Genomic DNA, 55,445 nt, shown 5'->3' on the forward strand with positions numbered 1-55,445 from the left:
GGCCGGCACACCGCACGCACCCGGCATGCAGAAGAGCGGCAGCCCCCCGAGGGGGACCGCCGCTCTCGCGTACAGCAGGCGCCGAGGCGCCGGGGTGCTACTTGGCCGAGACGACCGTCAGCGTGATCGTCGCGATGACGTCCTCGCGCAGGCGGAGGGTGGCTTCGTGCTCACCCGTCACCTTGATGGTCGTGGGGATCTCGACCTTGCGCTTGTCGATCGTCGCGACGCCCTGGGCGGTGACCGCGTCGGCGACGTCGGCCGGGCGGACCGAGCCGAACAGACGGCCGTCGGCACCGGTCTTCACCGTGAGACGGATCTTCTGGGCCTCGAGGCGCTGCTTGAGGTCGTGGGCCTCTTCGATCGTCTTGAGCTCGCGGGTCTCGCGGGCCGTACGGATCTGAGCGACCTGCTTCTCACCACCGCGGCTCCACGCCACGGCGAAGCCCTGGGGCACCAGGTAGTTGCGGGCGTAGCCGTTCTTGACGTCGACGACGTCACCGGCGGAACCGAGGCCGGAGACCTCGTGGGTCAGGATTACCTTCGACATGGTGGTCCTTCCGATCAGCGGCCGGAGCCGGCGTAGGGGAGGAGCGCCATCTCACGGGCGTTCTTCACGGCACGGGCGATGAGGCGCTGCTCCTGGACGGAGACGCCGGTGATGCGACGGGCGCGGATCTTTCCACGCTCCGAGATGAACTTGCGCAGGGTCGCGACGTCTTTGTAGTCGATGACACCGACGCGGATCGACTTCGCGGGCGCGGCGTTCTTGCCGCCCTTACCGCGGAGGGGCTTGCGGCGGTCGCCGCTGCTCTTTCCAGCCATTGGTTTCTACTTTCGATGAATGAAGAAGTACTAAAAGGGGAACGGCGAGGCCTAGAAGGGCGTCTCGTCGTTGTAGGTGCCGTTGCCACCGGGGGTGTTCCACACGTCGCCGCCAGAGGTGTTGCCACCCTGCTGGCCGCCGGCGGGCTGACCCCACGGCTCTTGCGCCTGACCGCCGCCGACCTGGGCCGGCTGGCCACCACGGTTGCCACCGCCGTTGCCGCCCCCGAAGGAGCCGCCACCGGCAGCGCCGTCGCGGGAGGACGCGGCGCGCGTCACCTGAGCGGTCGCGTAACGCAGCGAGGGGCCGATCTCGTCGATCTCGAGCTCCATGCTGGTGCGCTTCTCGCCCTCTTTGGTCTCGTACGAGCGCTGCTTGAGTCGGCCCTGAGCGATGACCCGGCTGCCCTTGGTGAGGCTGCTGGCCACGTGCTCGCCGAACTCGCGCCACACGCTGGCACGGAGGAAGAGCGCCTCGCCGTCCTTCCACTCGTTCGACGCGCGGTCGAACGTGCGGGGGGTCGACGCGATGGTGAAGTTCGCGACCGCGAGCCCGTTCTGCGTGTACCGCAGCTCGGGGTCACTGGTGAGGTTCCCCACCACTGTGATGACGGTCTCGCCAGCCATCGGACTACTCGGCAGCCTTCTCGGCGGCGGGAGCAGCCGGGGCGGCAGCGGCGTTGGCAGCCTTGCGGGCGGCCTTCTCGTCGCTGACCTTCTTGGCAGCGGCGACCATGGCGATCGCCTCTTCGGCACGCAGGACCTTGGTGCGCAGCACGGCCTCGGAGAGACCCAGCTGGCGGTCGAGCTCGACCGTGGCGGCCGAGTTCGAGGTCAGGTTGACGACGGCGTAGATGCCCTCGGTCTTCTTGTTGATCTCGTAGGCCAGGCGACGACGTCCCCAGATGTCCACGTTGTCGATCGTTCCGCCATCGTTGCGGATGACGTTGAGGAACTTGTCCAAGCTCGGGGCGACGGTGCGCTCATCGATCTCGGGGTCCAGGATGACCATCAGTTCGTACTGGTGCATGACTAACCCACCTCCTTCGGACTTAACGGTCACAGACGGTCTGTGACAGGAGGGTGTTCATGACGTGGCGCCGCCGTGAGGCAGACGCAACCTTCCCAGCGTAGCCGAGCGCGCCTCCTGAATCAATGCCAGGGCGGCGGTCGCCGGCCCTCGAGAGCCGAGGAGGCGCGGGTCGACACCCGAATGGCTGGTTACGCCCCAGCGCTCTCGCGTGCGTTCCACCAGGCCAGCAGGCGCTCGGTGGCGACCTCGGCCCCCAGCGGCCCCTCTTCGGTCCGCAGCTCGAGGAGGAAGCGGTAGGCCTCGCCGACCTCGCGGCTCGGGGCGATGCCGAGCACGCGTTGGATGTCGTCGCCGTCGAGGTCGGGCCGCAGCGAGTCGATCTCTTCACGCTCCCGCAGCTCGGCGATCCGCGCCTCGAGGTCGTCGTAGGCGAAGCCGAGCCGGTCGGCCTTGCGGCGGTTGCGCGTGGTCACGTCGGCTCGGGTGAGCATGTGCAACCGCTCGAGCTGGTCACCGGCGTCGCGGACGTACCGGCGCACGGCCGAGTCGGTCCAGGCGCCCTCGGTGTAGCCGAAGAAGCGGAGGTGCAGCTCGATCAGCCGGGACACGGCACCGATGGTGTCGTTGTCGAAGCGCAGCGTCTTCAACCGCTTCTTGGCGAGCTTGGCACCGACGACGTCGTGGTGGTGGAAGGTGACGACGCCGCCCGGCTCGAGGCGCCGCGTGGCGGGCTTGCCGCAGTCGTGCAGCAGGGCCGCCAGGCGCAGCGTGAGGTCGGGTGCCTCGCCCGGGTGCCGCTCGCGCTCGTAGCCGATGGCCTGGTCGAGCACGGTGAGGCTGTGCTCGTAGACGTCCTTGTGGTGGTGGTGCTCGTCGACCTCGAGGCGCATGGCCGCGAGCTCGGGCATGACATGGTCGGCGAGCCCGGTGTCGACCAGGAGTCGGACACCGTCTCGGGGGGTTTCGGTCTTGAGCAGCTTCGACAGCTCGTCGGCGACCCGCTCGACCGAGACGATCGAGAGGGTCTCGGCCCGGGCGGTCATCGCCTCGCGCACCTCGTCCGACACCGTGAAGCCGAGCTGCGCCGTGAACCGGGCGGCCCGCATCATGCGCAGGGGGTCGTCGCGGAACGAGTCGACCGCCGTGCCCGGGGTGGCGAGCCGCGCCTCCAGCAGGTCGTCGACACCGCCGGACGGGTCGACGAGCACGCGCTGGGGCAGACGCAACGCCATCGAGTTGACCGTGAAGTCGCGACGGACCAGGTCGCCCTCGAGGGTGTCGCCGAACTCGACGACGGGCTTGCGGGTCTCGCCGTCGTAGACGTCGCTGCGGTACGTGGTGATCTCGACGGTCTCGCCGTCGACGCGGGCGGCGATCGTGCCGAACGCGCGGCCGACGTCCCAGTGCGCCTCGGCGAGGGGGACGACGATCGCCAGGATCTCGTCGGGGTCGGCGTCGGTCGTGAAGTCGAGGTCGTTGACCGGGCGGCCGATGAAGGCGTCGCGCACCGGACCGCCGACGAGGGCGAGCTCGTGACCGGCCGCGGCGAACGCGGCGGCGAGCTTCTCGATGCGGGGGGTGGCGGCCAGATCGTCCAGTCGCTGCAGGGCCCGTGCGACGCTGTCCATGACGAAACAGCTTGCCACAGCCGAGGAGGCGCGGGCTGAGTCCCCGACGGCGCCTCGCGACCCCGTCGTCCCCCTCGCAGGCGCTTCGCCGCTGCTTCTTGGTCGGCGTTGCCTAGACTCGGCATGCTCGAACGGCCCCTGTCGCCGTCGACACCTGACGCCTATGAGACTCTTCTTCGCCGTGATCGCCGCCCTGTTGGCGGTGTTCGTCGTGTCGGCGGGACTGCCGGCCACGGCGGCACGAGCGGCGTCCGCCCCCGCGGGCGACGGCGTCACGATGACCGTCGAGCCGGCCTCCGACGGCGTGCTGCGACCCGACGACGACCTCACCCTCGGGGTCACCGTGACGAACGACGGCGACAGCGACCTCGCGGCGACGAAGGCCCGGATCTACCTCGACCGCGAACCGTTCACCACGCGGTCCAAGCTCGCCTCCTGGCTCGATCCCGACGACGTCTCGGGTGACGACTACCTGGGGCGTCAGCTCGTCCAGGTCGACGTGCCGGCGGTCTCCGCCGGGTCGTCCGTGGCGCTCGACACCGTCGTGGTGCCCGCCGACCGCCTCTCCCTGACCGGCCGCGCCTTCGGGGCACGCGCGCTCGGGGCCCGCGTGCTCGACGCCTCGGGCAGCCAGGTGGCGCAGACCCGCAGCAGCGTGGTCTGGTACCCCGCCGACAGCTTCCAGCCGACCCGCGTCGCGGTCGCCGTGCCGATCACGACGCCCGAGAGCGAGACCGGCGTCCTCGACGCCTCCGCCCTCGCCGCCTACACCTCCGACGGCGGGGTGCTGCGACGCGAGCTCGACGCCGTGTCGGGCACGGGCGCGACCCTCGGCGTCGACCCGATGATCGTCGCGTCGATCCGCCTGCTCGGCACCGAGGCCCCGCAGCCGGCCGTCGACTGGCTCGACGAGTTGCAGGCGCTGCCGAACGACATGTTCCCGTTGGCGTACGCCGACGCCGACGTCGCCGGGCTGCGACAGGCCGGCGCGACGACCGTCCCGGCCGTGACCTCGCTCGACACCCTGGTCGACCCCGACCGCTTCGAGGACATGCCCGCACCGACCGACACGCCCACCGAGACCCCGGACCAGGGCACGGACGACGGCTCGGGCACCGGCGTCGCCGGATCCGATCCATCCGCCCTGCCGAGCGACGGGGTCACCGACCAGCCGACCGGCGAGCCGTCGCCCGACGAGACTCCCGGCGACGGCGTGGTCCTGCCGACCACCGCCCAGCTGCTCGACTTCCCGTGGACGCAGCGCGACGTCGTCTGGCCGCGCGAGTCGTCCGTCGTGTCCGCCGACCTGACCGCGTTCGCCGGCGGCTCGTACACGTCCACCATCGTCTCGAGCGGCAACGTCGACGTCGACGGCGACTCGACCGAGAACGCCGCGGTCACGATCGGTGACGTCCCGGCCGTCGTCTCGGACGACCCGTTGTCCGACCTGGTCACCCAGGCCGCCGAGGCGACGAGCCTGGCCGAGTGGCAGGCCACGATGGCCCGGCTCTCCGCCACCGTCGCCACCATCGCCTACGAACGGCCCAGCGACGCCCGCACGCTGCTGACCACGCTCGAGCGCGAGTGGCCGTCGACCGGTCAGTTCCTCACCCGCACGCTGCAGGCCGTCGACGGCCTGCCCTGGGTCAGCGGTGCCACCCTGACCGACGCCCTGGCGAGCACCCCGTCGACGGCGACGGTCGTCGACAGCCCCGAGAGCGACGCCCGCCTCGACCAGCTGCGCGACCTGGTGTCCGCCGACGAGAGGGTCGTGGACTTCTCGACCGCCCTCGCCGAACCGCAGCTCGTCACCGAGTCGGCCCGACTCCGCACGATGGCCCTGGCCTCGCACGCCTGGCGCGACAACGTCGACGGCTTCCCCGCCGAGGTCGCCTCGGCCGTGGCCGACGCGACCGCGACGTCGGGTCTCGTGGCCGTCGTCCAGGGCTCGCCGATCTCCATCCTCGGCGACCGCTCGGCCCTCCCCCTCTACCTCGAGAACAAGACCGACTCGGTCGCGACGGTGATGTTGAACCTGACCCCGTCGAACTCCATCCTCTCGATCGAGCGCAGTCCCATCGAGGTGACGATCCAGCCGCAGTCCCAGACGCGGGTCAGCGTGCCCGTGCAGTCCGTCGCCAACGGGACGGTCTCGGTGCAACTCCAGCTGGTCAGCCTCTCGGGCGTGGCGATCGCCACCCCGGTCGACGTGCCGCTCTCGGTGCAGGCCGGGTGGGAGACCGCCATCACCTGGATCTTCGGCGTCGCCTTCGCCGCCCTCTTCGTCGGCGGCCTCTACCGCACCTTCCGCAAGCGCCGCCGGGCGCGCGACGAGGCCCGGTCGTCCGGCGACGGCCCGTCGGCCGATGCCGCCCCGTCACCCGATGCGGCCGCCTCGCCGCCCGTCCAGGAGTCCATGTGAGCAACCAGGGCGGTCTCGGTCGCGCCAGCATCCTCCTCGCGTCCGGGACGATGGTCTCGCGCGTCCTCGGCTTCGTGAAGGCGGCCGTGCTGGCCGCCGCGATCGGGCAGTCGGCCAGCCGCGCGGCCGACTCGTTCGCCCTCGCGAACCAGCTGCCGAACAACATCTACGCGCTGATCGCGGGTGGCCTGCTCAGCGCCGTGCTCGTGCCCCAGATCGTGCGGGCGGCGACCTCCGACGACGGGGGGCAGCGGTTCATCAACAAGATCGTGACCCTCGGCACCATCGTCTTCGCGGCCGTGGGCCTGGCCGGCACGCTGCTCGCCCCCGTGCTCGTGCGGCTCTACGCACAGCAGAGCACGGACGGCGGCGCCGGATTCACCTCGGACCAGCTCGCCCTCGCGACCGCCTTCGCCTACTGGTGCCTGCCGCAGATCTTCTTCTACGCCATGTACTCGCTGCTGAGCGAGGTGCTCAACGCCCGACAGGTGTTCGGGCCCTTCACCTGGGCCCCGGTGCTCAACAACGTCGTGGCCATCGCCGGCCTGGTCGTCTTCATGGTGATGTTCGGCGGTGCCGTCGAGAACTCCGCGGTCGACGTCTGGACCGGCGACCGCATCTTCGTCATCGCCGCCACGGCCACCCTGGGCGTCCTGGCGCAGGCGGCGTTCCTCTTGCTGTTCTGGCGCCGTGCGGGTCTGACCTTCCGCCCGGACTTCCGCTGGCGCGGCGTCGGCCTCGGCGCCACGGGCAAGGCCGCCGGGTGGCTGTTCGGCATGGTGCTCGTCACCCAGCTCGCCGGGCTGGTCCAGAGCCGCGTCGCCACCCTGGGCAGCGAGGTGGGCGCCTCGAACGCGGTCCTCGCGAACGCCTGGCTGCTGTTCATGCTGCCGCACGGCATCATCGCCGTGTCGATCGGCACCGCCTACTTCACGCGCATGAGCGGCCACGCCTCGCGCGGCGACCTGCGGGCCGTCCGCACCGACATGTCGCAGTCCCTCCGGGCCATCGGCATGTTCATGGTGTTCGCCGCGGTCGCCATGTGCGTCGTGGCCTACCCGTTCGCCCGGTTCTTCGAGGTCGACTTCGCCGGGTCGACCCGCACCGCCGAGGTGATCCTCGGCTACATGCCCGGCCTCGTTCTGTTCAGCGTGCTGTTCATCGTGCAGCGGGTGTTCTACTCGATGCACGACCAGCGCACGCCGTTCTTCCTGCAGCTCGTCCAGTCGGGCATCTTCGTCGCCGGCGTCGCGGTCTCGGCCGCCGTGGTGTCGCCCGAGCACATCGCCATGGCCATCGCCGTCACGACGTCGATCGCGGGCTCCAGCCAGGCCGTGGTCGCGCTCGTCGTCGTCAAGAAGCGGCTGGGCGGCATCGACGGCCGCTGGGTGCTGCGCCGCTACGTCCAGTTCTTCGTCTTCTCGCTCGTCGCCGGGGCGGTGGGCCTTGTCGTCGTGACCGTCCTGGGTGGTTTTTCCGCTGACGGCTTCGCACAGTCCGGCCGCGTGCCGGGCGTGCTGACGGTCGTCGTGGCCGGGGCCGTCATGGGCCTGGTCTACGGCGCACTGCTCTGGTTCGCACGGATCCCCGAGCTGCGGGTGCTGACCACGCCGGTGACCGCACGTCTCGCACCGACCGTCTCGCGCCTCCTGCGTCGCTGACCGCCGCTGAGCGCCGTTGCCGGGCACGGCCGGGCCCCGGACTGCCAGGCCCGCGGGAATGCCCCGTCGGTAGGATGCGTTCCACCAGACGATCGAGGGATCCGACCGCCCGAGCCACCGCTCGCGGGTCGTCTTCCCGCTCGTGAAGTTCTCCCCAGGAAGGTGCCCATGCGCCAGGTCATCATCATCGGTTCCGGCCCCGCCGGCTACACGGCCGGCATCTACGCCGCCCGGGCCGGTCTGCGCCCTCTCATCGTCGCGAGTTCGGTCGAGGCCGGCGGCGAGCTCATGAAGACCACCGAGGTCGAGAACTTCCCCGGCTTCCCCGACGGCATCCAGGGCCCCGAGCTCATGTTCAAGATGCAAGAGCAGGCCGAGAAGTTCGGCGCCGAGGTCCTGCTCGACGACGTCACCGCCGTCGACCTGACCGGCGACGTCAAGAAGGTCACGCTGGGCAACGGCACCGTGGAAGAGAGCCTCACGGTGATCTTCGCCACGGGCAGCGCGTACCGCAAGCTCGGCCTCGCCGACGAAGAGCGCCTGAGCGGCCGCGGCGTCAGCTGGTGCGCCACCTGCGACGGCTTCTTCTTCAAGGAGAAGGCGATCGCCGTCGTCGGCGGTGGCGACTCGGCGATGGAAGAAGCGACGTTCCTGACCCGCTTCGCCTCGAAGGTCTACGTGATCCACCGCTCGAGCAGCCTGCGCGCGTCGAAGATCATGCAGGACCGGGCTCACGCCAACGAGAAGATCGAGTTCCTCTTCGACAAGCAGGTCACGGCGATCCTCGGCGGCGAGAAGGCCACCGGCGTCACCCTGACCGACACGGTCGACGGCAGCACCACCGACCTCGACCTCGACGGCCTCTTCATCGCCATCGGCAACGACCCCCGCGTCCACCTCGTGCACGGTCAGGTCGACCTGACCTCCGACGGCACGATCGCCGTGCAGGGACGCAGCTCGAAGACCAACCTGACCGGCGTCTTCGCCGCGGGCGACGTCATCGACGCGACCTACCGGCAGGCGGCGACCGCCGCGGCCTCTGGCACCGTCGCGGCGCTCGACGTCGAGCACTACCTGGCCTCGCTCGACCAGACGTTCCTGGCCGAGCAGACCGTCGGGTCGGCCGAGGGCGTCGAGACGTCCGAGTCCGTGGTCGCCTGACCCGCGCCTCCTGAAGCCAACCCAGATCACCCTGACGAAAGGAACACCATGAGCAGCGCCAAAGCAGTGACCGACGCGTCCTTCGAGGCCGACGTCCTCAACTCCGACAAGACGATCCTCGTCGACTTCTGGGCCGAGTGGTGCGGCCCGTGCCGCGCCGTCTCGCCGATCCTCGACCAGATCGCCGCCGAGCACGGCGACAAGATCGAGATCGTCAAGCTCAACGTCGACGACAACCCCCAGACCGCCATGAAGTACCAGATCACCTCGATCCCGGCCATGAAGGTCTACCGCGGCGGCGAGGTCGTCAAGACGGTCATCGGCGCCAAGCCCAAGCCGGCCCTCGAGGCCGACCTGGCGGAGTTCATCGCGTAGTCGACGCCGACACCACGACGAGAGCCCGCCCAGCACACGCTGGGCGGGCTCTCGTCGTCTCCCGCCCGCACGGGCATAGTCTTGACCGAATCACCCTCTGACAGAACCGGGACACCGATGAGCGACAAGGGCACCAACCTCGACCCGTGGTACGACTCGTACGCCGACCGTACGGCCGGCCTCAGCGCCTCCGAGGTCCGAGCCCTGTTCGCCGTCGCCTCGCGTCCTGAGGTCGTCTCGCTGGCCGGCGGCATGCCCTACGTCTCCGCCCTGCCTCGTGAGCTCGTCACGGGGGCCATCGACCGCGTCATGGCCGACGGGGGAGCGATGGCGATGCAGTACGGCAGTGGCCAGGGCACCCCGGCGATCCGCGAGCACATCATGCAGATCATGGCGATGGAGGGCATCCGCGGCAGCGCCGACGACGTCGTCGTCACCACGGGCTCCCAGCAGGCCCTCGACCTCGTCACCCGCCTCTTCGTGAACCCCGGCGACGTCGTGCTCGCCGAGTCTCCGAGCTACGTGGGTGCCCTGGGGGTCTTCAAGGCGTACCAGGCCGACGTCGTGCACGTCCCGATGGACGAGCACGGACTCGTGCCCGAGGCGCTGCGTGAGGCCATCACGGCCGTCACGGCCCGTGGGGGGCGGATCAAGTTCCTGTACACGATCCCGAACTTCCACAACCCGGCCGGCGTCACCCTCACCTGGGCCCGTCGCGTCGAGATCCTCGAGATCTGCCGCTCGGCGGGCATCCTCGTCCTCGAGGACAACCCCTACGGTCTGCTCTACTTCGACCAGCCGGCCCCCCAGGCGATGCGCTCGATCGACGACGAGGGCGTGATCTACCTCGGGTCGTTCTCCAAGACGCTCGCGCCCGGCTTCCGGGTGGGCTGGGCCCTCGCCCCGCACGCCATCCGCGAGAAGCTCATCCTCGCCAACGAGTCCGCCACGCTGTCGCCGAACTCGTTCGGGCAGTTCGTCATCACCGAGTACCTCGACCAGGCCGACTGGCGTGGGCAGATCGAGACCTTCCGCGACCTGTACCGCGAGCGGCGTGACGCGATGATCTCGGCGCTGGGGGAGTACCTGCCGTCGCTCACGTGGAACGTGCCCGACGGGGGCTTCTTCGTCTGGGTGGGGCTGCCGGCCGAACTCGACTCGAAGGCCATGCTGCCCCGTGCGGTCAAAGAGCTCGTGGCCTACACGCCCGGCACGGCGTTCTTCGCCGACGGCGACGGTCGGCAGAACATCCGCTTGTCGTTCTGCTACCCGACGCCCGAGTCGATCCGCACCGGTGTGGCCCGCCTGGCGAACGTCGTCAACGGCGAACTCGACCTGTTGCGCACGTTCTCACCCGCGAGCCTGTCGAACCCGGCCACTCGCCCGCAGAGCGTCGTCGTCCCGCCGCCGAACACCAACTGATCAGGACTTTTGGCGCCTGGTGGGCGTTCCGCCCGAGACCGGCCACCGTCGTGACACGAGAGAGAGACCCCCATGGCATCCAGTGAGCTGCGTACCGTCACCGTTCTCGCCGGAGGCATCTCGCACGAACGCGACGTCTCCCTCCGATCGGGGAGGCGCGTGGTCGACAGTCTCGTCACCCACGGCATCCAGGTCGAGCTCCGGGATCCCGACGCCGCGTTGCTCGGGCACCTGACCGCATCACGTCCCGACGTCGTGTGGCCGGCCCTGCACGGAGCAAGCGGTGAGGACGGAGCACTGCGCGGCCTGCTGGAAGCACTCGACGTCCCCTTCGTCGGCAGCACGGCGGCAGCGGCGCGACTCGCCTGGGACAAGCCGACCGCGAAAGAGCTCGCCCGACGTGCCGGGGTCTCCACCCCGCGAGGCATCACCCTGTCTCACGACGCCTTCCGCGAGCTCGGCGCCGTCGGCGTGTTGGCCGCCATCGCCGAGGAGCACCCGGTGCCCGTCGTCGTGAAGCCGGCACGGGGTGGCTCCGCGCAGGGCGTCACGGTCGTCGACGACATCGGTGCGCTGCCGCGGGCCATGGTCGATGCGTACACGTACTGCGACGACGTCATCGTCGAGCAGAAGATCACGGGTACCGAGGTCGCCGTCGGGGTCATCGACACCGGTGACGGACCCCTCGCCCTGCCTGCGGTCGAGATCGTGCCTCGTCAGGGCTTCTACGGGTTCGAGGCCCGCTACAACGCAGGGGAGACCACGTTCTACACTCCCGCACGGATGGACTCCGCGGCTTCCGAGGCTGCCGCTCGAGCCGCCGTGGCCGTTCACGAAGCCCTGGGGCTCCGTCACCTCTCCCGGGTCGACCTCATCGTCGACGCCGCCGGCACCCCGTGGTTCCTCGAGGTGAACGTCCTGCCCGGATTGACCGAGACGTCTCTCGTTCCGATGGCACTGGAGTCGGCTGGCTACGAACTGGGCATGTTCTACGCCGCCCTCGCCGAGAAGGCCGTCGCCGACCACCGTCGCTGAGAAGCTCCCGCTCCGCGCCACGCCGCGCTCCGTTTCACGTGAAACAGTCCTGTCTTCAGAACCAGGAGCATCGGCTGATGAGCGTCGCGTCCCCGTGGCCGGACACGCCTGTTCGGCCAATCATGTGGCGCCTGATCCGTTGGTCTCAAGACATCCAACGAGACGACGACCCGGCCACCGCAAGACCAGCTGATTCATCGGGGACGGTCGGTGAACTCTGACGGAATAGGGTTCGAACCGGTCGCGACCAGCCCGATTGTCTTCGGCTGGGAGTCGTGACGACGATCTGATCAAGCCGCTTGGTCCTCTGACCCCTGCCGGCCTGCGTGTGTTGTGCCAACTCGAGATGACTCGAGGAACCCCGTCACCTGCCGTGACGCGGCGAGGACTTTCGTCGCCTTGTCGACACGACATCGTCCCCCTCGAGGACGGAAGTCCCCGCAGAGTTGGGGCAGAGTTCCGGATCACCTGGTTCAGCCTTCACCAGCTGGACGAGCAGAAGGATCCCCTCCACATGACGCCGGAGGCTAGGCCTGCAGCGAACGGGCACATTCGACTGTCATGTCATCTGGGGTCGCTTCGACGACCGAGCGAGCAGTGGGGTAGGCGCCTGAATACGAGGGGTTTCACGTGAAACACTCGCAGCACGCGGGCCAAGTCGCTGACGATCTGCCTCGACAACAACAGCCCATGCTCCGGGGAGCAAGGGCCGTCGATGTTTCACGTGAAACAGGCGACACGCGGCGCCTGTGAACGCAGCGTCACTCCTCCTGCTCGTGTCCCAGCTGGCCGAGGATGCGATCGAGATCCTGCATGGAGGCGAAGTCGATCGTGATCGACCCCTTGCGAGCACCCAACGACACCTTGACACGGGTCTCGAACCGGTCGCCAAGACTCTCGGCCACCTCGTCCAGGTGAGCCTGGTGTTTGCCCGGGGTCGACGTCCGCGTCGATTTCGGCTTGGCACTCCCACCCGCGGCGATGGCCTCGGCTGCCCGCACGCTGAGGTCTTCATTGACGATGCGATCTGCGAGACGAGCCATGAGCACCGGGTCACCCGTGCTCAGGATCGCTCGGGCGTGGCCGGCCGTCAGGACGCCCGAGGCGACCCGGCGCTGGACGGCTGCAGGCAGCCTCAGCAACCTCAAAGTGTTCGTGATCTGCGGACGACTACGACCGATGCGAGTCGCCAACTCGTCCTGCGTGATGCCGAAATCGGCAAGAAGTTGCTGATAAGCGGACGCTTCTTCGAGTGGGTTGAGCTCCGCTCGGTGGAGGTTCTCGAGCAGGGCGTCGCGCAGCATCGCGTCGTCTGCAGTGTCCTTCACGATGGCGGGGATCGTCGCCAGACCCAGCTCTTTGGTCGCGCGGAGGCGTCGCTCGCCCATGACGAGCTCGTACTGCGCTGCCCCTTTGCTGCTTTTCTTGATCGGGCGGACCACGATGGGCTGCAGCACACCGACCTCGCGGATGGACGTCACCAACTCGGCGAGCTCTTCGGCGCGGAATTCGGCCCGCGGCTGCTGCGCGTTCGGGGTGATGTCCAACGGGTTGAGGTTTGCCAGGCGCGCGCCCGGCACGGCGATGAGTTCGTCGGCCGTTTGCTGCGCCGTCGGGAAGAACACGTCGACCGGGCGGTCCTGGCTCTCGTCCGAGACGGGGATGAGGGCGCCGATGCCGCGCCCGAGTCCGGTTCGCTTCGTTGCCATTACTGGGGTGCTCCTCGACGTGCTAGTTCGGCGGCCGCCTCGAGGTACGAGATCGAACCGGGGGAGTTGGTGTCGTAGCTGATGACCGTCTGACCGTAACCAGGTGCCTCGCTGATCCTGACCGACCGCGGAATCAACGTGTTCAACGCCTCATCAGGGAAATGCTCGCGGACGTCGGCGACGACCTGCTGAGCGAGGTTCGTCCGTCCGTCGTACATCGTGAGCAGGATGCTCGACACCTTGAGCCTGGGGTTCAGGTGCTTCTCGATCAGCTGGATGTTGCGCAGCAGCTGGCTCAATCCTTCGAGCGCGTAGTACTCGCACTGGATGGGGATGAGCACTTCACTGGCGGCGACGAAGGCGTTGATCGTGAGCAGGCCAAGAGACGGGGGACAGTCGATGAAGACGTAGTCGTACCGCTCGCCGGCCTCCTCGGTGGCGCTGAGGTACTCGGACAAGGCTCTGCTCAGTCGCTGTTCACGAGCGACGAGCGAGACGAGCTCGATCTCGGCACCGGCGAGGTGGATCGTGGCCGGGATGCAGAACAGCGTGTCGAACTCGGGACTCTTCTGGACGACGTCCGCGACCTCGCCGTCGTTCACCACGACGTCGTAGACGCTGGGCGTCTCGGCGCGGTGTTCCACGCCCAAGGCCGTCGAGGCATTGCCCTGCGGATCGAGGTCGATCACCAACACCTTCGCCCCACTCCGCGCCAGGGCCGCCGAGAGATTGACGGTGGTCGTCGTCTTGCCGACACCACCCTTCTGATTGGAAACGGTGATGACCCGTGTCTCGGCAGGGGAGGGGAGGGGCTCGCGCGACAGGGCCTGCTTGCGTCGATTCAAGTCGGCAAGCTCCCGAGCCAGGGGAGTGCTTCTGTCGTCGTCAGCCGAGGAACTCACTGAAGGGGTCTCCGTATCGCCATGTTTCACGTGAAACGACCAGCCCGGAGGTGTGACACCACGCCGCTCGCAAACGGCTCGGTGATCATCGGGGATCGAAGGCCGAGTCTATCGTCAGGCCCCGACAAAGACAGGGACCCCGCGTCCGCGTGCCCGACGAGACCTCGCACCCGCGGATCGTCCTGAACGACCAGTTGGGGCATAATCCCTGGTCAGCAGGCCCTCATGCTGAGTTTGACCGCTTGATCAGTCCAGAGTCGCGACGAAGACCCGGGTCGTCTCGTCGACGAGTCCGACGCCGAGCTCACGGGCCTCGACATCGATGAGGTGATGGCGGGCGATGACCTTGCGCGCAGCAGCGATCTCGTCGTCGACCCGCGCGCCCTTCATCAACAGCAGTTGTCCGCCGGTCTTCACCAGCGGGGCGGTCAGCGGGATCAACTTGGACAGAGCCGACACCGCACGGGCGGTCGCCTGATCGAGCCAACCGTCCAGCTGTACGTCTTCGGCACGGGCACGGACGACCTCGACGTTGTCGAGACCCATGCGCTCGGCTTCGGCCGTCAACCAGTCCACGCGTCGCTCCATCGGCTCGATCAGGACGAGCGTGGCGTCCGGGCGAGCGGCGGCGAGGACGAGTCCTGGCAGACCGGCACCCGACCCGATGTCGCCGACGCGGCCGGAGACCAACAGGGGCGCCAGCAGACCGCAGTTGACGACGTGGCGGGTCCAGAGACGCGGCAGCTCGAGCGGTCCGATCAGGCCGAGTTCTTCACCGTGCTGGGCGAGGTCGGCGACATAGCGGCGCACGACGTCGAGTCGGTCGCCGAAGATCGTCGCCGCGACGGCCGGCTCGACCTCGAGGGTCGACGTGTCGGTCATGTCGGTGCGCTCAGGGACGGGTGATGACGGTGTGACGGTCGCGGCCTTCGCCCTCGGACTCCGAGGTGAAGCCCCGCGCAGCCACGATGTCGTGGACGAGTTTGCGCTCGTAGGACGACATGGGCGGCAGGGCGGCCGACGTGGCACCGTCCTCGAGTTTCGCGACGGCGACGTCGACGAGACGACCGAGCTCGGTCTCGCGCGTGGCACGCGAGCCTCCGATGTCGAGGATGAGACGCGAGAACTCGCCTGTCTTGGTCTGCACCGCGATGCGCGTCAGCTCTTGAAGGGCATTGACCGTGTCGGGCTTCGACAGGACGCGCAGCTTCTGCTCGCCACTCGAGTCGACGGAGATGTACGAACGACCGCCGCGGACCTCGATGTCGATGTCGCCGTCGAAGTCGCAGATGTCGAGCAGTTCCTCGATGTAGTCGGCTGCGATGTCGCCCTCGTCGAGGACGTCGGCCGCGTCGACCGAGGCGACCCGCGCCTCCTGGTCGTCGCTCGAGGCGACGGCACCGTCGTTCTCGGCGGCGGGCTCGACGATGTCGGTCGTGGAGTCGTCAGAGGTCATTTCTTGGGGCCGTTCTGCTTCTTGGAGCGGTTCTTGCCGACGGGCTGGGTGCGCTGGGTCGTCTTCGGCACGGCGGGCGCCGACTCGATCTCGGTCACGGTGATGCTGGGCAGGCCCTTGCGCTGCTGCTTGCGCGCGAGGCGCTCCTCACGCGCCAGAGCCGCCTCGCTGCCGGGCGTGGGCATGTTGCGGATGACCAAGAACTGCTGGGCCATGGTCCAGACGTTGGAGGTGAGCCAGTAGAACATGACGCCCAGGGGGAAGGACAGACCCGAGAAGACGAACACGAGGGGCAGGAAGTACAGGAGCATGCGCTGCTGCTTGAACATGGGGCTCGCCTTGGTCTCGGGCGACATGTTCTTGGAGACGATCTGCAGCTGCGTGATGAACTGCGACGCCGTCATGATGACCACCATGGCGCCGGCCATCAGGCGGACCTCCCAGGTGGTGGCACCGAGGAAGGTCTCTTTCAGGGGTGCACCGAAGAGCGCCGACTCACCGAAGGAGTTCGACAACGCCGAGTTCAGCAGGCCGATGCCCACCTTCTCTTGCTGGGCGTTGTGCAACACGGTGTAGAGGCTGAAGAAGATCGGCATCTGGATCAGCAGCGGCAGGCACGAGCTGAGCGGGTTGGTACCCGTGTCCTTGTAGAGCGCCATGGTCTCGCGCGACATGGCCTCGCGGCTGAACTGGTCGCGCTTGCCCTTGTACTTGTCCTGGATCTTCTTGAGCCGGGGCGCGATCTCCATCATGCGTCGCTGGCTCTTGATCTGCCGGACGAAGATCGGGATGAGGCAGGCCCGCACCACGAGGACCAGGCCGACGATCGAGAGCACCCACGTGCTGCCGGCCGCGGTGTCCATGCCGAACGCCGTGAGGACGTTGTGGAAGCCGACGAGGATCGCCTCGACGACCCATCTCAGGGGCCAGAGGATGGTGCCGATGAAGTCCATGGTGTTCGGGTCAGCCCTTTCCGTGGCTCTGTGCGACGATGCGGCCCGCCCCGACGAGTTCGGGGGTGGTGGTGCCGGATCGCGGTGTCACGAAGCCGGACTTCGTGACGCGGTACTTCTGTGTACGGGGCTCGGGGACGTCGTCGACGCCTCCGGCTGCCCAGGGGTGACACCGGGCGATGCGCCAGCTGCCCATGGCCACGCCCCGCACGACGCCGTGCAGCTGGATGGCCTCGAGGGCGTACCGGGAACACGACGGGTAGTAGCGGCAGACGTCTCCGTAGAGCGGGGAGACGACGGCGCGGTAGACGCGGAGCACGAGGACGCACGCGTTGCGGGGAAGCAACGCGACGAACTGCACAGCTCTTGTCACGCTTTCACGCCCCTGTCGACGACCTCGGAGATGTCCGACAGCAGGGTAGACCACGCAACGTCGGGGCTGCCTGGCAAGGCTCTGATCACGACGTCGAGCCCCCGGGGGAGCGTCGGCAACATCTCGTGACAGACACCCTTGAGCCGACGACGGACCGTGTTGCGGACGACCGCGTTGCCCACGGTCTTGGCCACGATGAAGCCGAACCGGACCAGGTCGTCGTCACGACGACGGACGTAGACGACCGAATGCGCCGTGCCCGACTTGCGGCCACGGCGCACGGTGGTTCGGTAATCGTCTGCGCGGACGATCCGGTTGGCCCGGGCCAACACGGAGGTGGCTACGCCGAGAGCTCGGTGCGGCCCTTGCCACGACGGGCGGCGAGGATGGCGCGACCGGCGCGGGTGCGCATGCGGGCACGGAAACCGTGCTTCTTGGCGCGACGACGGTTGTTCGGCTGGAACGTTCTCTTGCTCATGGTGGTCCTCCAGGAAAGCGGACCAGGCCTGTTGCCACGATCCGAGAAGTCTTGTACAGCCAACGCGGCTGAAATCAACTGATTAAAAGTACGCGTGATCGGAGCCGTGGTCAAACGGCGACTTCTGGAGGCGCTTGTCCACAGTGTTGAAAACTCCGGTTGCGGACTCCACACCCGGTCGAACTAAGGTGGGTACTTCTCGCGGTACTTCCGCGTGACGACGGGGAACACGCAGCGATCCCGGCCCGAACGGCGCCAACCGATCGGTGGAGAAAGCTGTGCATAACTCGTCCCGCACTCGTACCCTTCGAACACCGGCGGGTGAACGCGACCCGCACGCGGAGGCGGTCGGATCCGTCCGCTGCCGAACCGCGAGAAAGAGACTCCCAGTGGCGCACACCGTCGACCCGGTCCAGGACCTGTGGCGTTCCGTCCTCGCGACGCTGACGACCGACGACCGCATCACGCCGCAGCTGCACGGCTTCATCAGCCTCGTCGAGCCGAAGGGCGTGCTGGGCGGCACCCTCTATCTCGAGGTGCCTAACGACCTGACGCGGGGCATGCTCGAACAACGGATCCGTGAGCCGCTGCTCGAGTCCATCGCCGGACTGGGCGACACCACGGTCTCGAGCTTCGCCATCACCGTCAACCCCGACATCACCCCCGACACCCTCACCCAGCAGGTCGAGCAGTCGGAGCCGGTCCACTACATCGAGGCGCCCTTCGTGCCGGCGCCGGTCGAGACCAGCGCGAGCGGCAAGCGGAACGACTCCCGCCTGAACCCGAAGTACAGCTTCGACAACTTCGTCATCGGGGCGTCGAACCGGTTCGCCCACGCCGCGGCCGTCGCCGTCGCCGAGGCTCCGGCCAAGGCCTACAACCCGCTCTTCGTCTACGGCGAGTCGGGCCTCGGCAAGACCCACCTGCTGCACGCCATCGGCCACTACGCCGAGACGATGTACCCGGGCATCCGCGTCCGGTACGTCAGCAGCGAAGAGTTCACGAACGACTTCATCAACTCGATCGCCAACAACAGGTCGAGCCTCTTCCAGCAGAGGTACCGCGAGATCGACATCCTGCTGATCGACGACATCCAGTTCCTGCAGGGCAAGGACAGCACCCAAGAGGCGTTCTTCCACACCTTCAACACCCTGCACGACCACGACAAGCAGCTGGTGATCACCAGCGACCTGCCGCCCAAACACCTCACCGGCTTCGAGGACCGCATGCGGTCGCGCTTCGAGTGGGGCCTGATCACCGACGTGCAGGCTCCCGACCTCGAGACCCGCATCGCCATCCTGCGCAAGAAGGCGCAGAGCGAGAAGCTGCAGATCCGCGACGAGGTCCTCGAGTTCATCGCGACCAAGGTGTCGAGCAACATCCGCGAACTCGAGGGCACCCTCATCAGGGTCACGGCCTTCGCCAGCCTCAACCGCACCGCCGTCGACCTGGCCCTCGTGCAGACCGTCCTGAAGGACCTCATCACGCTCGACGAGGACAACATCATCGCGCCGGTCGACATCATCAACCACACGGCGGACTACTTCAAGCTCACCGTCGACGACCTGTACGGGTCGTCCCGCTCGCAGGCCATCGCCACCGCCCGACAGATCGCCATGTACCTGTGCCGTGAACTCACGAGCCTGTCCTTGCCGAAGATCGGTCAGCTGTTCGGCAACCGCGACCACACGACGGTCATGTACGCCAACAAGAAGATCAGCGAACTGATGAAGGAACGCCGGTCGATCTACAACCAGGTGACCGAGCTGACCAGCCGCATCAAGCAGGACACCCGCTACAAGTGACCGGTCGGCGGGCCAGGCCGGCCCGTCCGCCACGACCGTCCCGAACGGGCGCCGACCACGTGTCGGCGCCCGTTCGTCGTCCCAGGGGGCGCCGGACGCGTCTCGAGGGCCCCTGAGGAGGCACGTTCCACACAGTGTGGATAACTTGTGGAAACTCGTGGATAACCTCGACGACGTTGTTCACGGATCCGGGGGACCTGTGGGATCCTGCTCGGCCCGGACGACCACCCATCAGGATTCTTGTCATTCCGTTCCACACCCCGTCCACAACTCACACGCGTGTAGTTCCGTTGAGCCACGGGGTTTTAAACAGGTTATCCACACTGTGCACAACGGTTAAGACTGTTAATCCTGATTACAAGAAATTGATGGAGAGACAACCTTGTGGATCGATCCGGGCCCCGGCCCTCGGCTTTCACCCACCGGAAGGGCGGACCCCGATGCTGTGCCACTATTAACCGGCCATCCACGAGAGCGAAGTCGATAGGGGTCCCCGCGTGAAGTTCCAGGTCAACCGTGACGTCTTCAGCGATGCGGTCTCCTTCGCCGTCAAGCTGCTGCCCCAGCGCACCACCTTGCCGATCCTCAGCGGTGTGCTGATCGAGGCCGACGCCGACGGGCTGACCCTCTCGTCCTTCGACTACGAGGTCTCGGCCCAGACGAGCATCCCCGCCGAGATCGACGAACCGGGGACGATCCTGGTCTCGGGCCGGCTGCTCGCCGACATCGCCAGCCGTCTCCCCAACGCACCGGTCACCTTCTCCACAGAAGAGAACCGCATCGCCGTCAGCTGCGGATCCGCGAACTTCTCCCTGCTGAGCATGCCGGTCGAGGAGTACCCGACCCTGCCCACCGTCGGCGACCGCTCGGGCGTCGTCCCGGGCGACTCCTTCGCCCTCGCGGTCTCCCAGGTCGCGGTCGCCGCGTCCCGCGACGACGTCACCCCGGTCATCACCGGAGTCCAGCTCGAGGTCAGCGAGAACGCCCTGTCGTTGGTCGCCACGGACCGCTACCGAGTCGCCGTCCGTGGCATCGAGTTCGACCCCGGCACCGTGGCCAGCACGACCACGACGACCGCACTCGTCCCGGCGCGCACCCTGCAGGAGGTCGGCAAGACCTTCGGCAACGCCGGCACCGTCTCGGTCTCGATCACCGGATCCGACGAGCGCGAACTCATCGCGTTCCAGGCGGACAACAAGACCGTCACCTCGTTGCTCATCAAGGGGAACTTCCCCCCGGTGAAGCGTCTCTTCCCCGACACCGTCGAGAACTACGCCGTGATCAACACGGCCGAACTCGTCGAGTCGGTCCGCCGCGTCTCGCTCGTGCTCGAGCGCGAGGCGGCACTCAGGTTCACGTTCACGATCGACGGCCTCACGCTCGAGGCCATCGGCAGCGAACAAGCGCAGGCGTCAGAGTCGATCGATGCGTTGTTGACGGGAGAGGACACGGTGGTCTCGTTGAAACCGCAGTTCCTCCTCGACGGGCTCGGAGCGGTTCATTCCGAGTTCGTCCGCATCTCCTTCACCAAGACGGAGAACCCGAACAAGCCCGGTCCCGTGCTGATCACCAGTCAGTCCTCGAGGGACCAGGCCGGTGCTGACAGCTACAAGTACCTGCTGCAGCCCAACCTCCTCCTGCGCTAAGAGCGCTCTGCACGCAACGGTGCCGCCTCCGGGCCCCACCGCCACGAACAAAGGATCCTCATGCACATCGGCCTCGTCGGTCTCGGCAAAATGGGCAACAACATGCGCGCCCGCCTGCGCGACAGCGGCATCGAGGTGACCGGTTACGACGCGAACCCCGCCGTCTCCGACGTCGCCAGCCTCGCCGAGCTCGCCACCACCCTCCCCGCCCCCCGCATCGTCTGGGTCATGGTGCCCGCGGGCGACATCACCGCCGGCGTCATCGAAGAGCTCTCGAACGAGCTCTCCGAGGGCGACCTGGTCATCGACGGTGGCAACTCGAAGTTCACCAGTGACTTCGCCAACGAGAAGCTCCTCGGCGGCAAGGGCATCAAGTACGTCGACGCCGGCGTCTCGGGCGGCGTCTGGGGCAAGGACAACGGCTACGGCCTCATGGTCGGCGGTTCCGCCGAGAACGTCGCCCTGGCGCAGCCGGTCTTCGACGCCCTTCGTCCCGAAGGCCCCCGCGAAGAGGGCTTCGTCCACGCCGGCGACACCGGCGCGGGTCACTACGCCAAGATGGTCCACAACGGCATCGAGTACGCGATCATGCAGGCCTACGGCGAGGGCTACGAGCTGCTCGAGGCCCGTAGCGATCTGATCAAGGACGTCACCGGCACCTTCAAGGCCTGGCAGCGAGGCACCGTCGTGCGTTCCTGGCTGCTCGAGCTCATGGTGCTCGCCCTCGAGGCCGACCCCAAGCTGGCCGAGATCTCGGGCTACGTGGAAGACAGCGGCGAGGGCCGCTGGACCCTCGAAGAGGCGATCAACCACGCCGTCCCGATGCCCACGATCAGCGCTTCGATCTTCGCGCGCTTCGTCTCGCGTCAGGGTGAGGGTTCGCCGACCATGAAGGCCGTCGCCGCACTCCGCAACCAGTTCGGCGGCCACGCCGTCAAGAAGGCCTAGCGCCTCCACCGGCCCGCGTGCGAGTACTGCATCTCAGCCTGACGGACTTCCGCAACTACACGTCTGCCGAAGTCAGCCTCGCGCGCGGGCCGAACCTCTTCGTCGGCAGCAACGGCCAGGGGAAGACGAACCTGGTCGAATCCCTCGGCTACCTGTCGAGTCTCGGATCCCACCGGGTGTCGTCCGATGCCGCGCTCATCCGTCAAGGACGCGACTCGGCCGTCGTCCGGGCCCGGTTGCTCGCCGACGACCGCGAACTCCTGGCCGAGGTGCAGATCAACCGGTCGTCACCGAACCGTGCGCAGGTCAACCGTGGCGCCATCAAGCCTCGCGAACTGCCGCGTTACTTCACGAGCGTCCTCTTCGCTCCCGAGGACCTGGCGCTCGTCCGGGGCGAGCCCTCGGGCCGTCGGCGATTCCTCGACGAGTTGCTGGTGGCCCGGTCGCCCCGGTTCGCCGGCGTGCAGACCGACTACGACCGGGTGCTCAAGCAACGCAACACGCTCCTGAAATCGGCCCGCGCCTCCGGGGTGAAGGCCGGGCAGCTCGGCACGCTCGACATCTGGGACGAACGTCTCGTGGCCCTCGGCAGTGAACTCGTCGTCGCGCGCGACCGGCTCGCGGCGGACCTGGCCCCCGAGGTGGCTCGTGCGTACGCGGCCGTGGCCGGCGCCGACCACGCCGCGCGGTTGTCGACGGTCCTGAGCATCCGGGGCGCGACACCCGACGACGAGACGACCGCGGCCGAGGGGCCGACCGAGTCGATCCCCGCCGACGAGGTGCCCGAGGTCTTCCGCCAGGCGCTGGCCCGCGTCAGACCGACCGAGCTCGAACGGGGCCTGACGCTCGTCGGGCCGCACCGCGACGACCTCTTCCTCTCGCTCAACGGGTTGCCCGCCCGTGGATACGCGAGCCACGGCGAGTCCTGGTCGTTCGCCCTCGCCCTCAAACTGGCTTCGGCCGCCGTGGTGCGGGTCGACTCGCCGACGGGCGACCCGGTGATCGTGCTCGACGACGTCTTCGCCGAGCTCGACGGATCCCGTCGCGAACGCCTGGCCGACGCGGTCGCCGACTACGAGCAGGTGTTGATCACGGCGGCGGTCGAGGGCGACGTCCCCTCACGGCTCAAGGCCCACACGGTCCGCATCGCCAAGGGGACGATCGTCGACGAGGCCCCCGCCGCCGGCGGCCCGGGTGACGGTGCGGTCGTCCCCGAGGCGGGCGACGACGAGCGGCCCCGTGAGGCCGACACCGAGGAGGCGCGGTGAGCGTCGACGACGCACCGCAGCCTCCGGCGTCCACGCCACCCGCGCCTCCTGAACCCGAGGCGCAGCCCGACAGCGAGGCCCAGCGGGTCTACCTGCGGTTCCGCCGGGTGTTCGGCGACCCCAACTCGCGGTCGCGCGACGCCCGCAAGCGCAAGTCGATCAAGCTGGGCTCGCCGAGCCAGCCGTTCGGCACCGGACGCGAGCCCCGGGGGATCGCCGACGTGCTGTCGGCGGTCACCAACGAACTCGGCTGGAACAGCCCGTTGGCCCAGTCCGAGCTGATGACCGCCTGGCCCGACATGGTGGGCGCCGAGTTGGCCGGCCACTCGGATCCGGTGTCGATCGACGACGGCACCCTGACCGTCCAGTGCGACTCGACGGCCTGGGCGACCCAACTCCGGTTGATGCGCACGCAGGTCACGACGACCATCGTGCAGAGGTACCCGGACGCGGGCATCCAGTCGGTGCGTTTCCTGGCACCCAACGCCCCGACCTGGAAACGCGGCCCCAGATCGGTTCCAGGGCGGGGCCCTCGCGATACTTATGGTTGACGAGGGTGAATCGTCCAAGTGCGGTGGGAAAATCCGTCTGAGGGCGGATTTCGCCCCGCGACGGACGGGCCTGCGGTAGACTCGGAAGGTCGTCCGAGGGCCGCCCAGACAGCGGTCTCGACCGGTCGGCACACCTTCGTCCCGTCCGGCAGGAGCCCCCACGCACATGTCAGCTGATCCCACCGACGCCCAGCCCGACGACACTTACGGCGCCAGTGCGATCCAGGTCCTCGAGGGTCTCGAGGCCGTGCGCAAGCGTCCCGGCATGTACATCGGCTCGACGGGTCCCCGTGGCCTGCACCACCTGGTCTACGAGATCGTCGACAACTCGGTCGACGAGGCCCTCGCCGGCCACTGCGACCACATCGAGATCACCATGCGCGAGGACGGCGGCGTGCGCGTCGTCGACAACGGCCGCGGCATCCCGGTCGACGTGCACCCCGTCGAGGGCCGGTCGACCGTCGAGGTCGTCCTGACCGTGCTCCACGCCGGCGGCAAGTTCGGCGGCGGCGGTTACGCGGTGTCGGGTGGTCTGCACGGCGTCGGCAGCTCGGTCGTCAACGCCCTGTCGAGCGAGCTCGACGTCGAGGTGCGCCGACAGGGCAACGTCTACCGTCAGAGCTTCACCGACGGCGTCCCCGTCGCGCCGCTCGCCAAGGGCGAGGACGACGACACCACCGGTACGACGATCACGTTCTGGCCCAACGCCGAGATCTTCGAGACCGTCGAGTTCGACTACGAGACGCTGCGCACGCGGTTCCAGCAGATGGCCTTCCTGAACAAGGGCCTGCGCATCGAGCTCAGCGACGAGCGCGTGCAAGAGGACGACGCCGAGCCCCGTCACGACGTCTTCCACTACGAGAAGGGCCTCGTCGACTACGTCGAGTACCTCAACACGACCAAGAAGGTCGAGACCGTCCACGACGACATCATCGCCTTCGAGCAAGAAGACACCGAGAAGAAGATCTCGCTCGAGGTCGCGATGCAGTGGAACACCTCGTACCAAGAGAGCGTCCACACCTACGCGAACACGATCAACACGCACGAGGGCGGAACGCACGAAGAGGGTTTCCGCGCGGCGCTGACCACGCTGATCAACCGCTACGCGCGCGAGAAGAACTTCCTCAAGGAGAAGGACGACAACCTCTCGGGCGACGACGTCCGCGAAGGCCTGACGGCCGTCATCTCGATCAAGCTCGGCGAGCCGCAGTTCGAGGGCCAGACGAAGACCAAGCTCGGCAACACCGAGGCCAAGTCGTTCGTGCAGAAGGTCGCCGGCTCACAGCTGAACGACTGGTTCGACCGCAACCCCAAGCAGGCCGCCGAGATCGTCCGCAAGGGCATCCTCGCGTCGCAGGCCCGTCTCGCCGCGCGCAAGGCGCGTGAGCAGACCCGCCGCAAGGGCGTGCTCGAGTCGAACGGCATGCCCGGAAAGCTCAAGGACTGCCAGAGCAAGGACCCCTCGCGCAGCGAGATCTTCATCGTCGAGGGTGACTCGGCCGGTGGCTCGGCGGTGCAGGGGCGCAACCCCGAGACCCAGGCGATCCTGCCGCTGCGGGGCAAGATCCTCAACGTCGAGAAGGCCCGTCTCGACCGTGCCCTCGGCAACAACGAGGTCCAGGCCATGATCAAGGCCTTCGGCGCCGACATCGGTGAGGACTTCGACCCCGACAAGGCGAGGTACCACAAGATCGTCCTGATGGCCGACGCCGACGTCGACGGCCAGCACATCACGACGCTGTTGCTCACGCTGCTCTTCCGCTACATGCGCCCGCTGATCGACCTCGGCTACGTCTACCTGGCGCAGCCGCCGCTCTACAAGCTCAAGTGGAGCAACGCCGCCCACGAGTACGTGTACAGCGACGCCGAGCGCGACGCGGTGCTCGTCTCGGGCCGCGCGGCCGGCAAGCGCATCCCGAAAGAGAACGCGATCCAGCGTTACAAGGGCCTCGGCGAGATGGATTACAAAGAGCTGTGGGAGACCACCATGGACCCCGACACCCGCACGCTCCTGCAGGTGACCCTCGAGGACGCCGTGGCCGCGGACACCATCTTCGACACCCTGATGGGCGAGAACGTCGAATCGCGACGCAACTTCATCCAGCAGAACGCGAAAGACGTCCGCTTCCTCGACATCTGATGCGCGCCTCCGGCTGACCCGGAGCACGCCCGCGCCCCGACGAGCACCACGGGGCAGACCACGACAAACGGAGAATCATGGCCGACGAGCCGACAGACACCCCCGAGGGCATCGACGCCGAGGGAACCCAGACCTTCGCCGAGGCGCCGAAGCGCGACAGCATCGAGCAGGTCGACCTGCAGCTCGAGATGCAGCGCTCGTACCTCGACTACGCGATGAGCGTCATCGTCGGCCGGGCCCTGCCCGAGGTGCGTGACGGCCTCAAGCCCGTGCACCGCCGTGTCATCTACGCCATGTACGACGGCGGCTACCGCCCCGACCGCGCGTTCTCGAAGTGCTCGCGCGTCGTCGGCGACGTCATGGGGCAGTTCCACCCCCACGGCGACACGGCGATCTACGACGCGCTGGTCCGCCTCGTCCAGCCGTGGAGCCTGCGCTACCCGCTCGCGCTCGGCCAGGGCAACTTCGGCTCGCCCGGCAACGACGGCGCCGCCGCCCCGCGGTACACCGAGACGAAGATGGCCCCGCTCGCGCTCGAGATGGTGCGCGACATCGACGAGGACACCGTCGACTTCCAGGACAACTACGACGGTCGCACCCGCGAGCCGGCCATCCTGCCCAGCCGGTTCCCCAACCTGCTGGTCAACGGCTCGGTCGGCATCGCCGTCGGCATGGCGACGAACATCCCCCCGCACAACCTGCGCGAGGTGGCGTCGGGTGCCCAGTGGTATCTCGAGAACCCGACCGCGTCGCGAGAAGAGCTGCTCGAGGCGCTCATGCAGCGCGTCAAGGGCCCCGACTTCCCGACGGGCGCGCAGATCCTCGGCGTCCGCGGCATCCAGGACGCCTACCGCACGGGCCGCGGCTCGATCACGATGCGTGCGGTCGTCAACGTCGAAGAGCTCCAGGGGCGCACCTGCCTCGTCGTCACCGAGCTGCCCTACCAGGTCAATCCCGACAACCTCGCGATCAAGATCGCCGAGCTCGTCAAGGACGGTCGCATCGGCGGCATCGCGGACATCCGCGACGAGACCTCGGGGCGTACCGGCCAGCGACTCGTCATCGTGCTCAAGCGCGACGCCGTCGCGAAGGTCGTGCTGAACAACCTCTACAAGCACACCAGCCTGCAAGAGAACTTCGGCGCGAACATGCTCGCGATCGTCGACGGCGTGCCGCGCACCCTCGCGCTCGACGGCTTCATCTCGGCGTGGGTCGACCACCAGATCGAGGTCATCGTCCGCCGGACGCAGTTCCGCCTGAAGAAGGCCGAAGCGGACGCGCACATCCTGCGCGGCTACCTCAAGGCCCTCGACGCCCTGGACGAGGTCATCGCCCTCATCCGGCGGTCGCCGACCGTCGAGGAGGCGCGTGCGGGTCTCATGGACCTCCTCGACGTCGACGAGATCCAGGCCTCGGCCATCCTCAACCTGCAGCTGCGTCGCCTGGCCGCCCTCGAGCGTCAGAAGATCCAGGACGACGCCGACAAGCTCGAGCGTGAGATCGCCGACTACCAGGACATCCTGGCCAAGCCCGAGCGTCAGCGCACGATCGTCAGCGACGAGCTCGCCGAGATCACCGACAAGTACGGCGACGACCGCCGCACCGAGATCATGTTCGGCTTCGACGGCGACATGAGCGTCGAGGACCTGATCCCCGAAGAAGAGATGGTCGTCACCATCACGCGGGGTGGCTACGTCAAGCGCACCCGCAGCGACAACTACCGCAGCCAGCACCGCGGCGGCAAGGGAGTCCGCGGTGCCCAGCTGCGTGCGGACGACGTCGTGGACCACTTCTTCGTGACCACCACCCACCACTGGTTGCTGTTCCTCACGAACAAGGGCCGTGTCTACCGCGCCAAGACGTACGAGCTGCAAGAGGCCGGCCGTGACGCCAAGGGCCAGCACGTCGCCAACCTGCTCGCCATGCAGCCCGACGAACAGATCTCGCAGGTGCTCGACATCCGCGACTACGAGGTGGCCGACTACCTCGTGCTCGCCACTCGCGACGGTCTGATCAAGAAGACCTCGCTCACCGAGTACGACACGAACCGCACCGGTGGCATCATCGCGATCAACCTGCGCGACGACGACGAACTCGTCTCGGCCCTGCTCGTCGACGAGCACGACGACCTGTTGCTCGTGTCCCGTCACGGCATGTCGCTGCGCTTCACCGCCACCAACGAGTCGCTGCGCCCCATGGGCCGGTCGACCTCGGGCGTGAAGGGCATGACCTTCCGCGACGACGACACGCTGCTCAGCGCGTCCGTCGTCGGTGAAGAGGGCTACGTCTTCGTCGTCACCGAGGGCGGCTACGCCAAGCGCACGGCCGCCGACCAGTACCGCGTCCAGAACCGTGGCGGCCTCGGCATCAAGGTCGCCAAGCTCGCGGAGGCGCGGGGCGACCTCGCCGGCGCCCTGATCGTCGGCGAGGACGACGAGGTGCTCGTGGTCCTGTCCGGAGGCAAGGTGGTCCGTTCCGCCGTCTCCGAGGTGCCCGCCAAGGGCCGTGACACCATGGGCGTCGTCTTCGCCCGATTCGCGAGCGACGATCGCATCATCGCGGTGGCCCGCAACAGTGAGCGCAATCTCGCTGCCGAGGTGGACGAGAGTGCGGACGCCGTGGCCGAGGCCGTAGTGTCTGTCGAGTCCGTCGAGTCCGTCGACGCCGACACCGAGATCCCCACGACCGACGCCACGTCGGTCGACGCCGAGTCGACCGACGACGAGGCCACCGGAACCTCCGGAGAGGAAACGAACAATGAGTAGTGTCGCCGAGAGACTGCAGAAGAAGGCGAAACGACCGTCCGGCACCAAGCAGGTCCGCCTCAAGCTCGTCTACATCGACTTCTGGTCGGTCGTGAAGCTGGCCTTCCTGATCTCCGTCGCGATCGGCATCATCACGGTCGTCGCCACCTTCCTCATCTGGGCCATCCTCAACCAGACGGGCATCTTCGACGATCTCGACGCCCTGCTGCGGGACATCCTCGGAGACTCGAGCTTCTCGATCCAGGACACCTTCAACGTCGGCCAGATCATGCTCTTCTCGATCGTCGTCGCCATCCTCAACGTCGTCGTCGGCACGGTCCTCGGGGCCATCGTCGCCGTCCTCTACAACCTGAGCGTGCGCATCACCGGCGGCCTGCTCGTCGGTTTCACCAACAACTGATCCACTGCTCGCGTCGGTGGAATCCGCCGATTCGAGTTCGCCGTCGTCGTGCTGTAGGCTTTACGACGGTCCGGGGGCTATAGCTCAGGCGGTTAGAGCGCTTCGCTGATAACGAAGAGGTCATAGGTTCAAGTCCTATTAGCCCCACGCAGTACCGGTCTCATCTCGAGTTCGTCTCACGACGCGCACAGGGTGAGATCGTGCTCGTTCCCCCGGTGACCGGGGGGCCGGGGCCTTAGCTCAGTTGGTAGAGCGCCTGCTTTGCAAGCAGGATGTCGGGAGTTCGATTCTCCCAGGCTCCACGATCGAATTGCCTTGCCCCTGTCCGCTGACTCCGTCAGCGGACAGGGGCAATTCTCGTTCTGCGCTGTGTGCTGCGCCGCCGCCCCTGCGGCGCAGGGGAAGCGTGCTGGTCTGGGGGCCCTCCGGGCACGTGTCGGCTTCGCCGACGTGCGTGCAACGTCGGGCCTTAGTCAGTGTCTGTGCTGGCGCTGGAGCTGGGGCCGGATCAGCGTCGGCTGCTGCAGTCGTCGGTGGCAGGGACGACGAAGGGCCCGCCTCCGGGGAGGCGGGCCCTTCGAGGGGGTGCGGAGACTACGCCTTGGTGTCGGCGTCGTCGTCGGCGACCCAGAGCTCGTCGTCGGCACGCAGCGTCTGCACGGCTGCGAACACCAGGGCACCGAGAGCGACGACGCCCACGCCGATCAGCAGGACGCCGCCCACGCCGGGGCCCGACTTCTGCTGGCGAGGCACGTACTTGGCTGCAGCCTTCTTGCCCTGCTTCTTGGCGTTCTTCACGGCCTTCTTGACCTTCGGGTCGTTCGCGAGGTCGAGGTTGCCGAGAGCCGACGAGAACGCCGGGTACACATCGTGCTTCAGGCGGTCCTGAGCGACCGACGCGTAGTGCGAGCCGGTGGAGAGGCCCTGCGAGACCACGGGGCGGACGTTGGAGTCCACCGCGTGCTTGATCTGGGGGACGACCTTCTTGTTCGCCATCTTGACGGCGTCGTCGCGGTAGCCGCCGATGACCTTGCCGGCGTGGTCGATCACGCCGCGCTGTTCACCCCACACCGCCGCAGCGTGCTTCTTGAACTTCTTGAGTTCTTTCTTCTGCTTGCGTGACAGGGCCATGAACGTTCCTCCAACGAGTAGGCAGTGGAGCCAGAGTTGCTGGCCCGTCCCAGTGTGGCACGGAGGTTCCTGACAGGTCACGGAACGGTGCCTGGGGAGTCCCTGGTGCGTCGAGGTGGCTGTGGAAGAATGACGACATGTCAACGCACACCGCTGTCGCCACCCTGACCACCAACCACGGCACCATCAAGGTGAACCTCTTCGGCGACCACGCCCCGAAGACCGTCGCCAACTTCGTCGGCCTCGCCACCGGCACCAAAGAGTGGACCCACCCGGCCACCGGCAAGGTCAGCACCGACAAGCTCTACGACGGCGTCGTCTTCCACCGCATCATCAAGGACTTCATGCTCCAGGGCGGCGACCCGCTCGGCCAGGGCGTCGGCGGGCCCGGCTACCAGTTCGACGACGAGATCCACCCCGAGCTGAACTTCAACGCTCCCTACATCTTCGCGATGGCCAACGCCGGCACGCGCGGTGGCAAGGGAACCAACGGTTCGCAGTTCTTCATCACGACGGTCCCGACTCCGTGGCTGCAGGGCAAGCACACCATCTTCGGCGAGGTCGCCGACGACGAGTCGAAGAAGGTCGTCGACGCGATCGAAGCCGTCAAGACCGATGCGCGCGACAAGCCGCTCGAGGACGTGGTGCTCCAGAGCGTCACCGTCGACGAGGTCTAGGTGACCGATCCGCACGATCGGTCGAACTACTGCTACCGCCACCCCGATCGGCAGAGCTTCGTCCTCTGCCAGCGGTGCGGTCGCACCATCTGCGGCGAGTGCCAGACGCCCGCCGCGGTGGGCGTGCACTGCCCGGAGTGCGTGAAGGAGGCGCGGGGCAACGCACCGCGCCTCCAACCGCAGGTCGTCGGCCGCGTCCGTAGCGCCTCCCGGCGTGGAGCTCCCGTCGTGACCTACGGCATCATGGCCGTGACCGTCGCGGTGTTCCTGTTGCAGCTCGTCACGGGGACGAGCAACGGCGATGTCACACGCGCCCTGGCCTTCTACCCGCCGCTCGAGATCGTGCAGCCCTGGCGTGCGGTGACGACGATGTTCGTCCACGGCAGCATCCTTCACGTCCTCTTCAACATGTACTCGCTGTACATCTTCGGGGCAGAACTCGAACGACAGTTGGGGCGAGGTCGGTTCGCCGCTCTCTACTTCCTCTCGGGCATCGGTGGATCGGCCGCGGTCGCCCTGCTGGCACCGGGCAGTTTCGTGGTCGGCGCCTCCGGGGCGATCTTCGGTCTGATGGCGGCGTTCTTCGTCATCGCCCGCAGCCTCGGCGGACGCAGCATCCAACTCCTGGTGCTCGTGGGCATCAACCTCGCGATCGGTTTCGTCGTGCCGGGCATCGCCTGGCAAGCCCACCTCGGGGGCATCGTCGTGGGCGGGGCCATCGCGTTCCTGTTCTCGAAGACACGGCACCGTTCCAAGCACGCCCTGCAGACCGCTGCACTCGTGGCGATCGGCCTGATCGTGGTCGTGGCGCTCCTGGCCAGATCGGCCCAACTCGCCGGGCTGATCTGACACGATCGGCCTGCGAACGACGAGAGGCGGCTCCCCATCGGGGAGCCGCCTCTTCTCGTCGGCCGACGCGATCTCACCTGCCCGAGTTATCCACAGGAAAGTTATCCACAGGGTTTCCCACAATGGGGATAGTTACAGGCGTGTAAGTTCGAAGGTGCGTTCTAGCGCCACCGGGTGGTCATCAAGAAGCCGATGAACATGATGCCGAAGCCGACCAAGATGTTCCACGAGCCGAGCGACGCCACCGGCAGGGTGCTCTGGCTGACGTAGAAGACCACGATCCAGGCGAGACCGACGAGCATGAAGCCGAACATGACCGGCTTGAACCACACGGGGTTCGGTGCGTCCTCTGCGGTGCGGGCGGGCTTCGTGCTGCGGTTCGTGTCTTTGGCCATGGCGCACAGTGTACCGTGAGGCCCTTTTGGGTCCTGGGAAGGCCGTCTCGGCCGTCCATGGGAACGGCCGGGTTCTCCACATGCTCTCCACACGTTGTCCACCGGTGGTCTCCGCCGTCTCCGGGGACCGGATGCCCGCCTAGAATCGAGTCATGACGGACCACGGGGGCGAGGCCATGATCTCGAGGCGCACGAGGCGTCGACCTCGTTCACGCGCCTCCTTCGTCAGCGTCCTCGGAGAACTGCTCATCACCGCCGGTGTGCTGGTGCTGCTCTTCATCGGGTGGCAGCAGTGGTTCAACGACCTCGTCGTGGCCGACGCCTACAAAGGCGACGCAGCACGACTGAGCGAACAGTTCGACCAGGTGGCGACGCCGGCACCCGAGCCGTCGAGCGACGGATCGTACGGCGAACCGCCCGTCGGGGCGGCGCCGGCAGAGGCCGAGACGTTCGCGAACTTCTACGTCCCACGGTTCGGCGCCGACTACGCCGTCCCGATCGCCGGGGGCACGAGCACCGTGCGCACCCTCAACAAGATCGGCATCGGTCACTACGACGAGACCCAGATGCCCGGTCAGGTCGGCAACTTCGGCATCGCCGCCCACCGGACCACCTACGGGGCGCCCTTCAACAAGATCGCCGACCTTCAAGAGGGCGACAAGATGTACGTCCAGACGCAGGACGGCTGGTTCACCTATTCGTTCCGCAACCTGCAGTACGTCCAGGCCACCCAGGTCTCCGTGCTGCAGCAGGTCCCCGACGCCCCCGACGTGTCGGCGACCTCGGGCGACCGCCTGATCACCCTGACCAGCTGCAACCCGATGTTCACCGCCCAAGAACGCATCGTCGCCTACGGTGTGTTCGACTCGTGGCAGCCGTTGTCGGCCGGTGCACCCGCCGAGCTCGCCGCTGCCGGAATCGGAGGCTGACCGTGTACTCCGCCCTCTGGCGCATCCTGCCCGGCCCCTGGTGGGTGAGGCTCGTGCTCGTGCTCGTCCTGATCGCCGCCGTGCTGTTCGCCCTCGTCGAGTGGGTCTTCCCCTACGTCAACGAACTCCTGCCCACCCCCGACGTCACCGTGGAGCAACCATGACGCGCATCCTGGTCCTCGACAACTACGACAGCTTCGTCTACACGCTGAACGGCTACCTCCAGCAGTTGGGGGCCGAGACGGACGTCGTGCGCAACGACGCCTTCGAGGCGGCCGACACCGCCGACCGCATCGCCGAGTACGACGCCGTGCTGCTCTCGCCCGGCCCGGGGACACCCGCGGCCGCCGGCGTCTCGATCGACGTCGTCCACGCCGCCCTGGCCGCCGACAAGCCGCTGCTGGGCGTCTGCCTCGGGCACCAGGCCATCGCCGAGGCCCTGGGGGCCACGGTCACCCATGCCGACGAACTGATGCACGGCAAGACGTCGGCCGTCGAGCACGACGACAGCGCGTTCTACGACGGGGTCCCCCAGCCCTTCACCGCGACGCGGTACCACTCGCTCGCGGTCGTGGACGAGACGGTGCCCGAGACGCTCGAGGTGACCTCGCGCACCACGGGTGGCGTCATCATGGGCCTGCGCCACCGCTCCGCGCCCGTGTACGGCGTGCAGTTCCACCCCGAGTCGGTGCTGACGCAGGGCGGCTACCAGATGATCGGCAACTGGTTGTCGTTCGCCGGCCTGCCGGAAGCGGCCGAGACGGCGAGAGGGCTCGATCCACTCGTCGACCTGGGCTGACCGTCACGGTCTCTGCGTCGAACCGTCGGCACAGAACCGTCGGCAGGGTGCTCTCGCGTCGAACCCGCAGAGGCAACTCTGGATCGCGAGGGGATCAGCCGGTGCAGATGCGGAGGGTGACGGCCGAGCCCTGAGCGACGTCGCCTGGCGGGACGCTCATGCCCGACACGGTCTCGCCGGTGCAGCCGGGGTCGGCCTGAGGGGTGACCGTCAGACCCAGCTGGTCACGGAGGGTCGTGATGGCCTCTTCGGAAGGCTGACGACTGACGTCGGGAAGCTGCACGAGGCCGTTGGACACCACGAGGTCGACATCCGAGCCGAGGGCGACCTGCGAGGCCGCCGCCGGATCCGACGAGAGCACGGAACCCTCGGGCACCGTGGGCGAGTAATCGGTGCTCTGCTGACCCCGTTCGAGACCGGCGTCGGTGACGGCCTGCCACGCGGCATCCACCGTCTGGCCGGTGACCGAGGGCATCGCGACGAGTTGCGGCCCGGACGAGACGGTCACCGTGACCGCGAACTCTTTCGGGACGGACGTGCCGGGCAGGGGATCGGTCGAGACGATGTCGCCGGCGTCGATGGTCGGGCTGCTGGCGTCGGCACGGACGACCGTCAGGCCCAGGTCGTCGAGGCGGGCGGACCCGGTCTCGAAGCTGACCCCGACGAGGTCGGGAATGCGAGACGACTGGGCGTTGTCGACCGTGGGCGGGGTGAGATTGACCACCCAGAAGACGACGGCCACGATGACGACGGCCACGAGCACGATGCCCGCCCAGATCCAGGCCACCGGAGGGCGGGTCTGCGTTCGCTGGGGTCGTCCCGTGTCGTCGGACTGGAGCTCTTTCAACGCGGCCTCACTGCCGGCGCTCGAGTGCGGGTTGACGCCGAAGAGCGTGGAACCTGCGTCGACGGCATGCGGGCGGCGGGCCGGCGCGCGACCGGCACCGGCGGCCTCGAGGTCGTCACGGAACTCGGCGGCGCTCTGGAAGCGGTCGAAGCGGTCTTTGGTGAGCGCGTGCAGGACGACGGCGTCGAGCGCCGGACTGACGCCCCGCTCGACCGTGCTCGGCGGGACAGGGGGCTCGCTGACGTGACGGTAGGCGACCGCGACGGCGCTGTCGCCGGTGAAGGGCGGCTTGCCCGTGAGCAACTCGAAGAGCATGACGCCCGTCGAGTAGAGGTCGGTGCGGGCGTCGACGGTCTCACCGCGCGCCTGCTCGGGGCTGAAGTACTGGGCGGTGCCGAGGATCGCCGTGGTCTGCGCGACGGTGGCCGCGGAGTCGCTGATGGCTCGGGCGATGCCGAAGTCCATCACCTTGACCTGACCGGAGTTGGTCAGCATGACGTTGCCGGGTTTGATGTCGCGGTGCACCACACCCGCGCGGTGCGAGTACTCGAGGGCCGTCAGCACCCCTGCGGTGACCCGGACGGCCTCGTCGGGGTCGAGCGGACCCTCGGCGACGATGTCCTTGAGCAGACGCCCCTCGACGTACTCCATGACGATGAACGGGACGACCACGTCGAGCCCACGGCTGTCGCGGACGACCTCTTCGCCGGCGTCGAAGACCCGGACGATGGTCGGGTGCGCCATGCGGGCGGCGGCCTGGGCCTCTTGGCGGAACCTCGAGCGGAAGGCCGGATCGGTGGCGAGGCTGGGCTTCATCAGCTTGACGGCGATCTTGCGACCGAGCCGGGCGTCGGTGCCGACGTGGACGTCGGCCATGCCACCGCGGCCGATCAGGTCACCGATCTGGTACCGGTTGGCGAGGAGATGGATGCTCTCTCTCACACCTTCAGCCACGCCTGTTCTCCCAACGACCCACCCCTGTCTGGCGACACGGTCGGAGCCAGTGTACCGGGGCGGCCGCCCCCGGACTGGGTACGGGCCTAGGCCGCAGGGATGATTGTCAGGCCTTCGCGACCCCGGTCGACCGCACGACCGGGGTCACGAGGAACCTATTGCTGGTCGGGGCCTTCCGAGGGGCTCGGAGCGGGCGACGTGGCCGGCGCCGTCACGGTGACGGTGACGCCAGGAGACGGCTCGGACGCGATCTGACCGCAGTTGGCCACGTAGCTGACCGTGAGGTTTCCGGCGGCCGTGGCCGTCACCGTGAGGGAGGTCGCGTTCGCGCCGAGGCCGCCAGCCGACTGACCGGAGGTGTCGGTTCCGCCGGTGATCGTGTACGAGTACCCGGTGAGCGAGTAGCCGGTCGGGCACCCCGTGTAGGCGGGCCAGTTGATCGTGGCGGTCTGGCCGGCGGCGATCTGACCCGGCGTCGCCGTGGGCGTCGAGGGCTGGGCAGGGGTCGGGGCCGCGCGGTAGATGTAGATCGTCACCGAGGAGCCCTTCTCGAGGGCGCCCGTCGGGTCGATGCTGGCGACCGTGCCGACCTGGTCGGGGCTCGGAGCGCTCGATCCGGCGTCGGCCGAGTCGACCTGCAGGCCCAGCTCTTCGAGGGAGGCGCGGGCAGCGGCCTCGGTCAGCCCCACGTAGTCGCCCGAGGACACCGTCACGGATGTCGGGGTCGGGGTCGGCGTCGGAGTCGTCCGGGTCGGCGACGGCGTGTTGCTCGAGGTCGTCGGCGCGGGCGCCGGGTCGTCGGTGTTGCCCACCGCGAAGACGATGCCGACCACGAGGGCGATGACGGCCAGGACGGCCAGGACGATCAACGGCCAGAACCAGGGGCTGCGCTTCTTCTCGTCGGCGGGCTCGTCGTCGCCGTCGCGCAGGGCGTCGGGATCGGCCGAGCCGGCCACGTAGCCCGCGGCCGCACCACCCGCGGCGCTCTGGGCTCGGGTGGCCATCGGATCGAACAGCTGCGTCGTGGCGTCCTGGGCGTTGAAGGCCTGGGTCGCGGCGTCGGCTGGCGTGGCGGCTGCCGCACCGATCGCCGGCACGGCGACGGTCGCGGCGGCGACGTCGCCGCGACGGAGGGCGCGTGCCGCCTGGGCGAGGGCCGAGGCCGTCGCGGGCCGTTCTCCGGGCTTCTTGGCGATGCACGACAGGACGAGACGGCGCACGGGTTCGGAGACCGTCGACGGGAGGTCAGGCGGCTGTTCGTTGATCTGCGCCATGGCGATGGCGACCTGGGACTCGCCCGTGAACGGGCGGCGACCGGCGAGGGCCTCGTAGGCGACGATGCCCAGCGAGTAGATGTCGGTGCTCGGGGACGCCGGGTGGCCGCTCGCCTGCTCGGGTGAGAGGTACTGCACGGTGCCCATGACCTGACCCGTGGCCGTCAGCGGCACCTGGTCGGCGATGCGTGCGATGCCGAAGTCGGTGATCTTCACCCGGCCGTCGGGGGTGACGAGCAGGTTGCCGGGCTTGATGTCGCGGTGCACGAGTCCGGCGGCGTGGGCGGCCTGCAGGGCCGACGCCGTCTGCGCGACGATGTCGAGGACCTTGTCGGTGGGCAGGACCCGATCGCGCTCGAGGACCGTCGACATGGCCTCGCCGGGGACGAGCTCCATCACCAGGTAGGCGCTGCCCTCTTCCTCGCCGTAGTCGAAGACGTTCGCGATGCCCTCGTGGTTGACGAGGGCCGCGTGGCGGGCCTCGGCGCGGAAGCGCTCGAGGAAGCCCGGATCGCCCAGGTACTCGTCCTTGAGGATCTTGATGGCGACCGTACGGCCGATGACGAGGTCGGTGGCTTCCCAGACCTCGCCCATGCCGCCGATGGCGACTCGGGTCGACAGCTGGTAACGCCCACCGAAGGTGACTCCGCCGGATGGTCTCATTTGTTCAGCACCGCCTCTAGTACTTTCTTCGCGATCGGTGACGCGACACTGTTGCCGAATGCGGACTGGCCCTGTCCGCCGCCGTTCTCGACGACGACGGCGACCGCGACCTCGGGGTCAGCAGCAGGCGCGAACCCGGTGAACCAGAGGGTGTACGGCTCGCCGGGGCCGTTCTCGGCCGTTCCTGTCTTGCCGGCGACGTCGACGCCGTCAATTCTTGCATTGCTCGCCGCACCGTTCGCGACGTCCTGCACCATCATGTCGGTCATCGTGGCCGCAGTCTGGGAGCTGATGGGCTTGCCGTACTCGGAGGGCGAGAAATCCTCGACCGGGCTCAGGTCGGGGTTCAGGACGCTCTCGATCAACGTCGGGTTCATCTCGGTGCCGCCGTTGGCGATGGCGGACGAGACCATGGCCATCTGCAGGGGCGTCACTCGGTCGGACCCCTGCCCGAACGACTGGAGCATGAGGGTGGCGTCGTTGATGGCCTGGCCCTTGGAGTCCTCGATGGGGAACTGGCTCGGCGTGACGGCCTGGGGGACGCCGATCGACTCGTCGCCGAAGCCGAACTTCTCGGCCTGCTCTTGCAGGGCCTTCGCCCCGAGGGCCTGACCGAGCTGGGCCATGGGGATGTTGCACGACAGGCGGAGGGCCGTCGCGATCGTCGCCGTCTCACCGCCGCCGCAGCTTCCGCCCTCGGCGTTGTTGATGTTGGTGCTGGTGCCGGGCAGCGTCAGCGTCGACGGGTTGGGGAACGCGCTGTCGGGCGTGTAGTCACCGCTCTCGAGCGCCGCCGCCGTCGTGATCAGCTTGAAGGTCGATCCCGGCGCGTAGAGGTCGCCCTGGATCGCCCGGTTCTGCAGCGGGGCCGAGGGGTCGGCGATCAACGAGTCGTAGGCGTCGGTGACGGTCTGGCGGTCGTGGCTGGCGAGCGGGTTGGGGTCGTAGCTGGGCTTCGAGACCATGGCGAGGATCTTGCCGGTCTTCGGGTCCATCGCGACGACCGAGCCGGAGTTCGAGCCGAGCGCGTCGTACGCGGCCTGCTGCACCGTGGGGTCGAGGGTGAGGTTGACCGTGGCGCCCTCGGGGTCCTGACCCGTGAGCAGCGAGTTGACCTGGTCGAAGAACTGCGAGTTCGCGTTGCCCGTGAGGTACCGGTTCATGGCGTCCTCGATGCCCCGGGACCCCTGGCCCAGCGTGTAGTAGCCGGCGACGGGTGCGTAGAGCTCGGGCTGCGAGTACGTGCGCTGGAACTCGTACTGGTCGTCGACGGGGGTCGACTGCGCGATCGCCTGGCCGCCGACCAGGATGGGGCCGCGCTGGGCCGAGTAGCTGGCGAGCAGCGCCCGCGAGTTGCGGGCGTCGGCGTTCAGCGCGTCGGCCTGGAACGCCGTGATGTAGGTCGTCGAGAGGAAGAGCGCGATGAACATGGCGAGCACCACGTAGCTCACGCGTCGGAGTTCTTTGTTCATCAGCCGATCACCAGCCTCGGTTGGTTGCGCACGGAGTCGGACAGTCGCAGCAGCAGGGCCACGATGATCCAGTTGGCCACGAGCGACGAACCGCCCGCGGCGAGGAAGGGAGCGGTGAGGCCCGTGAGCGGGATCACCCTCGTCACGCCACCCATGACCACGAAGACCTGCAGGGCCACGACGAACGCGACGCCGACCCCGAGCATGCGACCGAAGTCGTCCTGACCCACGAAGCCGATGCGGAACCCGCGGGAGACGAGCAGTAGGTAGAGCGCCAGGATGGCGAAGAGCCCGGTGAGGCCGAGTTCTTCACCGAGGGACGCGAAGATGTAGTCGCTCTCGGCGAGCGGGGTGGTCTGCGGACGGCCCTGACCGAGCCCCGTGCCGATCAGTCCGCCGTTCGCCAGGCCGAACAGGCCTTGGACGAGCTGGAACGACCCGCCGACGGCGTCGTACTCGGACTGGGCGAAGGGGTTGAGCCAGGCGGCGAAACGGCCCTGCACGTACCCCAGGAAGGTGCTGGCGATCAGGGCCCCTCCGAGGAAGAGGCCGACGCCGAGCACGATCCAGCTCGCGCGCCCCGTGCCCACGTAGATCATGACGAGGAACAGCCCGAAGTAGAGCAACGAGGTGCCGAGGTCGCGCTGGAAGATCAGGACGCCCATGGCGACGAGCCAGACGATGAGGATCGGCCCGAGGTCGCGCGGCCGCGGGAACCGCATGCCCAGGATCTTCGGCCCCATGAGCGAGAGGTTGTCGCGGGCGGTGACGAGGTAGCCGGCGAAGAAGATGGCCAGCGTGATCTTGGCGATCTCGCCCGGCTGGAACGAGAACGGTCCGATGTCGATCCAGACGCGGGCGTTCAGCCCCTCGCGGCCGATGCCCGGCAGGAGGGGCAGCAGCAGCAGCACGATCGACACGAACATCGCGATGTAGCGGTACCGCGACAGCACCCGGTAGTTGCGGATCACGAGCAGCACGGCGAGGGCGATCACCATCGCGAGGACGGTCCAGACCATCTGCTTGATGCCCAGCGCGCCCCAGCCCTCACGCCCCTCGGCCAGGTCGAGGCGGTAGATCATCGCGATGCCGATGCCGTTCAGGGTGACGGCGATCGGCATGACGAACGGATCGGCCTCGCGGGCGACGACCCGCAGGACGACGTGGAAGATCAGGGCCAGGCCCAGCACCATCGAGCCGGCGATCAGCACGGTCGGGTCGACCTCGCCGGTCGCACCGAGCTGGACCAGCACCATCGCTCCGGCGGCGACGCCGCAGGCGATCAGCAGCATGAGTAGTTCGAGGTTGCGGAGGCGCGCGGGTTCGCGCAGGCGCAGCGAGATCGCCTGCGTCATGTTCGTGGGACGCGACGCCTTCGCGGACGGCTTGCGCGCGCCTCCTACGCGACCGATGACCTCGGTCGCGTCACCACCGGGTGCGTCAGGGGTTGCTGGCATCGGCCAACCTCTCGACGATGGCCCTGGCGTCCGCGAGGGAACCGGCGTTGATGGTGTCTTCGACGGTGGTCTGCGTGTAGTTCGGCAGGTCGTCGACCTGGACGTCGGTGGTCTCGTAGACGCTCGAGAGGCCGATGGGCCCGAGGCTCTGTTGCACGCCCTTGTAGATGACGACCGTGCCCCGCTCTTCGCCCACGTAGTAGTGGTCTTGCGTCCACTGGTAGGTCAGCACGAGCCCGGCGACGAGCGCGGCGATCGCGACGACGAGGGCGGTCAGCCAGGTGATGCGGCGACGGCGACGGCGACGTTTGTCTTCGGCGATGAGCTCGGCGAGGTACTCGTCGCTCTCGGGCTCGAAGTGGCTGTCTTCCGGCGTCGTGGCGACCTTGAGCGGGTGCAGCAGGATCGTCGGCAGACGGAGCTGCTTGCGCCCGGCGTCGCTGTCGAAGCTGAGGGGTGCGGCGGCCGACCCGACCGTGACGGGTTCGTCGAGTGCCGAGTCGCTCGACTCGTCGACGTCGACGATGACGACGGTCACGTTGTCGGGGGCGCCGTGGTCGAGGGTCTCCTTCACGAGGCGCCGGGCCGTCTGCTCGGCGTCGAGACCCATGGCCATGGCCTTCTTGATGCGCTCCTCGGCGAGGTAGCTGCTGAGGCCGTCCGAGCAGATCAGCCAGCGGTCGCCGGGTTGCGTGCCGAGGGTGGCCGTGTCGATCTCGGGGGCCGCGTCGACGTCGCCGAGGACGCGCATCAGCACGCTGCGTCGGGGGTGGACCGCCGCTTCTTCGGGTGTGATGCGACCGCTGTCGACGAGGCGCTGCACGAAGGTGTGGTCGGCCGTGATCTGGCTGAGCTCGCCCTCGCGGAACAGGTAGATGCGCGAGTCGCCGATGTGGGCGATCGCCATGCTGTCACCGACGCGCAGCATGGCGCTGACGGTGGTGCCCATGCCGGTGAGCTCTTGGTGCTCGAAGACGGTCTCGGCCAGCAGTTGATTCGCAGCGATCAACGACGACTGCAGCGCGAACTCGGCGTCACCCGGCGAGGTGTAGACGCGGTCGGTCTCGCGGATCCGTCGGATCGCGATGGCCGAGGCCACGTCGCCGCCCGCGTGCCCGCCCATGCCGTCGGCGACGACGAAGAGCTGCGTGCCGGCGTAGCCGCTGTCTTGGTTGTTGGACCGGATCTTGCCCACGTTGGACAGAGCGGCACTCTTGGCGTGCGTCGTCATGAGGGCCTACCGCCGGAGCTCGAAGCTCGTCTGCCCGATCGTCACGGTCGCGCCCGTGGGCACGGGGGTGGGGACCGACACGCGCTCACCGGCGAGGAACGTGCCGTTGGTGGAGTCGAGGTCTTGGACGACCCAGCGGCCGTTCCAGAGCATGAGGCGCGCGTGGTGGGTCGAGGTGTAGTCGTCGCGGATCACGAGGTTGCTCTCTTGCGACCGCCCGATGGTGAGCGGCCCGTCGCCGAGGGGCATCTCGAGGCCGGCCTTGGCGCCCTTGGTGATGACCAGGCGCGAGGCGCGCCCGTCACCCTGAGGCGTCGGTGTCGGCGCGGCGGGCGCGGGACGCGGGGCGGGGGCAGGAGGCGCGGTGGTGGTCGAGCTCGCCTTGCCGGGTGTGGCGTCGGCGGGCATCTTGCGCGCCCGCTGCCCGAAGAGGTCGCTCCGCAGCGCGAACACGATCACGAAGACGAACAGCCACAGGACGGCCAGGAAGCCGAAGTGGAGCACCAGCAGGGTGAGGGCTGAGGTCATCGTCGGCCACCCGTCGAGTCGGGCCCGTCGAAGGGGTCGGGCGTCGATGACTGGGGGAGCACGCGGAACACGATACGCGTACGACCGATCTGGATCACCGAATCGGGCTGCAGCGGCGCCTTGGTGAGGGGGTTGCCGTTGAGCTTCGAGCCGTTCGTCGAGCCGAGGTCGCGGACCTGGGCCCGCGAACCGTCCCACAGGATCTCGACGTGCTGACGGGAGGTACCGGTGTCTTGCACGGTGATGTCGGCGTCGCTGCCGCGGCCGATGATGGTGCGGGCTCCGCTGAGCTCGCGGCGCTTGCCGTCGATCTCGACAAACGGCTTCCACTGCACCTCGCCGCGCAGGTTGCGCGAGTCGACCGACATGATGCCGACGCTCAGCGAGTCGTCCTCGCGGAGGCGGATGCCGAGCGGTCCGGCGAACTGGTACCCCTGGGCGGTGGCATGACGCTGCGTGAGCTGCGTGAGCTCGTCGATCAGGGCCGGACCGATGCCGGACATCTTCTCGTAGTCGATGGGGGCGAGCCGCACCTGGAGCTCGTTGGGAACGAGGATGCGGTCACGCGAGACCACCGCCGCCTTGGTGTCGAGCTCGCGGCGCAGCGCGTTCGTGATCTCGAGTGGTTGCACGCCCGAACGGAACGTCTTGGCGAAGGCACCGTTGACGGCACGCTCCAACCCGCGTTCGAAATTGTCGAGCAGTCCCATGGGTCTCCAGGTTCGGGGTCTCTGGTCGCCCGATCTTAGCCCGAACGAGTGAAAGGTACTCACCGCTGCTCTTCCGGGCCTCTGACGCGTGCTAAAGTCTACGAGTTCGCGCGAGTGGCGGAATTGGCAGACGCGCTGGCTTCAGGTGCCAGTGCTCGAAAGGGCGTGGGGGTTCAAGTCCCCCCTCGCGCACGAACGTGAAGGCTCACCTCCGGGTGGGCCTTCTCTCTTTCCCGGCTCTGGTCCCACCCGTCGCCGTCGGCCCGTGCAGTGGTTGTCTGGTGCGATGAGCCAGCAGGGCGCGGTCGTGTTCGAGTTCGACGAGGTGCTCTTCGACGAGTTCCCGAAGGCCCCGTGGGTGCCCCGCAACCAGCGCATCGTCGTCGACTCCGACCGCCGCGTGGTGGGTCGCCGCGACGGCGTCGTGGTCAGCGTCACCGACCTGCCCCCGGTGTACGCGCACGCCGACATCGGGCCGAGGATCAGCAGCATGCAGTCCTTCGTCACCGTCGGCGACCACGTCTCGTGGATCGTCCGAACCGTCGAGGGCACGCGGTTCACCTCGTCCGCCGACGACCTCGACGAGGAGGCGCGGCTCGAGATCGCGAGGGACGCCACCCTTCACGGGTTCCTCGACGACCTCGAGTGCATGGTCATCGCCGACCTGTCGGACATGCGATTCGGACAGGACCGCGAACTGACGCGCTGCCGTCTCGAGGTGACCCGCGCCTCCGGGGGGCCGGTCACCTGGGCGCTCGTCGTCGAGGGCACGGGGCACCGGATCGAGTCGGACACGGTCGACGCCGCGGAGTTCGTCGGCCGGCAGCTCAACGACATCGCGATCGACGGCGACCCGCTCGCCCTCGAGGCCGTGCTGCCGCTCTGAGGCGTCTCGGCCCGATCAGCCCGTGAGGCCGGTCACGGAGAGCCTCCGGCCGATCGCGAGGCGACGACGGCGGCGAGCCAGCCAGGGATCGCCTCGGCGGGCCGTGGGTACGACTCGAGATCGTCGAGGTAGGCCTGGTCGTCGATCCAGGTGTGAGGAGCGCGGTGGTCGAAGTCGAACGAGGTGCCGAGCTTGCCGGCGGCGGTGACCCGGAAGCGGGCGCTGAACCACGATCCAACGTCGGCTCGGTACATGAGCCGTCGGAGGTCGGAGGCGGCGGCGCCCGCCTCGTCCGTGTCGGGAGTGGACGACTCGTGGCCGGCTTCGTCGAAGAAACCCACGGATGCCACCCGGACGCCTCCGACCTCGGAGAAGTCGAACTCCGCCCGGACGGAGCCTCGAGGCATCATGCGGTGGACGGCGAGACCCACCCGACGGAGGGCATCACGTTCGGTCGGCACGCGGCCACCGCCGTCGTCGTGTTCGCTCATCGCTCGGCCCCGCCGCCACCGTCGGCTCGGCCGGCCAGGTCGTGGCGGGTCGGGGCGCCGGCGAGGATGGCGGCGAGCCAGTCGGGGGTGTTCTCGGGGGTGCGGGGGAACTCGTCGAAGTCGGCTCGGTAGGCCTCGGCGGCGAAGTGGCCCAGCTCGGGTTCGTTGTCGTAGTCGTACGACGCGCTCATCTTGCCGGTCGCCGTGACCGTGAACACCGCGGTGAACCAGGTACCCGAACCGGGTCGGTACATCGCCTTCCGGAGGTCGCGTGCCGCCCGGAAGGTCGTCTCGTCGGGCAGCGCGTGGTCCTCGCTCCCGTCGATGCGGGGCAGGACCTTCTCACCGGCCATGACGCCCCCAGCGATGCTGGTCTTCATGACGATCCGGTCGAAGCCGGTCGGGAGCAGGCCGTACAGCTGCCGGCCGATGTCTCGGAGGATCGTGCGCTCGGCCGATGCCGGTCGTCGGTGGGCCGTCGGACATGCGTGTACCCCTTCGGTCATCGATCACTTGCGGTCGTGGCGGGTCGGGGCGCCGGCGAGGATGGCGGCCAGCCAGTCGGGGGTGTTCTTCGGCGTGCGGGGGAACTCGTCGAAGTCGGCGCGGTACGCCTCGGCGGCGAAAGACCCGAGCTCGGGCTCGTGGTCGTAGTCGTACCTCGCACTGAGCTTCCCCCCGGCGGTGACGGTGAACACGCCCGTGAACCACGTCCCGGCTTCGGGTTTGCTCATGACCCTCCGGAGATCGCGGGCCGCCCGGAAGACGCCACGACCGGACGAGAGAGAGGTCGAGCTGCCGTTTGCGGCATGCAGCTCGATCGTGCCGGCTGTCACTCCGCCGACCACGCTGATCCGGGCGATCACTCGATCGTGGTCGCGCGGGATGACGGCATGGAGCGCTTTGCCGAGGATGCGGAGTGCGTCCCTCTCGGCAGGCATGCCGTGGGGCTCCGAGTCGTGAGCGGACGGCACGGGCCCGAGTACTCCTGAGTCCGCCAGTTCTCTCGAGGTCGTGAGGCATGCCTCGAGGTAGGCATCGGGCGATGTGCCGCCTCCGACGAGGATCAGGGTCCCGCCCGTCGTCGACTGCGCGGTCGCGACCGACAGCCCCACCTCACGTGCAAGTGGATGCGAGCATGCGGCGTCTGTGCCGCTGGCGTGAGTCACGGCAGTGGGCCCGCGACGGAGGAGATCAGGAGGACGTGCTCGCGCATGTCGACGACCTCGAGGGACGCAGCAGATCGTCGGCCTCCGAGGGCGAGCAGCGGGCTGAAACCGAAGCATTCGTCGGAGCGGGGCACCCCGAGACGCTCCCGCGCCTCCGGGAAGGGGCTCCAGTCGAAGTAGTCGGGGTCGGCCAGGAACGACTCGTAGCCGAGGATGACGAGGAGCGTCGAGAGCCTGTTGGCGATGATCCGGCTCGTGCCCCGTCGAAATTCGAGGAGGTGCGCTCGGCCGTCGAGCCAGACGACCAGGTCTCCGAGGGCGGACGACATCAGGGGCGTGGCCGCCGCGAATCGAGGTGCGACCTCGGCGAGGACGTCCTGCCACGCGGTGGGGTCGACGATGCGCAGGTACCCGTCAGCCGTCGCGCCCAGCCCGTGGTCACGCCACAGGGCCACGACGTCGTCGGGAAGACGCTCGACAGCGGCGTCGAGGCTGGCGGAGGACAGTGGAGGCCCTGGCATCAACGGCTGCGTCACGTGACTCCAGCCCTGTTGCGCGAGTCCATGTCTCGACTCTCAGACGGGACCCTCGTCACGGCCGACGAGGTCGTGCCGGGTGGGCGCACCCGCGAGGATCGCGGCGAGCCACTCGGGCGTGTTCTCGGCAGTCCGGGGAAAATCCTCGAAGTCGGCACGATATTCCTCGGCACCGAAGTGACCTAGTTCGGGTTCGTTGTCGTAGTCGTACTGTGCGCTGAGTTTTCCGGCGGCCGTCACGGTGAAGACGGCGGTGAACCACGTGCCTGCCCCTGGCTTGTACATCAGGCGCCTCAGTCGACGAGCCGCTTCGAACGTGCGTCGCGCGGGAGCAGCCGACTCCTGGGAGCCGTCGGCTGCGAAGAGCAACGTCTCGCCGGCCATCACACCCCGAGCCATGCTTGTCTGCATGCGGATGCGGTCGGAACCCGAAGGAATCAGTGCAAGGAGCTGCGAACCCAGTTCTCTCAGTGCATCACGTTCTGCTTCGAGACCCGACTTCACCTTGTCGTCACCGGACATTGTCGTAGAACTCCTGTCGTAGCGGTTGACCGTGAGCCTGGAACTTGACTTGGACACCGGTCGGGACTGTGTTCGTGCCCTCGTACTCCGGAAGCACTTTGAGGTCGGCGGCGCCTCCGTCGGACGCGGTCAGGGCTTGCCGGAGTTCGCGTTCGAGGTTACCGAAGGAGTGGCCCCGGCCGCGATTGACCTCTCGGAGCATCGGCACGATGTTGATCTTCTCGCCGCCGCCGCCGAACATGTTGGCCAGGAGGTGGCCTCCCTCGTACCCGACACCGCCCTCCTTGCCGATGCGCTTCTGCACCGACTCGGACCGGTCGGCATCGCCGAGTTGGAGGTCGTCGAACTCGGCGAGCACCGTGCGGCTGGCGTGGTCCGTGACGTAGACGTGCTTGCCACCGACGACGTAGGTCGTGTCCGCGGCGGGCTGCATGAGGTCGTAGTTCAGGTTGCCCTTGCCGCCGTACTCGGTCTCGACGTGGACGATGCGACCTGTCGCGTCGGTCGAGAACACACCCCGGCCAGGCACCGTGTACGCCGTGTCCGGGGCGAGGACCTGACCGTGGGCGAACGGCTTCTCCTTCGTCGGCAGGTCGGAGCCCGAGACCGTCACGTGGTGCTCGACGGCCGGTGTGGCGTGCGGCGTCGGTTCGGTCGGGGTGGGCGTCCGGTCAGGGCCCGACAGGTCGAGCTCCCCGATGTCCGTGTCATGGCCGCCACCGGCTGACCGGTCAGGGGTTGCACCCGCGCCGTCGACGGGACCGTCGGCCCGACCGGGCTCGTCCGTCCCAGGGCCGTCCGCGTGACCTGCTTCGCTCGTCCCAGGGCCGTCGGCCCGACCTGCATCGCTCGACCCGGGGCCGTCAGCTCGCCCGGCATCGACCGCTCCGCCGCCGTCGCCACGTTCGAGCAGCGTCGTGCCGCCCGATCCGGGGTCGGCGGCGCGGGCGGCACCGGCGGCCTGGTCGGAGCCGGTGCCACCACCCGCGTGGGCGGACGCGTCGGCGTGCGTGGGGGACGCGGCCCGCGCCTCCTCGGCTGCTCGACCGAGGTCGCCGTAGTCGGCGAAGTCCTCGAGCTTCGACAGCGAGCCGAAGTCGACCTCCTCGCCCGCCTTGAGGGCGCCGGTCAAGCCCTCGAACTCGACGTCGGTCATGCGGTCGAGGGCTGCCATCGTGTCGGACAGACCGTCGAGATCGTCGAGCTTCGACAGGCCGCCGGCGTGGTCGCCGAACTCGGCGACGAGGTCCTCGACCCGCGACAGGCCCTTCGGCAGGTGCGACGCGTCCTCCGCCACCTCGGCCAGCCGACCGGTGAGGGTCGCCGCCCGGGCCGCGCCCGACCCGACCTTGAGGCCCGCTCCGACCTGGCCCGCGCCCGGGATGAAGAACGAGGCGACGTTCGCCACCGCGAAGGTGCCGGCCGCGACAGGGTCCTCTTCCCACTGCTCGGGCGTGCCGACGATTCCGCCGACCATGCCGTCCATCGTCTGCTTGTAGTTGTCGCGCAGGCCGCGCAGCGACTCGGGGACGGCCGAGTCGGGCAGGTTCGCCAGCGCGGGCGCTGCCGGGAAGACCGCCGTGATGGCGAGGGCACCGAGACCGGTGAGCATGCCGGTCCAGGCCTCGCCGGCGAACGACCAGTCGTGCTTCCAGCCGTTCGCGGCGTCGAAGCCGACGAGCGACACGGTGCCCTCGACGAAGCTGGTGCCGAATTCGACGAGTCCGTCGCCGACCGACTCCTGGCACGACCGCTCGCCCTTGCCCTGGGCACCCCACGGGTTGTCCTCGGCGACGTCGAGCTGCTCCCCGGTCACCGCCGTCTGGGGCGCGACGCACAGGTCGTCGCGCAGGGCGTTGACGGCGTTCTCGAACTCGACCCGGGCCGCGTCGATCTTCGCGATCTCGGCGTTGTACTGCGATTGCAGTTCGTTGTTGCGCTCGACCGACGGCGTGTGCTCGTTCCAGGGGATGGTCGTCTCGCCCTGACCCTCGGCCATGATCGGCACGCCACCGCTCATCTGACTGGCCTGGAAGAGCGGGTTGTCGGGGTCGTAGAAGTCGAGGGTGACGCCGCCGGAGACCGAGGCCCGGAAGGCGTTCGCCTCGGTGACCAGCTCCTTGATGCGTGCGACGGGTGCCGTGACCGCCTCGGCCAGCGTCTCGAGGAGGTCGGCCACCGTCGAGATCGTGCCGGCGACGGCCTCGGCATCGGTGCGCACCGGGTCCATCGAGGCGAACAGCTGTGGCCCCTCGGGCGCGGTGTACGACGCCGACAGTCCCGACCAGTCGGTCATCACTGCCTCGGCGTTCGTCGTCACCGCGGTGGCCGTCGACTTGTAGCTCGCCGCCGCCGACGCGATCGACTCCGGCACGATGTCGAGACCGAAGAACTCGGCCGGTTCGATCAGCGATCCCTTCGTGGCCATCAGCGACCCCCCTCGAAGAAGCTGAGGTCGCCCGACTCGGCGGCCTGCACGGCGGCGGCCTGCGTCTGCGCGGCCATCTCCTCGTCGCCGTTCACGTAGGCCAGCGTCGCGTCACCCGCCCCGGTCGCGCAGGCGAGGATGCGCGCGTTGATGCCCTGCACGCGGTTCGTCTCGGACGAGATCAGGTCGACGACGGCCACGGCCGACGACACGAGGATGTCGCTGCCCACGCCGGCATTCAGCTCGGTCTGGGCCGTCTCGACGCCGGTGAAGGTCGCCGCGAACGTCTCGGCCGAGCCCTGCACCTTGGTCAGGACGCTCACCACGCCGTCGGTCTGGATGCTCCACGAGCTCATCGGTCGTCTCCTGTCGTCACGAGGGTGCCCTGCACGTCGTCGGCCAGGCGCCGGGCCAGCGCCTGGGTGAGAGGCCCGTCGAAGGGGCCGTAGGCCTCCGTCCACCAGCGGTCGGTGGCGGGGTGGTCGTTCGGTCGGCCCGCGGGGTGGTCCTGGGACGCCGGGTCGGTCACCCGCAGGCCGAGGCCGCGCCGCGCCTCCCGGGGGTCCTCGAGCTGTGTGCTGCGCAGCACGGCCAGGACCAGGCCCTCGCCGGACGCGATCTGGATGCCGCCGCCCTGCCAGAGGCGCCCGGCACCGAGGCCGCCGTCGACGGCCGCGGCCGCGGTCACGACCTCGACGGCCGTCACGGGCTCGGCCGAGAGGATCACGAACTCACGGGGCACGGCGCACCGCCGGGGGGAGGAGGGCGTCGGCGACGACACCCGGGCCGATCGCGTCGAGGGCCGCCGCGAAGCGCTGCCACCGGGTCGCGTCGGCACCGAACGGCACCACGAGCGAGGGCGTGCGGGCGTTGCCGGTCGTGGTCCCGCCGTGCTCGGCGGCGAAGGAGGCCGCGTCGAGCCCCAGGCGTCGCACGGCCCGCGCGCCGACCACCGCGGCGAGGGGCTGCGGCGTCGTCGGCCGGTAGGGCGTGATCGTCGCGTCGGCCGCTCCCCGCAGGCTCCACGCCGTCGCCAGCAGCACCTGCTGCTTCTCGGACAGGCTGCGCAGAGCCGAGGAGGCACGGGTCGCGTCGTCGACGCCGGTCGCCTCGGGCAGCGCGAACAGCAGCCGGGTCTCCTCGGTCAGGCCGGTCTCACTGCGCGCGATGCGGATCGTGCCGGTCCAGACCGTGCCGTCGGGCGCGGAGCCGGCGACGTGCACGCGGGAGTCCCGCGGCATGCGGGCCCGGGCCAGGGCCGTGATGCGACCGCGGTCCCAGACGGTGGCGGGGGGTTCGGAGGTGCCCCACACGGTGGGCGCGACGCCCGCGACGGCGGTGACCAGCGCCTCCGTCGTCGTGCCGGTCAGGGCCTCGGCCCTCGCCGCGTGGTGCACGGCCACGGAGAACTGCAGCCACGGGCGCGTGGTCTCGACCGCCGGCTGGGGCAGGAGGGCGAACTCGTCGGCGGGCGCGGTCGCCCGCGCCGATCCGTCGACCGGGTCGCCGAGGGGATCGAGCAGGGCCTCGTCGTACGACGCCACCCGGGCACCGCCGATGGCGTGGCGCAGGTGGCCGTCGGCGTCCCGCACCAGCCAGGCCCCGGCGACGAGGCGCAGGGCCTGGTAGAGCGCCCAGCTGAGCCGGGCGTCGTCGTGGGTGACGACGACGACGCGGACGCCGGCGCGGGTCGCGTCGGTGAGCAGGGCCTGCCGCCCCGAGGTCAGGCCGACGACGGGGGCGGTGCTGATCGTCGCGATCCACCCCGGCCCGCTCGCGTCGGCGAGCGGGTGGGGGAGGGTCGTCGCCCGTGAGTCGCTCACGGGCCGGGCCTAGATGCCGTCGACGGCGGCCTTGGCCCGCTGCATGGCGGTCTGGGCCGACTCGTCGTTCGACGCGAGCGACTGGCGGAGCGTGTTGATGATCGTGCGCACCTCGGTGGCGACGCGGTTCCAGCGCTGCTCCTTGCCCGCGTACTCCTCGCTGGAGCCGTCGGCCTGGTAGTCCGCCATGGCGGTCTTGACGTCGGAGTCGCGCTGCGTGATGAGCGCCTCGAGGCGGCTGGCGACGGCGTTGAAGTTGTCCTGGGCGTTGCCGGAGGCTCCGAGGTCGAAGTCGCGGCGGTCGGTTGCGTTGGCCATGGTCGTTCCCCCTTATGCGCGCGATCCGCCGAAGCGGGCGCTCTCGAATCCGGCACCGGACTGGGCCGAGGTGGTCTCGTCGGCGATCTGCTGCTCACCCTCGACGAAGGCACGGTTCTGGCCCGTGATGCCGGTCAGCACCGACGACAGAGCGGCGTTGAGCTCGACGGAGATGCCGTCGACCTCGCCCTTGAAGCGGTCGAAGGCGGCGCGGCCGGCTCCGTTGAAGCGGCCTTCGAGCGGCGCGGCCGCGTCGGCGAGCTGGCGCACGAGCGCGCCGAGGTCGTCGCCGGCCCCGCTCGTCTTCTGGCTCAGTTGCGTGAGGGTCTCGCTCCCCATGGCGAACTTCATCATGTCGTTCTCCCCTTGCTTCGATCTGATGGCGACCCGTCACGGGTCGACTCATGAGGAAATCACGATTACGTCTCGATCGCCACCCGTTCGCGGGGTACATGTCGGGGGACCAGGGCGGGGGACAGGTGGGTGTCGACCCCGGAACGGGTGTCTCACCGGGGGACGCGGGGTCGGCTAGCCTGGGGCCGATCGTGCGCTCCGGGGACGCGGGCGGTCGCTCTTCGTCGGCCTCGACGACCTGGTCCGGACCCCGCAGGCGAGAGGCGGAACCGTGGGCGCACTGGTGGGCGCGCGAAGCTGCGGACGCTGCGGTCAGCCGCTCGGTGCGGGCGCGACCTGGTGCTTCTGGTGCGGCGTGCGGATCGTCTCGGCGGCCACCGGCAGCGCCATCGGCACCTACTCGGGTCTGCTTGCGGGCGTGCAGACGGCGACCCCGTCGAGGCGTCGCAGCGCGGTCGCGATCGACTGGGGAGTGCCCCTCCTCCTGATCGGCGTCCTCGTCGTCGGCGTGGCCACGGGCGCCTCGTCCGCCACGGCCGGCGCGGCGCTCGTCCCCGTCCCCGTCGAGGTCGCCGTCGTGGTCGTCGCCGTGGGCTTCGTGGCGCTCGACGTCGTGCTCTACGTGCGCGGCGGTCGCTCGGTGGGCCGCCTGCTGCTCTCGTTGCGAACCGTGGACGACCTGACCGGCCGTCCGCCGGCCGTGCTGAGGGTCGACCGCCGCGGGCGCTTCAGCATCCGTCGTCAGGCGGTGACGGTCGACCTGCGGCGTGGCCGCGATCCCATGACGTCGTCGCCACCGCTCGTGCAGAGGCCGGCCCTGCCCGCCGCGGCCTCCGCCCCGCTGCCGCCCCACCCGACCGACCCGCTCGACGCCGCGGGACGACCCGACGAGAACACCTTCGGGCGCACGGGCCAGGGCCGACCCACGACCACCGCGCCGTCGATCGTCCTCGAGCTCGACAGCGGCGAACGCCTCGACCTCGAGTCGACCCTGCTGATCGGCCGTGCCCCGGTCAACCGCGAGGGCGAGGAGCACCCGGTCTTCGCCTGGGCGGACCTCGCCCGCAGCCTCACCAAGACCCACGCCCTCTTCGCGTGGGAGGGGGCCGTGCTGTGGGTCACCGACCTCGGCTCGACCAACGGATCGTCCCTCGTGGCGCCGGACGGCACGCGCCAACCGCTCGTGGCGGGCCTGCGCGGGCCGGCCGCACCGGGATACGTCGTCGAGCTCGGCGAACGGACCCTCACCGTGCAGCCGTCGGGGGTGGTGGACGCATGAGCGGGGACCGCGACGTCGTCCTGCTCGAGACCGTCAAGACGCACCGCGCCCGCCTGGTCTCGGCCCTCCTGTTCGGCGAACTCGACGAGCGTCGACTGGTCAACGACAACGTGCGTCGCCTGGTCGTGAGCCTGGTCATCGCGGCGGTCGCCTGCGCCGGCTGCGCCGGCACGTCCTTCGTGCTCTCGGTGCTGGCCGACCAGCGCGCGACCCAGTCGCAGACCACCGGAGGGTCAGGAGGCGCGGTGCCGGTCACCGGCTCGCCGTCGCCTTCTCCCGCGTCGACCGACGTCCCCGACCCCACCCCCACGACGGAGCCCCGATGACCGACTACACCCGGCTGACCATCGTCGGCACGGCGCGCAAGGCCGAGATGGTCGTGCCCGCCGACGAGCCGATCGGTGGTCTGATCCCGCGGCTGATGGAGCTGCTCGACGAGCGCCCGGGCGCCGTGTCGCGCCCGCTGACGCTCGTCCGGTCGACTGGGGAGCAGCTCGACACCTCGCTGTCGGTCGCCGAACAACGCATCGTCGACGGCGAGTTGCTGCGGTTGCTGCGCGAGGACGCCGCGCCCCCGCCGCCCGAGGTCGCGGACGTCACCGACGTGCTGGCCGAGTCGCTCGCCAGCCGACCGGGCCTCTGGACTCGACGGTCGCGCACGGCGACGGCGGCCGTCGCGATCGGCCTGCTCTCGCTGGCCCTCTCGACGGTGCTGGCCAGGGCGTCCGACGTCGAGCCCGTCGGCACGCTCGCGATCGTCTACGGGTTCGCCGTGGTGGTCGCCCTCGTGTCCGGCCGGTTCGGCGGCCGTTGGCTCGCCGTCGCCGCGACCTCGGTCGCCCTCGGCTGTGCGGCCCCCCTGGCGGTCGTGCTCGGAGCCGTCCCGGCCCTCGAGCTGCCGCCGGTCGACGTGGCGCTCGCCGTGATCGTGCTCGCCTGGGTCGCGCTGGCGCTCGGCGCGGGCGCCGGTCTCGGCTCCCGGTCGGCGTGGTGGGGCGGCGTCCTCGGCGTCGTGCTCGGGGCCGTCCCGATCCTGCTGCGGTCCCTCGGCGTCCAGGACGCGGGGGCCGTGGGCGTCGGCGCCGTGCTCGCCGTCGTCGTCTGCGGCCTGCTGCCCTGGTTCGCCATGAGCGCCTCGGGTCTGACCGGTCTCGACGACCAGGTGGTCGACGGGCGCCGGGGCCGCCGCGACGAGGTGCTGCTGACGGTCGGCGACGCCTACCGCACCCTGACCTGGTCGACCTTCGCGGTGGCGGGACCCGTGGCCGTCACGGCCGTCTCGTCCGTCGGGTCGGCCGATCTCTGGCAGGTCGGTCTCGGGGTCGCCGTGGTGCTCGTCGTCGCGGCCCGCACCCGGGCCCTGCCGATCGCCGCCCAGGGCTGGGTGCTCTGGGCCGCCGCCCTGATCGGCCTGCTCGGGGGCCTGCTCGTCCAACCACTCGCTCCCGGGTGGCTCGTCGTCGTCCTGTTCGCGGCCGGCGTCGTGGTCGCGGTCGTGGCCGGCGGCGTCGACCCGGTCGCCCACCAGCGCGCCTCGCTGCGCCGCGTGGGCAACCTCGTCGAGGCGCTGGGCGTCGTGGCCCTGCTGCCCGTCCTGCTCGGGGTGTTCGGCGTCTACGCCGACCTGCTCGGGGCCTTCTCGTGAGCGCCTTCGACGCGTTCGTCCGATCGGCGCCGCTCGCCCTCCTCGGCAGCGTGAGCGCCCGGGTGCACGAGGTGACCACGGTCGACGAGATCGTCCGGCGACCGCTGCCCGTGTCCCGCCGCATCGGCTTCGTGCAGGCGCGGGGCGGAGCCGGGGCGAGCTCGACCGCCGGCTACGTCGCCGCCCTCCTCGCCCGGCGTCGTCCCGGGCTCGTCCTCGGCGTGGACGCGTCGCGCGGTCCTCGGGGCATGCTCTGGCAGGCCGGTGCGCCGGTCGGTTCGGGTGCGGCGCCGAGCTCCCGACGACGCACGGCCCGCCGGTCGGTCGACGCCGTCGACGGCCTGCCCCGGACGCCCTCGGGCCTGTACGCCCTCTCGCTCGACCCCCGCGGTGAGTCCCGGGCCGTGGCCGCCGCGGCGGGCTGGTTCGACGAGGTCACGCCGATCAGCCGGTTCTTCGACCTCGTCGTGACCGACTGGGGAGTGCGCGACTGGCGCGCGGACCTCGCCGACGTGGTGTCGGCCAGCCGGACGGTCTGCATCGTGGCCCGCGCCGACCGCCACGCCGCCGAGGAGGCTGCGGCGCTCGTGCCGGCGATCAAGGACCACCCCGACCGGCCCGACGTGGTCATCGCCCTGGTCGACGTCGGCGACGCCGGTCGCGCGGCGCCCGTCACGGTCGGCGACGACCCCACCGTGCCCGTCGTGCGCGTGCCCTACGACGCGGCCCGTTCCGGCGGCCGACCGGTGTCGAGCGCGGCGCTGGGCACCCGCACCCGCATCGCGTACGCCCGCCTCGCCGCGGCCCTGCTGCCCCTCGACGCCCCGTCGGTCCCGCGGGGCACCCCGCCCGTCGACGCCCCCCGCCAAGCCCCGTCCGCAGCCGACCCCGGCCCGTCGGAGCGCCGACCCTCGGAACGCCGCCAGGCCCGGGGGCGGGACGCCCGCCCGGCCGTCGCCGACGACCAGGAGGCGCGACGATGACCGTCAAGCTCGTCCACCGGCCCACGCGCATCACGCGACCCGTCCAGCCCGCCGAGCACGAGGACATCACGCCGCCGCCCCAGCTGGCCGACGGCAAGGTCGGCGGCGTGCCCGTGCAGGCCCTGCTGCCCGTCGTGGG

Annotated in this window: 58 protein-coding genes and 3 tRNA genes (1 of these 61 running past the window's edge); 28 read left to right on the forward strand and 33 right to left on the reverse strand. The window is 69.1% G+C overall.

What is annotated here, in order from left to right; genetic code table 11:
- Nucleotides 1–97 precede the first annotated feature (97 nt).
- From rplI to ASE87_RS09345, 5 genes are all read right to left on the reverse strand, one after another.
- Nucleotides 98–550 carry a 50S ribosomal protein L9 gene (gene rplI, locus ASE87_RS09325; RefSeq protein WP_043595329.1) on the reverse strand — a complete coding sequence of 151 codons (453 nt, stop codon included), beginning with the start codon at nt 548–550 and terminating at the stop codon, nt 98–100.
- 14 nt (nt 551–564) lie between these two features.
- Nucleotides 565–825, reverse strand: coding sequence for a 30S ribosomal protein S18 (gene rpsR / locus ASE87_RS09330; protein WP_043595327.1), 261 nt, complete (start codon nt 823–825; stop codon nt 565–567).
- Nucleotides 826–876: 51 nt separating this feature from the next.
- Nucleotides 877–1,452, reverse strand: coding sequence for a single-stranded DNA-binding protein (locus ASE87_RS09335; protein WP_043595325.1), 576 nt, complete (start codon nt 1,450–1,452; stop codon nt 877–879).
- 4 nt (nt 1,453–1,456) lie between these two features.
- Complete coding sequence (rpsF, locus tag ASE87_RS09340) at nt 1,457–1,855, reverse strand: 30S ribosomal protein S6 (protein ID WP_054145729.1); 399 nt, start codon at nt 1,853–1,855, stop codon at nt 1,457–1,459.
- Between the two features lie 191 nt (nt 1,856–2,046).
- Nucleotides 2,047–3,486, reverse strand: a complete 1,440-nt coding sequence (locus ASE87_RS09345; protein ID WP_056227981.1) for a CCA tRNA nucleotidyltransferase — start codon at nt 3,484–3,486, stop codon at nt 2,047–2,049.
- 163 nt (nt 3,487–3,649) lie between these two features.
- On the opposite strand from ASE87_RS09345, the gene ASE87_RS09350 reads away from it, so the two are divergent.
- The 6 genes from ASE87_RS09350 (at nt 3,650) to ASE87_RS09375 (ending at nt 11,562) form a co-directional block, all read left to right on the forward strand.
- Nucleotides 3,650–5,908: a DUF6049 family protein gene (locus ASE87_RS09350; RefSeq protein ID WP_056227985.1), complete on the forward strand. Its 2,259-nt coding sequence runs from the start codon at nt 3,650–3,652 to the stop codon at nt 5,906–5,908.
- A complete protein-coding gene (murJ, locus tag ASE87_RS09355) occupies nt 5,905–7,569 on the forward strand; it encodes a murein biosynthesis integral membrane protein MurJ (protein ID WP_056227988.1) in 1,665 nt (554 codons plus the stop codon). Before ASE87_RS09350 ends, murJ begins: the two co-directional genes overlap by 4 nt.
- A 168-nt stretch (nt 7,570–7,737) precedes the next feature.
- Nucleotides 7,738–8,730: a thioredoxin-disulfide reductase gene (trxB, locus tag ASE87_RS09360; RefSeq protein ID WP_043595319.1), complete on the forward strand. Its 993-nt coding sequence runs from the start codon at nt 7,738–7,740 to the stop codon at nt 8,728–8,730.
- A 48-nt stretch (nt 8,731–8,778) separates the two neighbouring features.
- A complete protein-coding gene (trxA, locus tag ASE87_RS09365) occupies nt 8,779–9,105 on the forward strand; it encodes a thioredoxin (protein ID WP_043595317.1) in 327 nt (108 codons plus the stop codon).
- Nucleotides 9,106–9,222: 117 nt separating this feature from the next.
- Nucleotides 9,223–10,527 (forward strand): PLP-dependent aminotransferase family protein, encoded by a 1,305-nt coding sequence (locus ASE87_RS09370; protein WP_056227991.1) that lies wholly within the window; start codon nt 9,223–9,225, stop codon nt 10,525–10,527.
- Nucleotides 10,528–10,599: 72 nt separating this feature from the next.
- Nucleotides 10,600–11,562, forward strand: a complete 963-nt coding sequence (locus ASE87_RS09375) for a D-alanine--D-alanine ligase (RefSeq protein WP_056227995.1) — start codon at nt 10,600–10,602, stop codon at nt 11,560–11,562.
- 761 nt (nt 11,563–12,323) lie between these two features.
- On the opposite strand, the gene ASE87_RS09380 is transcribed toward ASE87_RS09375, so the two are convergent.
- The 8 genes from ASE87_RS09380 to rpmH all read right to left on the reverse strand — a co-directional run bounded on the left by ASE87_RS09380 (nt 12,324) and on the right by rpmH (nt 17,433).
- Complete coding sequence (locus tag ASE87_RS09380; RefSeq protein WP_056227998.1) at nt 12,324–13,271, reverse strand: ParB/RepB/Spo0J family partition protein; 948 nt, start codon at nt 13,269–13,271, stop codon at nt 12,324–12,326.
- The gene (locus ASE87_RS09385) at nt 13,271–14,203 is read right to left on the reverse strand and encodes a ParA family protein (protein WP_043595312.1); all 933 of its coding nucleotides are present in this window, start codon (nt 14,201–14,203) and stop codon (nt 13,271–13,273) included. The genes ASE87_RS09380 and ASE87_RS09385 overlap by 1 nt, the downstream gene beginning before the upstream one ends.
- Before the next feature lie 216 nt (nt 14,204–14,419).
- Nucleotides 14,420–15,055, reverse strand: coding sequence for a 16S rRNA (guanine(527)-N(7))-methyltransferase RsmG (rsmG, locus tag ASE87_RS09390; protein WP_043595310.1), 636 nt, complete (start codon nt 15,053–15,055; stop codon nt 14,420–14,422).
- A gap of 10 nt (nt 15,056–15,065) precedes the next feature.
- On the reverse strand, nt 15,066–15,629 hold the full coding sequence (locus ASE87_RS09395; RefSeq protein WP_082452530.1) for a R3H domain-containing nucleic acid-binding protein: 564 nt from the start codon (nt 15,627–15,629) through the stop codon (nt 15,066–15,068).
- Nucleotides 15,626–16,582 carry a membrane protein insertase YidC gene (gene yidC, locus ASE87_RS09400; protein ID WP_043595308.1) on the reverse strand — a complete coding sequence of 319 codons (957 nt, stop codon included), beginning with the start codon at nt 16,580–16,582 and terminating at the stop codon, nt 15,626–15,628. Before yidC ends, ASE87_RS09395 begins: the two co-directional genes overlap by 4 nt.
- A 10-nt stretch (nt 16,583–16,592) precedes the next feature.
- Nucleotides 16,593–16,955: a membrane protein insertion efficiency factor YidD gene (gene yidD, locus ASE87_RS09405; RefSeq protein WP_056228001.1), complete on the reverse strand. Its 363-nt coding sequence runs from the start codon at nt 16,953–16,955 to the stop codon at nt 16,593–16,595.
- Nucleotides 16,952–17,287: a ribonuclease P protein component gene (gene rnpA / locus ASE87_RS09410; RefSeq protein ID WP_043595305.1), complete on the reverse strand. Its 336-nt coding sequence runs from the start codon at nt 17,285–17,287 to the stop codon at nt 16,952–16,954. The genes yidD and rnpA overlap by 4 nt, the downstream gene beginning before the upstream one ends.
- Before the next feature lie 8 nt (nt 17,288–17,295).
- A complete protein-coding gene (gene rpmH / locus ASE87_RS09415; protein WP_043595303.1) occupies nt 17,296–17,433 on the reverse strand; it encodes a 50S ribosomal protein L34 in 138 nt (45 codons plus the stop codon).
- 389 nt (nt 17,434–17,822) lie between these two features.
- On the opposite strand from rpmH, the gene dnaA reads away from it, so the two are divergent.
- From dnaA to ASE87_RS09465, 10 genes are all read left to right on the forward strand, one after another.
- Entirely contained in the window at nt 17,823–19,238 is a 1,416-nt protein-coding gene (dnaA, locus tag ASE87_RS09420; RefSeq protein ID WP_043595301.1) for a chromosomal replication initiator protein DnaA, read from the forward strand.
- Nucleotides 19,239–19,735: 497 nt separating this feature from the next.
- The gene (gene dnaN / locus ASE87_RS09425) at nt 19,736–20,884 is read left to right on the forward strand and encodes a DNA polymerase III subunit beta (protein ID WP_043595299.1); all 1,149 of its coding nucleotides are present in this window, start codon (nt 19,736–19,738) and stop codon (nt 20,882–20,884) included.
- A gap of 60 nt (nt 20,885–20,944) precedes the next feature.
- Nucleotides 20,945–21,832: a phosphogluconate dehydrogenase (NAD(+)-dependent, decarboxylating) gene (gene gnd, locus ASE87_RS09430; protein WP_056228003.1), complete on the forward strand. Its 888-nt coding sequence runs from the start codon at nt 20,945–20,947 to the stop codon at nt 21,830–21,832.
- A gap of 17 nt (nt 21,833–21,849) precedes the next feature.
- A complete protein-coding gene (gene recF, locus ASE87_RS09435) occupies nt 21,850–23,100 on the forward strand; it encodes a DNA replication/repair protein RecF (protein WP_082452531.1) in 1,251 nt (416 codons plus the stop codon).
- The gene (locus ASE87_RS09440; RefSeq protein ID WP_082060004.1) at nt 23,097–23,651 is read left to right on the forward strand and encodes a DUF721 domain-containing protein; all 555 of its coding nucleotides are present in this window, start codon (nt 23,097–23,099) and stop codon (nt 23,649–23,651) included. The genes recF and ASE87_RS09440 overlap by 4 nt, the downstream gene beginning before the upstream one ends.
- A 166-nt stretch (nt 23,652–23,817) precedes the next feature.
- Nucleotides 23,818–25,791 (forward strand): DNA topoisomerase (ATP-hydrolyzing) subunit B, encoded by a 1,974-nt coding sequence (gyrB, locus tag ASE87_RS09445; RefSeq protein ID WP_043595296.1) that lies wholly within the window; start codon nt 23,818–23,820, stop codon nt 25,789–25,791.
- Nucleotides 25,792–25,868: 77 nt separating this feature from the next.
- Nucleotides 25,869–28,556 (forward strand): DNA gyrase subunit A, encoded by a 2,688-nt coding sequence (gene gyrA / locus ASE87_RS09450; RefSeq protein ID WP_082452532.1) that lies wholly within the window; start codon nt 25,869–25,871, stop codon nt 28,554–28,556.
- Entirely contained in the window at nt 28,549–28,956 is a 408-nt protein-coding gene (locus ASE87_RS09455) for a DUF3566 domain-containing protein (RefSeq protein WP_043595295.1), read from the forward strand. Before gyrA ends, ASE87_RS09455 begins: the two co-directional genes overlap by 8 nt.
- 73 nt (nt 28,957–29,029) lie before the next feature.
- Nucleotides 29,030–29,103: transfer RNA gene (locus tag ASE87_RS09460), tRNA-Ile, on the forward strand.
- An 82-nt stretch (nt 29,104–29,185) separates the two neighbouring features.
- Nucleotides 29,186–29,258 (forward strand) — tRNA-Ala (locus ASE87_RS09465).
- 292 nt (nt 29,259–29,550) lie between these two features.
- On the opposite strand, the gene ASE87_RS09470 is transcribed toward ASE87_RS09465, so the two are convergent.
- Complete coding sequence (locus ASE87_RS09470; RefSeq protein ID WP_056228005.1) at nt 29,551–30,087, reverse strand: hypothetical protein; 537 nt, start codon at nt 30,085–30,087, stop codon at nt 29,551–29,553.
- Nucleotides 30,088–30,224: 137 nt separating this feature from the next.
- Here ASE87_RS09470 and ASE87_RS09475 point away from each other — a divergent pair, with 137 nt between their 5' ends.
- Entirely contained in the window at nt 30,225–30,764 is a 540-nt protein-coding gene (locus ASE87_RS09475; RefSeq protein ID WP_043595292.1) for a peptidylprolyl isomerase, read from the forward strand.
- Nucleotides 30,765–31,613, forward strand: a complete 849-nt coding sequence (locus tag ASE87_RS09480; RefSeq protein WP_056228007.1) for a rhomboid family intramembrane serine protease — start codon at nt 30,765–30,767, stop codon at nt 31,611–31,613. It abuts the gene before it with no gap.
- Nucleotides 31,614–31,774: 161 nt separating this feature from the next.
- Here the strand turns inward: ASE87_RS09480 and ASE87_RS09485 are convergent, their stop codons facing one another.
- Nucleotides 31,775–32,008, reverse strand: coding sequence for a cell division protein CrgA (locus ASE87_RS09485; protein WP_043595289.1), 234 nt, complete (start codon nt 32,006–32,008; stop codon nt 31,775–31,777).
- Between the two features lie 152 nt (nt 32,009–32,160).
- On the opposite strand from ASE87_RS09485, the gene ASE87_RS09490 reads away from it, so the two are divergent.
- The 3 genes from ASE87_RS09490 to ASE87_RS09495 are packed head-to-tail and all read left to right on the forward strand — an operon-like array spanning nt 32,161 to nt 33,736.
- Nucleotides 32,161–32,937 carry a class E sortase gene (locus ASE87_RS09490; RefSeq protein ID WP_082452533.1) on the forward strand — a complete coding sequence of 259 codons (777 nt, stop codon included), beginning with the start codon at nt 32,161–32,163 and terminating at the stop codon, nt 32,935–32,937.
- A 2-nt stretch (nt 32,938–32,939) separates the two neighbouring features.
- Nucleotides 32,940–33,101, forward strand: a complete 162-nt coding sequence (locus ASE87_RS16495) for a hypothetical protein (RefSeq protein WP_043595285.1) — start codon at nt 32,940–32,942, stop codon at nt 33,099–33,101.
- The gene (locus ASE87_RS09495) at nt 33,098–33,736 is read left to right on the forward strand and encodes an aminodeoxychorismate/anthranilate synthase component II (protein WP_043595283.1); all 639 of its coding nucleotides are present in this window, start codon (nt 33,098–33,100) and stop codon (nt 33,734–33,736) included. The genes ASE87_RS16495 and ASE87_RS09495 overlap by 4 nt, the downstream gene beginning before the upstream one ends.
- Before the next feature lie 94 nt (nt 33,737–33,830).
- Here ASE87_RS09495 and pknB read toward each other — a convergent pair whose 3' ends face one another.
- The 7 genes from pknB to ASE87_RS09530 all read right to left on the reverse strand — a co-directional run bounded on the left by pknB (nt 33,831) and on the right by ASE87_RS09530 (nt 42,872).
- Entirely contained in the window at nt 33,831–35,537 is a 1,707-nt protein-coding gene (pknB, locus tag ASE87_RS09500; RefSeq protein WP_157489799.1) for a Stk1 family PASTA domain-containing Ser/Thr kinase, read from the reverse strand.
- A 155-nt stretch (nt 35,538–35,692) separates the two neighbouring features.
- Complete coding sequence (locus ASE87_RS09505; RefSeq protein ID WP_056228010.1) at nt 35,693–37,474, reverse strand: protein kinase; 1,782 nt, start codon at nt 37,472–37,474, stop codon at nt 35,693–35,695.
- Nucleotides 37,471–38,946, reverse strand: coding sequence for a penicillin-binding protein 2 (locus ASE87_RS09510; RefSeq protein ID WP_056228013.1), 1,476 nt, complete (start codon nt 38,944–38,946; stop codon nt 37,471–37,473). The genes ASE87_RS09505 and ASE87_RS09510 overlap by 4 nt, the downstream gene beginning before the upstream one ends.
- Complete coding sequence (locus ASE87_RS09515; protein ID WP_043595278.1) at nt 38,946–40,301, reverse strand: FtsW/RodA/SpoVE family cell cycle protein; 1,356 nt, start codon at nt 40,299–40,301, stop codon at nt 38,946–38,948. Before ASE87_RS09515 ends, ASE87_RS09510 begins: the two co-directional genes overlap by 1 nt.
- 85 nt (nt 40,302–40,386) lie before the next feature.
- Nucleotides 40,387–41,634, reverse strand: coding sequence for a PP2C family serine/threonine-protein phosphatase (locus tag ASE87_RS09520; protein WP_056228016.1), 1,248 nt, complete (start codon nt 41,632–41,634; stop codon nt 40,387–40,389).
- A gap of 6 nt (nt 41,635–41,640) precedes the next feature.
- Nucleotides 41,641–42,162: an FHA domain-containing protein gene (locus ASE87_RS09525; protein ID WP_056228019.1), complete on the reverse strand. Its 522-nt coding sequence runs from the start codon at nt 42,160–42,162 to the stop codon at nt 41,641–41,643.
- Nucleotides 42,159–42,872 (reverse strand): DUF3662 and FHA domain-containing protein, encoded by a 714-nt coding sequence (locus tag ASE87_RS09530; protein ID WP_043595272.1) that lies wholly within the window; start codon nt 42,870–42,872, stop codon nt 42,159–42,161. The genes ASE87_RS09525 and ASE87_RS09530 overlap by 4 nt, the downstream gene beginning before the upstream one ends.
- Nucleotides 42,873–42,980: 108 nt before the next feature.
- On the opposite strand from ASE87_RS09530, the gene ASE87_RS09535 reads away from it, so the two are divergent.
- Nucleotides 42,981–43,064: transfer RNA gene (locus tag ASE87_RS09535), tRNA-Leu, on the forward strand.
- 94 nt (nt 43,065–43,158) lie between these two features.
- On the forward strand, nt 43,159–43,758 hold the full coding sequence (locus tag ASE87_RS09540) for a hypothetical protein (protein ID WP_056228022.1): 600 nt from the start codon (nt 43,159–43,161) through the stop codon (nt 43,756–43,758).
- A gap of 32 nt (nt 43,759–43,790) precedes the next feature.
- On the opposite strand, the gene ASE87_RS09545 is transcribed toward ASE87_RS09540, so the two are convergent.
- The 11 genes from ASE87_RS09545 to ASE87_RS09595 form a co-directional block, all read right to left on the reverse strand.
- Nucleotides 43,791–44,249, reverse strand: a complete 459-nt coding sequence (locus ASE87_RS09545; RefSeq protein WP_056228025.1) for a hypothetical protein — start codon at nt 44,247–44,249, stop codon at nt 43,791–43,793.
- Nucleotides 44,246–44,629, reverse strand: a complete 384-nt coding sequence (locus ASE87_RS09550) for a hypothetical protein (protein WP_157489801.1) — start codon at nt 44,627–44,629, stop codon at nt 44,246–44,248. The genes ASE87_RS09545 and ASE87_RS09550 overlap by 4 nt, the downstream gene beginning before the upstream one ends.
- Nucleotides 44,630–44,758: 129 nt before the next feature.
- Nucleotides 44,759–45,190 carry a hypothetical protein gene (locus ASE87_RS09555; protein ID WP_157489803.1) on the reverse strand — a complete coding sequence of 144 codons (432 nt, stop codon included), beginning with the start codon at nt 45,188–45,190 and terminating at the stop codon, nt 44,759–44,761.
- Nucleotides 45,191–45,414: 224 nt separating this feature from the next.
- A complete protein-coding gene (locus ASE87_RS09560; protein WP_148053679.1) occupies nt 45,415–45,939 on the reverse strand; it encodes a T6SS immunity protein Tdi1 domain-containing protein in 525 nt (174 codons plus the stop codon).
- Between the two features lie 54 nt (nt 45,940–45,993).
- The gene (locus ASE87_RS09565) at nt 45,994–46,476 is read right to left on the reverse strand and encodes a hypothetical protein (RefSeq protein WP_137846903.1); all 483 of its coding nucleotides are present in this window, start codon (nt 46,474–46,476) and stop codon (nt 45,994–45,996) included.
- Nucleotides 46,466–48,904 carry a DNA/RNA non-specific endonuclease gene (locus ASE87_RS09570; protein WP_056228037.1) on the reverse strand — a complete coding sequence of 813 codons (2,439 nt, stop codon included), beginning with the start codon at nt 48,902–48,904 and terminating at the stop codon, nt 46,466–46,468. The genes ASE87_RS09565 and ASE87_RS09570 overlap by 11 nt, the downstream gene beginning before the upstream one ends.
- Nucleotides 48,904–49,260, reverse strand: coding sequence for a DUF6507 family protein (locus ASE87_RS09575; RefSeq protein WP_055975732.1), 357 nt, complete (start codon nt 49,258–49,260; stop codon nt 48,904–48,906). The genes ASE87_RS09570 and ASE87_RS09575 overlap by 1 nt, the downstream gene beginning before the upstream one ends.
- A complete protein-coding gene (locus ASE87_RS09580; RefSeq protein ID WP_056228040.1) occupies nt 49,257–49,646 on the reverse strand; it encodes a hypothetical protein in 390 nt (129 codons plus the stop codon). The genes ASE87_RS09575 and ASE87_RS09580 overlap by 4 nt, the downstream gene beginning before the upstream one ends.
- Entirely contained in the window at nt 49,636–50,727 is a 1,092-nt protein-coding gene (locus ASE87_RS09585; RefSeq protein ID WP_056228045.1) for a DUF6177 family protein, read from the reverse strand. Before ASE87_RS09585 ends, ASE87_RS09580 begins: the two co-directional genes overlap by 11 nt.
- 9 nt (nt 50,728–50,736) lie before the next feature.
- Entirely contained in the window at nt 50,737–51,045 is a 309-nt protein-coding gene (locus ASE87_RS09590) for a pore-forming ESAT-6 family protein (RefSeq protein WP_043595262.1), read from the reverse strand.
- Between the two features lie 12 nt (nt 51,046–51,057).
- Entirely contained in the window at nt 51,058–51,399 is a 342-nt protein-coding gene (locus tag ASE87_RS09595) for a WXG100 family type VII secretion target (protein ID WP_307785006.1), read from the reverse strand.
- A 271-nt stretch (nt 51,400–51,670) separates the two neighbouring features.
- On the opposite strand from ASE87_RS09595, the gene ASE87_RS09600 reads away from it, so the two are divergent.
- The 5 genes in view from ASE87_RS09600 to eccCa are tightly spaced (each overlapping or abutting the next) and all read left to right on the forward strand, a layout consistent with a single transcriptional unit that may run on beyond the window.
- Nucleotides 51,671–52,678 carry an RDD family protein gene (locus tag ASE87_RS09600; RefSeq protein WP_162235875.1) on the forward strand — a complete coding sequence of 336 codons (1,008 nt, stop codon included), beginning with the start codon at nt 51,671–51,673 and terminating at the stop codon, nt 52,676–52,678.
- Entirely contained in the window at nt 52,675–53,004 is a 330-nt protein-coding gene (locus ASE87_RS09605; RefSeq protein WP_056228052.1) for a hypothetical protein, read from the forward strand. Before ASE87_RS09600 ends, ASE87_RS09605 begins: the two co-directional genes overlap by 4 nt.
- Nucleotides 53,001–54,323, forward strand: a complete 1,323-nt coding sequence (locus ASE87_RS09610) for an EsaB/YukD family protein (RefSeq protein WP_056228055.1) — start codon at nt 53,001–53,003, stop codon at nt 54,321–54,323. Before ASE87_RS09605 ends, ASE87_RS09610 begins: the two co-directional genes overlap by 4 nt.
- Complete coding sequence (locus ASE87_RS09615) at nt 54,320–55,306, forward strand: hypothetical protein (RefSeq protein ID WP_056228058.1); 987 nt, start codon at nt 54,320–54,322, stop codon at nt 55,304–55,306. Before ASE87_RS09610 ends, ASE87_RS09615 begins: the two co-directional genes overlap by 4 nt.
- Nucleotides 55,303–55,445, forward strand: the start of a protein-coding gene (gene eccCa / locus ASE87_RS09620) for a type VII secretion protein EccCa (protein ID WP_082452536.1). Its footprint extends 3,835 nt past the window's final position; the window shows 143 of its 3,978 coding nt (coding positions 1–143); the start codon lies at nt 55,303–55,305; its stop codon lies off the right edge, out of view. The genes ASE87_RS09615 and eccCa overlap by 4 nt, the downstream gene beginning before the upstream one ends.

It is taken from the genome of Frigoribacterium sp. Leaf44, from assembly GCF_001421865.1.
GTDB lineage: Bacteria > Actinomycetota > Actinomycetes > Actinomycetales > Microbacteriaceae > Frigoribacterium.

Excerpts from the sequence above, each read along its gene's own strand:
- rplI (WP_043595329.1), bottom strand. The coding sequence starts at position 550 with ATGTCGAAGGTAATCCTGACCCACGAGGTCTCCGGCCTCGGTTCCGCC.
- rpsR (WP_043595327.1), bottom strand. The coding sequence starts at position 825 with ATGGCTGGAAAGAGCAGCGGCGACCGCCGCAAGCCCCTCCGCGGTAAG.
- ASE87_RS09335 (WP_043595325.1), bottom strand. The coding sequence starts at position 1,452 with ATGGCTGGCGAGACCGTCATCACAGTGGTGGGGAACCTCACCAGTGAC.
- rpsF (WP_054145729.1), bottom strand. The coding sequence starts at position 1,855 with ATGCACCAGTACGAACTGATGGTCATCCTGGACCCCGAGATCGATGAG.
- ASE87_RS09345 (WP_056227981.1), bottom strand. The coding sequence starts at position 3,486 with ATGGACAGCGTCGCACGGGCCCTGCAGCGACTGGACGATCTGGCCGCC.
- ASE87_RS09350 (WP_056227985.1), top strand. The coding sequence starts at position 3,650 with ATGAGACTCTTCTTCGCCGTGATCGCCGCCCTGTTGGCGGTGTTCGTC.
- trxB (WP_043595319.1), top strand. The coding sequence starts at position 7,738 with ATGCGCCAGGTCATCATCATCGGTTCCGGCCCCGCCGGCTACACGGCC.
- trxA (WP_043595317.1), top strand. The coding sequence starts at position 8,779 with ATGAGCAGCGCCAAAGCAGTGACCGACGCGTCCTTCGAGGCCGACGTC.
- ASE87_RS09370 (WP_056227991.1), top strand. The coding sequence starts at position 9,223 with ATGAGCGACAAGGGCACCAACCTCGACCCGTGGTACGACTCGTACGCC.
- ASE87_RS09375 (WP_056227995.1), top strand. The coding sequence starts at position 10,600 with ATGGCATCCAGTGAGCTGCGTACCGTCACCGTTCTCGCCGGAGGCATC.
- ASE87_RS09380 (WP_056227998.1), bottom strand. The coding sequence starts at position 13,271 with ATGGCAACGAAGCGAACCGGACTCGGGCGCGGCATCGGCGCCCTCATC.
- rsmG (WP_043595310.1), bottom strand. The coding sequence starts at position 15,055 with ATGACCGACACGTCGACCCTCGAGGTCGAGCCGGCCGTCGCGGCGACG.
- ASE87_RS09395 (WP_082452530.1), bottom strand. The coding sequence starts at position 15,629 with ATGACCTCTGACGACTCCACGACCGACATCGTCGAGCCCGCCGCCGAG.
- yidC (WP_043595308.1), bottom strand. The coding sequence starts at position 16,582 with ATGGACTTCATCGGCACCATCCTCTGGCCCCTGAGATGGGTCGTCGAG.
- rpmH (WP_043595303.1), bottom strand. The coding sequence starts at position 17,433 with ATGAGCAAGAGAACGTTCCAGCCGAACAACCGTCGTCGCGCCAAGAAG.
- gnd (WP_056228003.1), top strand. The coding sequence starts at position 20,945 with ATGCACATCGGCCTCGTCGGTCTCGGCAAAATGGGCAACAACATGCGC.
- gyrB (WP_043595296.1), top strand. The coding sequence starts at position 23,818 with ATGTCAGCTGATCCCACCGACGCCCAGCCCGACGACACTTACGGCGCC.
- gyrA (WP_082452532.1), top strand. The coding sequence starts at position 25,869 with ATGGCCGACGAGCCGACAGACACCCCCGAGGGCATCGACGCCGAGGGA.
- ASE87_RS09455 (WP_043595295.1), top strand. The coding sequence starts at position 28,549 with ATGAGTAGTGTCGCCGAGAGACTGCAGAAGAAGGCGAAACGACCGTCC.
- ASE87_RS09470 (WP_056228005.1), bottom strand. The coding sequence starts at position 30,087 with ATGGCCCTGTCACGCAAGCAGAAGAAAGAACTCAAGAAGTTCAAGAAG.
- ASE87_RS09475 (WP_043595292.1), top strand. The coding sequence starts at position 30,225 with ATGTCAACGCACACCGCTGTCGCCACCCTGACCACCAACCACGGCACC.
- ASE87_RS09485 (WP_043595289.1), bottom strand. The coding sequence starts at position 32,008 with ATGGCCAAAGACACGAACCGCAGCACGAAGCCCGCCCGCACCGCAGAG.
- ASE87_RS09490 (WP_082452533.1), top strand. The coding sequence starts at position 32,161 with ATGACGGACCACGGGGGCGAGGCCATGATCTCGAGGCGCACGAGGCGT.
- ASE87_RS09495 (WP_043595283.1), top strand. The coding sequence starts at position 33,098 with ATGACGCGCATCCTGGTCCTCGACAACTACGACAGCTTCGTCTACACG.
- ASE87_RS09505 (WP_056228010.1), bottom strand. The coding sequence starts at position 37,474 with ATGAGACCATCCGGCGGAGTCACCTTCGGTGGGCGTTACCAGCTGTCG.
- ASE87_RS09510 (WP_056228013.1), bottom strand. The coding sequence starts at position 38,946 with ATGAACAAAGAACTCCGACGCGTGAGCTACGTGGTGCTCGCCATGTTC.
- ASE87_RS09515 (WP_043595278.1), bottom strand. The coding sequence starts at position 40,301 with ATGACGCAGGCGATCTCGCTGCGCCTGCGCGAACCCGCGCGCCTCCGC.
- ASE87_RS09520 (WP_056228016.1), bottom strand. The coding sequence starts at position 41,634 with ATGACGACGCACGCCAAGAGTGCCGCTCTGTCCAACGTGGGCAAGATC.
- ASE87_RS09525 (WP_056228019.1), bottom strand. The coding sequence starts at position 42,162 with ATGACCTCAGCCCTCACCCTGCTGGTGCTCCACTTCGGCTTCCTGGCC.
- ASE87_RS09530 (WP_043595272.1), bottom strand. The coding sequence starts at position 42,872 with ATGGGACTGCTCGACAATTTCGAACGCGGGTTGGAGCGTGCCGTCAAC.
- ASE87_RS09540 (WP_056228022.1), top strand. The coding sequence starts at position 43,159 with ATGAGCCAGCAGGGCGCGGTCGTGTTCGAGTTCGACGAGGTGCTCTTC.
- ASE87_RS09545 (WP_056228025.1), bottom strand. The coding sequence starts at position 44,249 with ATGAGCGAACACGACGACGGCGGTGGCCGCGTGCCGACCGAACGTGAT.
- ASE87_RS09550 (WP_157489801.1), bottom strand. The coding sequence starts at position 44,629 with ATGAAGACCAGCATCGCTGGGGGCGTCATGGCCGGTGAGAAGGTCCTG.
- ASE87_RS09555 (WP_157489803.1), bottom strand. The coding sequence starts at position 45,190 with ATGCCTGCCGAGAGGGACGCACTCCGCATCCTCGGCAAAGCGCTCCAT.
- ASE87_RS09560 (WP_148053679.1), bottom strand. The coding sequence starts at position 45,939 with ATGCCAGGGCCTCCACTGTCCTCCGCCAGCCTCGACGCCGCTGTCGAG.
- ASE87_RS09565 (WP_137846903.1), bottom strand. The coding sequence starts at position 46,476 with ATGTCCGGTGACGACAAGGTGAAGTCGGGTCTCGAAGCAGAACGTGAT.
- ASE87_RS09570 (WP_056228037.1), bottom strand. The coding sequence starts at position 48,904 with ATGGCCACGAAGGGATCGCTGATCGAACCGGCCGAGTTCTTCGGTCTC.
- ASE87_RS09575 (WP_055975732.1), bottom strand. The coding sequence starts at position 49,260 with ATGAGCTCGTGGAGCATCCAGACCGACGGCGTGGTGAGCGTCCTGACC.
- ASE87_RS09590 (WP_043595262.1), bottom strand. The coding sequence starts at position 51,045 with ATGGCCAACGCAACCGACCGCCGCGACTTCGACCTCGGAGCCTCCGGC.
- ASE87_RS09595 (WP_307785006.1), bottom strand. The coding sequence starts at position 51,399 with ATGATGAAGTTCGCCATGGGGAGCGAGACCCTCACGCAACTGAGCCAG.
- ASE87_RS09605 (WP_056228052.1), top strand. The coding sequence starts at position 52,675 with ATGAGCGGGGACCGCGACGTCGTCCTGCTCGAGACCGTCAAGACGCAC.
- ASE87_RS09610 (WP_056228055.1), top strand. The coding sequence starts at position 53,001 with ATGACCGACTACACCCGGCTGACCATCGTCGGCACGGCGCGCAAGGCC.